This is a genomic window from Pseudomonas sp. JV449, from assembly GCF_032424295.1.
Lineage (GTDB): Bacteria > Pseudomonadota > Gammaproteobacteria > Pseudomonadales > Pseudomonadaceae > Aquipseudomonas > Aquipseudomonas marginalis.
This window is the reverse complement of record NZ_VYKD01000010.1, coordinates 112,948-170,618: the sequence shown is the minus strand read 5'-3', so window position 1 is coordinate 170,618 and position 57,671 is coordinate 112,948. Positions and strand designations below refer to the sequence as shown.

The 57,671-nt window shown below is 61.4% G+C and carries 51 protein-coding genes (2 of these 51 only partly in view); 25 read left to right on the top strand and 26 right to left on the bottom strand.

The window, feature by feature from the left end; genetic code table 11:
- Positions 1-978, top strand: partial view of a guanine deaminase gene (gene guaD / locus F6S08_RS11375; protein ID WP_315871595.1) — the 3' portion only. Its footprint begins 327 nt before the window's first position; 978 of the gene's 1,305 nt are visible here — the last part of the coding sequence; its start codon lies beyond the left edge, outside the window; its stop codon occupies positions 976-978.
- A gap of 127 nt (positions 979-1,105) precedes the next feature.
- Here guaD and F6S08_RS11370 read toward each other — a convergent pair whose 3' ends face one another.
- Positions 1,106-1,870 (bottom strand): GntR family transcriptional regulator, encoded by a 765-nt coding sequence (locus F6S08_RS11370; protein WP_065924765.1) that lies wholly within the window; start codon positions 1,868-1,870, stop codon positions 1,106-1,108.
- Positions 1,871-2,115: 245 nt separating this feature from the next.
- On the opposite strand from F6S08_RS11370, the gene F6S08_RS11365 reads away from it, so the two are divergent.
- Positions 2,116-3,306, top strand: coding sequence for a benzoate/H(+) symporter BenE family transporter (locus F6S08_RS11365; RefSeq protein ID WP_315871594.1), 1,191 nt, complete (start codon positions 2,116-2,118; stop codon positions 3,304-3,306).
- Between the two features lie 37 nt (positions 3,307-3,343).
- Here the strand turns inward: F6S08_RS11365 and F6S08_RS11360 are convergent, their stop codons facing one another.
- On the bottom strand, positions 3,344-3,688 hold the full coding sequence (locus tag F6S08_RS11360; RefSeq protein WP_010208515.1) for a YggL family protein: 345 nt from the start codon (positions 3,686-3,688) through the stop codon (positions 3,344-3,346).
- 237 nt (positions 3,689-3,925) lie between these two features.
- Here F6S08_RS11360 and dacB point away from each other — a divergent pair, with 237 nt between their 5' ends.
- Positions 3,926-5,386 (top strand): D-alanyl-D-alanine carboxypeptidase/D-alanyl-D-alanine-endopeptidase, encoded by a 1,461-nt coding sequence (gene dacB, locus F6S08_RS11355; RefSeq protein ID WP_065924767.1) that lies wholly within the window; start codon positions 3,926-3,928, stop codon positions 5,384-5,386.
- A 9-nt stretch (positions 5,387-5,395) separates the two neighbouring features.
- Here the strand turns inward: dacB and F6S08_RS11350 are convergent, their stop codons facing one another.
- Both F6S08_RS11350 and rlmKL read right to left on the bottom strand, forming a co-directional pair.
- A complete protein-coding gene (locus F6S08_RS11350; RefSeq protein ID WP_137212083.1) occupies positions 5,396-7,795 on the bottom strand; it encodes a GGDEF domain-containing protein in 2,400 nt (799 codons plus the stop codon).
- A 141-nt stretch (positions 7,796-7,936) separates the two neighbouring features.
- Positions 7,937-10,201 (bottom strand): bifunctional 23S rRNA (guanine(2069)-N(7))-methyltransferase RlmK/23S rRNA (guanine(2445)-N(2))-methyltransferase RlmL, encoded by a 2,265-nt coding sequence (gene rlmKL / locus F6S08_RS11345; RefSeq protein ID WP_065924769.1) that lies wholly within the window; start codon positions 10,199-10,201, stop codon positions 7,937-7,939.
- Positions 10,202-10,731: 530 nt separating this feature from the next.
- Here rlmKL and rmf point away from each other — a divergent pair.
- A complete protein-coding gene (gene rmf, locus F6S08_RS11340) occupies positions 10,732-10,947 on the top strand; it encodes a ribosome modulation factor (protein ID WP_002553055.1) in 216 nt (71 codons plus the stop codon).
- Positions 10,948-11,206: 259 nt separating this feature from the next.
- Here rmf and F6S08_RS11335 read toward each other — a convergent pair whose 3' ends face one another.
- The 5 genes from F6S08_RS11335 to sctC all read right to left on the bottom strand — a co-directional run bounded on the left by F6S08_RS11335 (position 11,207) and on the right by sctC (position 14,953).
- Positions 11,207-12,229 (bottom strand): quinone-dependent dihydroorotate dehydrogenase, encoded by a 1,023-nt coding sequence (locus F6S08_RS11335; RefSeq protein ID WP_065924770.1) that lies wholly within the window; start codon positions 12,227-12,229, stop codon positions 11,207-11,209.
- Positions 12,230-12,314: 85 nt separating this feature from the next.
- Positions 12,315-12,776 carry a transglycosylase SLT domain-containing protein gene (locus F6S08_RS11330; protein ID WP_027603696.1) on the bottom strand — a complete coding sequence of 154 codons (462 nt, stop codon included), beginning with the start codon at positions 12,774-12,776 and terminating at the stop codon, positions 12,315-12,317.
- Entirely contained in the window at positions 12,769-13,164 is a 396-nt protein-coding gene (locus tag F6S08_RS11325; protein WP_065924771.1) for a transcriptional regulator, read from the bottom strand. The genes F6S08_RS11330 and F6S08_RS11325 overlap by 8 nt, the downstream gene beginning before the upstream one ends.
- Before the next feature lie 166 nt (positions 13,165-13,330).
- The gene (locus tag F6S08_RS11320; protein ID WP_027603693.1) at positions 13,331-13,543 is read right to left on the bottom strand and encodes a FliM/FliN family flagellar motor switch protein; all 213 of its coding nucleotides are present in this window, start codon (positions 13,541-13,543) and stop codon (positions 13,331-13,333) included.
- A gap of 15 nt (positions 13,544-13,558) precedes the next feature.
- On the bottom strand, positions 13,559-14,953 hold the full coding sequence (sctC, locus tag F6S08_RS11315; RefSeq protein WP_083221142.1) for a type III secretion system outer membrane ring subunit SctC: 1,395 nt from the start codon (positions 14,951-14,953) through the stop codon (positions 13,559-13,561).
- Positions 14,954-15,259: 306 nt separating this feature from the next.
- Here sctC and F6S08_RS11310 point away from each other — a divergent pair, with 306 nt between their 5' ends.
- The 5 genes from F6S08_RS11310 (at position 15,260) to cobA (ending at position 21,245) form a co-directional block, all read left to right on the top strand.
- A complete protein-coding gene (locus tag F6S08_RS11310; RefSeq protein WP_137212080.1) occupies positions 15,260-16,486 on the top strand; it encodes a CmpA/NrtA family ABC transporter substrate-binding protein in 1,227 nt (408 codons plus the stop codon).
- 13 nt (positions 16,487-16,499) lie between these two features.
- Positions 16,500-17,075: an ANTAR domain-containing response regulator gene (locus tag F6S08_RS11305; RefSeq protein WP_027603690.1), complete on the top strand. Its 576-nt coding sequence runs from the start codon at positions 16,500-16,502 to the stop codon at positions 17,073-17,075.
- Positions 17,076-17,593: 518 nt separating this feature from the next.
- Complete coding sequence (locus F6S08_RS11300; protein WP_053132785.1) at positions 17,594-18,805, top strand: nitrate/nitrite transporter; 1,212 nt, start codon at positions 17,594-17,596, stop codon at positions 18,803-18,805.
- Entirely contained in the window at positions 18,805-20,475 is a 1,671-nt protein-coding gene (locus F6S08_RS11295) for a bifunctional protein-serine/threonine kinase/phosphatase (protein ID WP_315871593.1), read from the top strand. Before F6S08_RS11300 ends, F6S08_RS11295 begins: the two co-directional genes overlap by 1 nt.
- Positions 20,476-20,501: 26 nt before the next feature.
- Positions 20,502-21,245, top strand: coding sequence for a uroporphyrinogen-III C-methyltransferase (gene cobA / locus F6S08_RS11290; protein ID WP_065946893.1), 744 nt, complete (start codon positions 20,502-20,504; stop codon positions 21,243-21,245).
- Between the two features lie 58 nt (positions 21,246-21,303).
- Here the strand turns inward: cobA and F6S08_RS11285 are convergent, their stop codons facing one another.
- From F6S08_RS11285 to ppsA, 8 genes are all read right to left on the bottom strand, one after another.
- Entirely contained in the window at positions 21,304-22,284 is a 981-nt protein-coding gene (locus tag F6S08_RS11285) for an OmpA family protein (RefSeq protein WP_065873888.1), read from the bottom strand.
- A gap of 107 nt (positions 22,285-22,391) precedes the next feature.
- Positions 22,392-22,982, bottom strand: coding sequence for an RNA polymerase sigma factor SigX (gene sigX / locus F6S08_RS11280; protein ID WP_003175518.1), 591 nt, complete (start codon positions 22,980-22,982; stop codon positions 22,392-22,394).
- An 87-nt stretch (positions 22,983-23,069) separates the two neighbouring features.
- Positions 23,070-23,894 (bottom strand): mechanosensitive ion channel family protein, encoded by an 825-nt coding sequence (locus F6S08_RS11275; RefSeq protein WP_003175519.1) that lies wholly within the window; start codon positions 23,892-23,894, stop codon positions 23,070-23,072.
- Positions 23,895-23,896: 2 nt separating this feature from the next.
- On the bottom strand, positions 23,897-24,142 hold the full coding sequence (locus F6S08_RS11270) for a hypothetical protein (RefSeq protein WP_015885347.1): 246 nt from the start codon (positions 24,140-24,142) through the stop codon (positions 23,897-23,899).
- An 86-nt stretch (positions 24,143-24,228) separates the two neighbouring features.
- Positions 24,229-25,224 (bottom strand): zinc transporter ZntB, encoded by a 996-nt coding sequence (locus tag F6S08_RS11265; protein ID WP_027603685.1) that lies wholly within the window; start codon positions 25,222-25,224, stop codon positions 24,229-24,231.
- Positions 25,225-25,249: 25 nt separating this feature from the next.
- On the bottom strand, positions 25,250-25,741 hold the full coding sequence (rraA, locus tag F6S08_RS11260; protein ID WP_027603684.1) for a ribonuclease E activity regulator RraA: 492 nt from the start codon (positions 25,739-25,741) through the stop codon (positions 25,250-25,252).
- A gap of 188 nt (positions 25,742-25,929) precedes the next feature.
- Positions 25,930-26,919, bottom strand: a complete 990-nt coding sequence (locus F6S08_RS11255; RefSeq protein WP_315871592.1) for an alpha/beta fold hydrolase — start codon at positions 26,917-26,919, stop codon at positions 25,930-25,932.
- Positions 26,920-27,023: 104 nt separating this feature from the next.
- Positions 27,024-29,399 carry a phosphoenolpyruvate synthase gene (gene ppsA, locus F6S08_RS11250; RefSeq protein ID WP_065924780.1) on the bottom strand — a complete coding sequence of 792 codons (2,376 nt, stop codon included), beginning with the start codon at positions 29,397-29,399 and terminating at the stop codon, positions 27,024-27,026.
- A gap of 177 nt (positions 29,400-29,576) precedes the next feature.
- Between ppsA and F6S08_RS11245 the strand changes: the two genes are divergently transcribed.
- Positions 29,577-30,395, top strand: coding sequence for a pyruvate, water dikinase regulatory protein (locus F6S08_RS11245; protein ID WP_027603681.1), 819 nt, complete (start codon positions 29,577-29,579; stop codon positions 30,393-30,395).
- A 199-nt stretch (positions 30,396-30,594) separates the two neighbouring features.
- Here the strand turns inward: F6S08_RS11245 and F6S08_RS11240 are convergent, their stop codons facing one another.
- The gene (locus F6S08_RS11240; protein WP_027603680.1) at positions 30,595-32,019 is read right to left on the bottom strand and encodes a PLP-dependent aminotransferase family protein; all 1,425 of its coding nucleotides are present in this window, start codon (positions 32,017-32,019) and stop codon (positions 30,595-30,597) included.
- A 160-nt stretch (positions 32,020-32,179) separates the two neighbouring features.
- On the opposite strand from F6S08_RS11240, the gene F6S08_RS11235 reads away from it, so the two are divergent.
- Genes F6S08_RS11235 through F6S08_RS11215 form a run of 5 tightly spaced genes read left to right on the top strand, consistent with a single transcriptional unit; the run spans position 32,180 to position 37,650 of the window.
- Complete coding sequence (locus F6S08_RS11235) at positions 32,180-33,073, top strand: DMT family transporter (protein ID WP_161985727.1); 894 nt, start codon at positions 32,180-32,182, stop codon at positions 33,071-33,073.
- Positions 33,074-33,096: 23 nt separating this feature from the next.
- Complete coding sequence (gene moeB, locus F6S08_RS11230) at positions 33,097-34,959, top strand: molybdopterin-synthase adenylyltransferase MoeB (RefSeq protein ID WP_315871591.1); 1,863 nt, start codon at positions 33,097-33,099, stop codon at positions 34,957-34,959.
- A gap of 15 nt (positions 34,960-34,974) precedes the next feature.
- Positions 34,975-35,889, top strand: coding sequence for a PLP-dependent cysteine synthase family protein (locus F6S08_RS11225; RefSeq protein WP_315871590.1), 915 nt, complete (start codon positions 34,975-34,977; stop codon positions 35,887-35,889).
- 37 nt (positions 35,890-35,926) lie between these two features.
- Positions 35,927-36,919, top strand: a complete 993-nt coding sequence (locus F6S08_RS11220) for a serine O-acetyltransferase (protein ID WP_065924785.1) — start codon at positions 35,927-35,929, stop codon at positions 36,917-36,919.
- Between the two features lie 2 nt (positions 36,920-36,921).
- The gene (locus tag F6S08_RS11215; RefSeq protein ID WP_027603675.1) at positions 36,922-37,650 is read left to right on the top strand and encodes an alanyl-tRNA editing protein; all 729 of its coding nucleotides are present in this window, start codon (positions 36,922-36,924) and stop codon (positions 37,648-37,650) included.
- A 58-nt stretch (positions 37,651-37,708) separates the two neighbouring features.
- Here the strand turns inward: F6S08_RS11215 and prpD are convergent, their stop codons facing one another.
- The 6 genes from prpD to F6S08_RS11185 form a co-directional block, all read right to left on the bottom strand.
- The gene (gene prpD / locus F6S08_RS11210; RefSeq protein WP_065924786.1) at positions 37,709-39,193 is read right to left on the bottom strand and encodes a 2-methylcitrate dehydratase; all 1,485 of its coding nucleotides are present in this window, start codon (positions 39,191-39,193) and stop codon (positions 37,709-37,711) included.
- A gap of 268 nt (positions 39,194-39,461) precedes the next feature.
- On the bottom strand, positions 39,462-40,652 hold the full coding sequence (gene prpF, locus F6S08_RS11205; protein ID WP_315871589.1) for a 2-methylaconitate cis-trans isomerase PrpF: 1,191 nt from the start codon (positions 40,650-40,652) through the stop codon (positions 39,462-39,464).
- An 11-nt stretch (positions 40,653-40,663) separates the two neighbouring features.
- Complete coding sequence (acnD, locus tag F6S08_RS11200; RefSeq protein ID WP_315871588.1) at positions 40,664-43,258, bottom strand: Fe/S-dependent 2-methylisocitrate dehydratase AcnD; 2,595 nt, start codon at positions 43,256-43,258, stop codon at positions 40,664-40,666.
- A gap of 148 nt (positions 43,259-43,406) precedes the next feature.
- Complete coding sequence (prpC, locus tag F6S08_RS11195) at positions 43,407-44,534, bottom strand: 2-methylcitrate synthase (protein ID WP_074847464.1); 1,128 nt, start codon at positions 44,532-44,534, stop codon at positions 43,407-43,409.
- Between the two features lie 42 nt (positions 44,535-44,576).
- Positions 44,577-45,470, bottom strand: a complete 894-nt coding sequence (gene prpB / locus F6S08_RS11190; RefSeq protein WP_027603670.1) for a methylisocitrate lyase — start codon at positions 45,468-45,470, stop codon at positions 44,577-44,579.
- On the bottom strand, positions 45,467-46,177 hold the full coding sequence (locus F6S08_RS11185) for a GntR family transcriptional regulator (RefSeq protein ID WP_027603669.1): 711 nt from the start codon (positions 46,175-46,177) through the stop codon (positions 45,467-45,469). The genes prpB and F6S08_RS11185 overlap by 4 nt, the downstream gene beginning before the upstream one ends.
- Positions 46,178-46,450: 273 nt before the next feature.
- Here F6S08_RS11185 and F6S08_RS11180 point away from each other — a divergent pair, with 273 nt between their 5' ends.
- The 6 genes from F6S08_RS11180 (at position 46,451) to F6S08_RS11155 (ending at position 51,845) form a co-directional block, all read left to right on the top strand.
- A complete protein-coding gene (locus tag F6S08_RS11180) occupies positions 46,451-46,987 on the top strand; it encodes an ATP-dependent zinc protease (RefSeq protein WP_065924789.1) in 537 nt (178 codons plus the stop codon).
- A gap of 5 nt (positions 46,988-46,992) precedes the next feature.
- The gene (locus F6S08_RS11175; RefSeq protein ID WP_065924790.1) at positions 46,993-48,525 is read left to right on the top strand and encodes an inactive transglutaminase family protein; all 1,533 of its coding nucleotides are present in this window, start codon (positions 46,993-46,995) and stop codon (positions 48,523-48,525) included.
- Positions 48,525-49,511 (top strand): alpha-L-glutamate ligase-like protein, encoded by a 987-nt coding sequence (locus tag F6S08_RS11170; protein ID WP_027603666.1) that lies wholly within the window; start codon positions 48,525-48,527, stop codon positions 49,509-49,511. The genes F6S08_RS11175 and F6S08_RS11170 overlap by 1 nt, the downstream gene beginning before the upstream one ends.
- A gap of 102 nt (positions 49,512-49,613) precedes the next feature.
- A complete protein-coding gene (gene pabB / locus F6S08_RS11165) occupies positions 49,614-50,957 on the top strand; it encodes an aminodeoxychorismate synthase component I (protein WP_315871587.1) in 1,344 nt (447 codons plus the stop codon).
- Between the two features lie 229 nt (positions 50,958-51,186).
- Positions 51,187-51,489: a type II toxin-antitoxin system HigB family toxin gene (locus F6S08_RS11160; RefSeq protein WP_065924792.1), complete on the top strand. Its 303-nt coding sequence runs from the start codon at positions 51,187-51,189 to the stop codon at positions 51,487-51,489.
- Positions 51,489-51,845: a type II toxin-antitoxin system HigA family antitoxin gene (locus tag F6S08_RS11155; protein ID WP_065924793.1), complete on the top strand. Its 357-nt coding sequence runs from the start codon at positions 51,489-51,491 to the stop codon at positions 51,843-51,845. Before F6S08_RS11160 ends, F6S08_RS11155 begins: the two co-directional genes overlap by 1 nt.
- Before the next feature lie 77 nt (positions 51,846-51,922).
- Here F6S08_RS11155 and thrH read toward each other — a convergent pair whose 3' ends face one another.
- On the bottom strand, positions 51,923-52,540 hold the full coding sequence (thrH, locus tag F6S08_RS11150) for a bifunctional phosphoserine phosphatase/homoserine phosphotransferase ThrH (protein WP_065924794.1): 618 nt from the start codon (positions 52,538-52,540) through the stop codon (positions 51,923-51,925).
- A 151-nt stretch (positions 52,541-52,691) separates the two neighbouring features.
- Between thrH and F6S08_RS11145 the strand changes: the two genes are divergently transcribed.
- The 3 genes from F6S08_RS11145 (at position 52,692) to F6S08_RS11135 (ending at position 56,272) form a co-directional block, all read left to right on the top strand.
- Positions 52,692-53,426, top strand: coding sequence for a phosphoadenylyl-sulfate reductase (locus tag F6S08_RS11145; protein WP_027603661.1), 735 nt, complete (start codon positions 52,692-52,694; stop codon positions 53,424-53,426).
- Between the two features lie 574 nt (positions 53,427-54,000).
- Entirely contained in the window at positions 54,001-55,530 is a 1,530-nt protein-coding gene (locus F6S08_RS11140; RefSeq protein WP_065924795.1) for an NCS1 family nucleobase:cation symporter-1, read from the top strand.
- A gap of 13 nt (positions 55,531-55,543) precedes the next feature.
- A complete protein-coding gene (locus tag F6S08_RS11135) occupies positions 55,544-56,272 on the top strand; it encodes an aspartate/glutamate racemase family protein (RefSeq protein WP_027603659.1) in 729 nt (242 codons plus the stop codon).
- A 13-nt stretch (positions 56,273-56,285) separates the two neighbouring features.
- On the opposite strand, the gene F6S08_RS11130 is transcribed toward F6S08_RS11135, so the two are convergent.
- Positions 56,286-57,209 carry a LysR family transcriptional regulator gene (locus F6S08_RS11130; RefSeq protein WP_315871586.1) on the bottom strand — a complete coding sequence of 308 codons (924 nt, stop codon included), beginning with the start codon at positions 57,207-57,209 and terminating at the stop codon, positions 56,286-56,288.
- A 125-nt stretch (positions 57,210-57,334) separates the two neighbouring features.
- On the opposite strand from F6S08_RS11130, the gene F6S08_RS11125 reads away from it, so the two are divergent.
- On the top strand, positions 57,335-57,671 hold the start of the coding sequence (locus F6S08_RS11125) for a 3-oxoacyl-ACP reductase family protein (RefSeq protein WP_027603657.1). It continues 410 nt past the right edge of the window; only the first 337 of its 747 coding nucleotides appear in the window; the start codon lies at positions 57,335-57,337; its stop codon lies off the right edge, out of view.

Genomic DNA, 57,671 nt, shown 5'->3' with positions numbered 1-57,671 from the left:
GCCGACAAGGCCCACGCCGAAGAAGTCGCAGGCATTTTTATCAAGGAACTGCTGCGCAACGGCACCACCACCGCACTGGTGTTCGGCAGTGTGCATCCGCAGTCGGTGAACGCATTCTTTGAGGCGGCGGAAAAACTCGACCTGCGCATGATCGCCGGCAAGGTGATGATGGACCGCAACGCTCCGGACTACCTTACCGACACCGCCGAATCCGGCTACCAGCAAAGCAAGGCGCTGATCGAACGCTGGCACGGCAAGGGCCGCCTGCACTACGCGGTCACCCCGCGTTTTGCGCCGACCAGCACGCCGGAACAATTGGCGCTCGCCGGGCAACTGCTGGGCGAGTACCCGGACCTGTACATGCAGACGCACATCAGTGAGAACAAGCAGGAAGTCGAGTGGGTGAAGGCGCTGTTTCCGGAGCGCAGCGGCTATCTGGATGTGTACGACCACTACCAGCTGCTGGGCGAGCGCTCGGTGTTTGCCCACGGCGTGCACCTGTGTGATGACGAGTGCGCACGGTTGGCGGAGACGGGGTCGGCGGTGGCGTTCTGTCCGACCTCGAACCTCTTCCTCGGCAGCGGCCTGTTCAACCTGCCGATGGCCGAGAAACACAAGCTGAATGTCGGCCTGGGCACCGATGTGGGTGGCGGCACCAGTTTCTCGCTGCTGCAAACCTTGAACGAAGCCTACAAGGTCATGCAACTGCAGGGCGCGCGGTTGAGCCCCTTCAAGTCACTGTACCTGGCTACCCTGGGTGGTGCGCGGGCGCTGCGCCTGGAAGACAAGATCGGCACGCTGCAGCCGGGCACCGATGCCGACTTCCTGGTGCTGGACTACAACGCCACGCCGCTGCTGAGCTATCGCTTGAAGCAAGCCAATAACATTGCCGAGACGTTGTTCGTGTTGATGACCCTGGGGGATGATCGGACGGTGTTGCAGACGTATGCGGCCGGCCAACTCGTGCACCAACGCTGATCTGCGCCACGACACAAAACAAATGTGGGAGGGGGCTTGCTCCCGATAGCGGTGGATCAGGCACTTAATTCAGTGACTGACACTCTGCCATCGGGAGCAAGCCCCCTCCCACATTTTTTAATCGGGTTTACAGCTTGACCGAAGAACGCCCCGGCTTCTTGGTCTGCAACAGATGCGAGAACACCGCATGCAAATCATCCGACGCACTTTCCTCGTCGAGGTTGAGCTTGCTGTCGATGTGATCCATGTGATGCATCATCAAATTCACCGCCAGCGCCGCGTCCCTCGCTTCGATAGCGTCGATCAGTTGCGTGTGCTCATCGTAGGAGCAGTGCGAGCGGTTGCCGCTTTCGTACTGGGCGATGATCAACGAGGTCTGGGACACCAGGCTGCGCTGGAAGCTGATCAGCGGCGCGTTTTTCGCGGCCTCGGCCAGCTTGAGGTGGAACTCGCCGGAGAGGCGGATGCCCGCCCCGCGATCGCCGCGGGAGAAGCTGTCGCGCTCGTCGTTGACCATCTGGCGCAGTTCGGCCAGTTGCTCGGCGGTGGCGTGCTGCACCGCCAGCTCGGTGATCGCCCGCTCTACCAGGCGCCGGGCCAGGAACACCTGGCGTGCTTCTTCCACGCTTGGGCTCGCCACCACCGCGCCACGATTGGGCCGCAGCAACACCACGCCTTCATGGGCCAGGCGCGACAGCGCGCGGCGAATAATGGTGCGGCTGACGCCGAAGATTTCGCCCAGTGCCTCTTCGCTCAATTTGGTACCGGGTGCCAGGCGCTGCTCGAGGATCGCCTCGAAGATATGCGCGTAGACGATATCGTCCTGGGTTCCGCTGCGACCGACCTTGCCGGCTCGCGGTTGTTTCTTGAGAGGTTGCAACTGTTCGTTCATGGGCACTCGGGTAGGGAGAACGGCGGCGAATTAACGGTAATACGGCAACTTTAAGGTAATACGGCAACACGGGGTCGCTGGCAAGTATCACCTAAAAACAGCGCACATTGTACACAACCCACTGCGCCAACACACTGTACGGCTGTTTGCGGTGCCGTCTGTATTGCAATGAGTCGTTACGTTTGAGTTTAGGCTTGAATCTGCGCCGTCACCGGCAAACACCCAGGTAAAAGGAACACCTCTCCATGACCGACGCCACCCAAGCGCCCTTGCGCCCGCTGGCCGACACTTCTGCCTCCGCCGTCGTCGCCGGCTTTATCGCCATGATGACCGGCTATACCAGCTCCCTGGTGCTGATGTTCCAGGCCGGCCAGGCGGCCGGCTTGACCACGGCGCAGATTTCTTCGTGGATCTGGGCGATTTCCATCGGCATGGCGGTCTGCAGCATCGGCCTGTCCCTGCGCTATCGCACGCCGATCACCATTGCCTGGTCCACCCCCGGCGCGGCGCTGTTGATCACCAGCCTGGGCGGTGTGAGTTACGGCGAGGCCATCGGCGCCTACATCACCTGCGCGGTGCTGGTGACGCTCTGCGGGCTCACCGGCAGCTTTGAAAAACTGGTCAAGCGCATCCCGGCATCGTTGGCGGCCGCGTTGCTGGCGGGGATCCTGTTCAAGATCGGCAGCGAAATTTTCGTCGCCGCGCAGCATCGCACCGGCCTGGTACTGGGGATGTTTTTCACCTACCTGATCATCAAGCGTCTGTCGCCACGCTACGCGGTACTGGCCGCCCTGATAATCGGTACCCTGCTGTCGGGGCTGATGGGCTTGCTGGACTTCAGCGGTTTCCACCTGGAAGTGGCGACGCCGGTGTGGACGACACCGCACTTCTCGTTGGCGGCAACCATCAGCATCGGGATTCCGTTGTTCGTGGTGGCGATGACCTCGCAGAACATGCCCGGCGTCGCCGTACTGCGGGCCGATGGCTATAACGTGCCGGCCTCGCCGCTGATCACCGCCACCGGCCTGGCCTCGCTGGTGCTGGCGCCCTTTGGCTCCCACGGCATCAACCTGGCGGCGATCAGCGCAGCGATCTGCACCGGCCCCCACGCCCATGAAGACCGTAATAAACGCTACACCGCCGCCGTATGGTGCGGGGTGTTCTACGGGATAGCCGGGGTGTTCGGCGCAACACTGGCGGCACTGTTCGCAGCCTTGCCCAAGGAACTGGTGCTGTCGATTGCGGCCTTGGCCTTGTTTGGCTCGATCATCAATGGCTTGAGTATCGCCATGAATGAGCCGAAGGAACGGGAAGCGGCGCTGATCACCTTTATGGTCACCGCGTCAGGCTTGACGTTGTTTTCCATCGGCTCGGCGTTCTGGGGGATTGTGGCGGGGGTGTTGACGCTGCTGATTCTGAACTGGCGCAAGGCATAAAAAAACGGCGACCCTCAGGTCGCCGTTTTTTTCAGTATCACTTAGCCGCGTTGATCGGCTTTTCCGGATACCACACGTCCAGCAGCGGGCTGACTTCAGCCTTGGTCAGCTCGGAACGGGTTTTCAGCCAGGCTTCGACGGCAGCGCGCTGCTCTTCGGAGACCGAGCCACGCTTCTGCAGGCAAACCAGACCGTAGTCATCGCCGCCGACATAGCCCAGGCCGTTGGCTTCCATGGCTTCTTTGATGAATGCTTCGAGGAAAGCGTCGATAGCTTCTTCACTCAGGCCTTCTTTGAAGTCCAGGTTCAGTTCGAAACCCAGCTCTTGAAATTCATCAACGCACAGTTTTTTGCGCAGACGCTGGGAACGGTTAGTCGCCATTGGAACAATCCTCATAAGTAATAACGGGCGGCACTTTAGCAGTTTAAGACGACGATTGCCCGACTCTCTGGGACAGGCGGCCGTTTGCTGTTAAAAAAACGCCAATTACCAGCTATCGTTCAGCTACAAGTGCCTTCACCTTGGGGCATAATGCCGACACTTTCATGACCATTGAGGGAATTTTCCTATCTACCCCTCGCCTTTTTCACCCTCCTCAGCAGTAGGGTTTTACTTCTTATGATCAAATCTTTGCGTCCATTGCTACTCGCCAGTTTTCTCCTGCCACTGGCCTTTTCCACCTCCGCTGCCCCGATCAATAACACCCTGCCCCCGAACGTCCAGCAGGCACTCGCCAAAGCCAAGCTGCAAAACACTGCGCTGTCCCTGGTGATGATCCCGCTGAACGGCCCCGGCACCCCCACGGTATTCAACGCCGACGTCTCGGTAAACCCGGCCTCCACCATGAAACTGGTCACCACCTATGCGGCCCTGGAAATGCTCGGCCCCAACCACCAGTGGAAAACCGAGTTCTACACCGACGGCACCCTCAGCGGTGGCGTGTTGCACGGCAACCTGTACCTCAAGGGCGGCGGCGACCCCAAGCTGAACATGGAAAAACTCTGGCTGCTGATGCGCGACCTGCGGGCCAATGGCGTGCAGCAAGTCACCGGTGACCTGGTGCTGGACCGCAGTTTCTTCAACCAACCGCAGTTGCCGGAATTCAATGATGACGGCAACGACGAGAACAAACCGTTCCTGGTCAAGCCCGACGCCCTGCTGGTCAACCTCAAGGCCCTGCGCTTTGTGACCCGTAACGATTCGGGGCGCGTGCTCGTCTCGGTCGAGCCGCCGATTGCCAGCATCCGCATCGACAACCAGGTCAAGGCCTCCAACGCCAAGCAGTGCACCGGCGACGTACGCTACAACCCGGTCACAGGCGCCGATGGCAGTATGACGGTCACCGTCAGCGGCCAATTGGCCGATGGCTGCAGCTCGCAGACTTATCTGTCGTTGCTGGACCACGCCACCTACACCGCTGGCGCGGTACGGGCGATCTGGCAGGAACTGGGCGGCAGCATCCAGGGCCGCGATATCCAGGCACCGGTGCCCAAGGATGCCAAGGTACTGGCCCGCGCCTTTTCGCCGGACCTGGCGGAAATCATCCGCGACATCAATAAATACAGTAACAACACCATGGCCCAGCAATTGTTCCTGAGCCTGGGCGCGCAGTTCCGCAACGATGCCGACGGCGACGATGCCAAGGCCGCGCAACGTGTGGTGCGCCAGTGGCTGGCGAAGAAAGGCATCACCGCGCCACACCTGGTGATGGAGAACGGTTCGGGCCTGTCCCGTGCCGAACGGGTCAGCGCCCGCGAAATGGCCGCCATGCTGCAAGCCGCCTGGAAAAGCCCCTACGCTGCGGAATACATCAGCTCGATGCCGATCGCCGGCACCGACGGCACCATGCGCAAACGCCTGAAGACCACCGCCATGCGCGGCGAAGCCCACGTCAAGACCGGTACCTTGAATACCGTGCGCGCCATTGCCGGGTTCAGCCGCGACAACAACGGCAACACCTGGGCGGTGGTGGCGATCCTCAACGATCCGAAGCCGTGGGGCGCGTCGTCGGTGCTGGACCAGGTGCTGCTGGATCTGTACCGCCAGCCAAAACTGGCGGCGGCGGCTCCCGTCCTATAGGAGCGAGCATCAGGCCCGCGCCTTCTCGGCCTCTACCCGGTCCCTGCCCGCCTGCTTGGCCACGTACACCGCCGAGTCGGCACGCAACAACAGGCCATCAATGCCTTCATCCACCCGCCAGCTGGCCACACCAAAGCTGGCGGTGACGATGCCCACAGGCTCCATCGGCAGGTTACGCAGGGATTGCCACAACTCCATGGCCAGGCCATAAGCCTGCTCGCCATCGGTATTGGGGCACAGCACCATGAATTCCTCGCCCCCCAGGCGGCAGAACACGTCGGTGCGGCGCAGACGCTGACTGATGCGCCTGCATAACTCCTGCAACACCCCGTCGCCAACCGCATGCCCGTGCTGGTCGTTGATACGCTTGAAATGATCGATATCGAGCATGATCACCGACAGCGCCCCACTGGTCCGGTTGAGTCTCGCCATCTCGGTCCTGAGGCGGTCCTGGAAATAGCGACGGTTGTGAATCCCGGTCAGGGAATCTGTGATGGACAGCGCGCGCAGCTCCTCTTCAACCCGCTTCAAGTCCGAAATGTCCGACACATAGCCATGCCACAGCGTACCGCCCCCCGGTAACTCTTCCGGGGTGGCCTCGCCGCGAATCCAGCGCAACCCCCGTTGCGGCAACTGCACCCGGTACTCTTCGCGCCAGTGGCTCAACTGCAATGCCGACAGGCGAATCGAGGCCCGCACCCGTTCCGCGTCCAGCGGGTGGATTCGCTCGAAGACCTTCGTCGCATCCCGCTGCAACGCGCTGACCTCGATTTCATAGATATCGCGCATGCCGTCGCTGGCGTAGATAAAGCGCCAGTTATCCTGGGGTTCCAGGGTGAATTGGAAGATCCCCCCGGGTACGTGGGCACTGAGTTTCTTGAGCAGGCGGTCCCGCGCCGCCAGGGCCTCGTAAGCGCGTTTCTGCTCGGTGACGTCCAGGTAAATCGCGAGGTGACCGATCCACAGACCATGGTCATCCAGCAATACGGTGGCCAACATGTTCACAATCAACTGACTGCCATCCTGGCGGACCAAGGTCCACTCCCGGGCTTCGTGCAGGTTGTCGGGGCTTTCCACCAGCATCGCCTGGCTCGCCGGGATACGCTTGCCCAAGGTCACGCTCAGGCTCGCGGAACGTGCCTCCAGCTCCAACGCCAAGTGCAGGCTTTCCAGGGTCAGCTTGCCCACCACCTGGTCGGCCTCGTACCCCAGCATCTGCTCGGCACCGGCGTTGAAGGTGTTGATCACGCCCCGCAAGTCAGTGGCAATGATCGCCACTTGGGTAGCGGCGTTGAGTACGCTGCGCAACTGGCCATGGGCACCACGTAGTTCCTGCTCACGCAAGCGCAACTGCACAGTGCGTTGCTCCACCAGTTTCAACGCACGCTGGCGCTGGCTCACCAGCACATAGAGCAAGGCGCTGAGCAGCAGGCTGAGTAGGCTACCCATGGTCAGGATCGTGGACAGCGAGGAATAGTTGGCCTGCTCGAACACCTTGCTCGGGCGCAGGCTCAGGGCGTACACATGATCGCCCAGGGTCAGGCGACGCGCGCCAGCAAGGTCACTGTTGGCCACGGCATTGCCGGACTCGAAGAGCACGCGCTTTTGCAAGTCGGAGGTGTCGACGATCTGCATCACCAGGTTGTCCCGCTCCGCTTTTGGCAAGCCCTCGGCGACCAACTGGCGCATGCTGATCACCGCCATTACGTAACCGTATGGCTCATTTGGGGACGGCTCGGACGTGGGCAGGTGACTCACCGGCGCGACCAGTAATACACCCGTGGCATAAGCCGGCTCGACCCCCACCAACTGCATCGGTTGGGACACCGCCAGCTTGCCGCTCTTTTGCGCCCGCTCAAGGGTCGAGCGCCGCAGGGGCTGGGCCAACAGATCAAAACCCAGGGGCGACCCCAGCAGGCTTTGAGTCTGGCTATAGAGCACCGGAACGTATTCATCACGCTCGGGCGCCGGGGCCAGTTCGCCGACGCTATTAAGTTCACGGATAACAAAGGGTACCCCACGCAGGCGGGACACCTCTTGTTCAAATTGGCTGCGCTGTCCGCGAAACACACGGGGTGCCCAGGCGTAGGCCCGGGCGCGCAACAGTAACGGCTGGGCAAACCCGTCGAACTCCTCGCGGGACACAACATCGGAGTTGACGAAGAACCGCCGCAGGCTGTTCAGGCGTTGTTCCTGATCCTCGAAACGTTCCTGCAAGCGGCTGTAACGCTCGTTGACCAGCAACTGAAAGCGCTGGCGAACCTGTTGCTGATAGAGGTCGGAGGCCGCCCAGGCGACGATGGCCGTCAGCGCAAAACCTGCCAATAACACCACCAACGCCACCAGCCAAGCCGACGCCTGTTCACTGATAAAGCCTAGGATTTTCGGGCGAACGGCTTGCAACGGCATAGGCAACACTCACAACGCCAGCGTGCGGGGGGTGTCACTTTGGCTAGGCCTTAAGTTATAGCCATCGGCCCAGGGTTTGACCAGCGTAAAAAAGCCGCAAGCCCGGAATAGTCCAGGCTTGCGGCTTTTTCGTGGCGGCGATCAGCGAGCAGTGATTTTCCACGCCCGGTGGATCTTCGCATTACGCGCAAAATCCGGATCGATGGTCTTGTCGCTGATTTCCTCGACCGCATAGCGTTCGCTGAGATTGTCCTCCAACTGGAACTTGCGGAAGTTGTTCGAGAAGTACAGCACGCCACCCGGTGCCAGGCGCGCCATGGCCAGGTCAAGCAACTGCACGTGGTCGCGCTGCACGTCGAAGATGCCTTCCATGCGCTTGGAGTTGGAGAAGGTCGGCGGGTCGATGAAGATCATGTCGAACTCATCGCGGCTGGCCTCCAGCCAGGCCATCACATCGCCCTGCTCCAGGCGGTTCTTGTCGGAAAAACCGTTGAGCGAGAAGTTGCGACGTGCCCAGTCCAGGTAGGTCTTGGACAGGTCGACACTGGTGGTGCTGCGCGCGCCGCCCTTGGCTGCGTGCACACTGGCGGTGGCGGTGTAGCAATACAGGTTGAGGAAACGCTTGCCGGCCGCTTCCTTCTGGATACGCATGCGCATCGGACGGTGGTCGAGGAACAGACCGGTGTCCAGGTAGTCGGTGAGGTTGACCAGCAGCTTCACGCCGCCTTCGCTGACCTCGGTGAACTTGCCCTGGGCACTCTGGCGCTCGTATTGCTTGGTACCGCTCTGGCGCTCGCGACGCTTGACCACCACGCGGCTCTTGTCGATGTTCAGCGCCTGGGGAATGGCCGCCAGGGCGTCGAACATGCGGGCCGAGGCTTTTTCCGGATCGATGGATTTTGGCGCAGCGTATTCCTGCACGTGGACCCAATCGTGGTACAGGTCGATGGCCATGGAGTATTCAGGCATATCGGCGTCGTATACGCGGTAGCAATCCACCCCTTCACGCTTGGCCCACTTGCCCAGCAGCTTGAGGTTCTTTTGCAGGCGGTTGGCAAACATCTGCCCACCTTCGCTCAGGCGCGCCTGCTCGACCACGGGGGCCGGGGCGGGCTTGATCGGGTTGCCGTTCTTGTTGTACTGGCGCTCCTGCGGCTCGGCCGGGGCCTGGTCGTAAACCGCCTGCTCACGTTCGGCCTGGCGCTGTTCCGGGGTACGGCGCTCGCCGGTGACGAACTGATCCGGGTTGACCTTGATCAGCAGCAACTTGCACGGCAATGCGCCGTTCCAGAACGAATACTGCTTGTGGCTGCGGATCCCCATGCGCTTGCCCAGGTCCGGCGCGCCGGTGAACACCGCCGCTTCCCAGCCCATGCAGGCCTGGCGCAGGCGCTCGCCGAGGTTCTGGTAGAGGTACAACAGGCTGGCTTCGTCACCCAAACGCTCGCCGTAGGGCGGGTTGCAGATCACCAGGCCTTTCTGGTTCTGGTCCGGGCGCGGCTCGAAGGTGCCGACTTCGCCCTGGTACACCTTGATCCAGTGGCTCAGGCCGGCGCGCTCGATGTTGTTGCGGGCGGGCTGGATCAGGCGCGGGTCGGCTTCGTAGCCCCGCACCCACAACGGCGGCTTGTTCATGCCGATGGCCGCGCGTTCAGTGGCCTCGGCGTGGAGTTTTTTCCACAGCGCCGGGACGTGGCCGAGCCAGGTGGTGAAGCCCCACAATTCGCGATTCAGGTTAGGTGCCATGTCGGCGGCGATCATCGCGCCTTCCACCAGGAAGGTGCCCACGCCGCACATCGGGTCAGTCAGCGCGCCGCCTTCGGCAGCAATGCGCGGCCAGCCGGCACGAATCAGGATCGCCGCCGCGAGGTTTTCCTTCAACGGCGCGGCGCCCTGCTGCAGGCGGTAGCCGCGCTGGTGCAGGCTGTGGCCGGACAGGTCAAGGGACAGGATCGCTTCGCCACGGTCCAGGCGCAGGTGGATGCGCAGGTCCGGGTTGATCTTGTCGATGGACGGGCGTTCGCCGGTCGGAGTGCGCAGCTTGTCGACGATCGCATCCTTGACCTTCAGCGCGCCGAAGTGGGTGTTGTCGATGCCTGAGCCGTGACCGCTGAATTCCACCGCCAGGGTACCGTCAGAAACCATGTGATCGGCCCATTCAATATCCAGCACACCGTGGTAGAGGTCTTCGGCGTCCTTCATCGGGAAGCGCTTGAGCACCAGCAACACACGGTTGGCCAGGCGCGACCAGAGGCACAGGCGATAAGCGGTTTCCATGTCGGCCATGCCGCGCACGGCCGAGGTGTGCTCGCGGGCGTCCTCAAGGCCAAGCCCGACGGCTTCCTCGATCAGCAGGCCTTCGAGGCCCTTGGGGCAGGTGAGGAAGAGTTCAAAACGGTCCGACATGGGGCATTCCAGGCTTTTCAGCAATAAGTGAACGGGCGACGCATCGCCGGCTCGGTTTTCAATCAAGCACTTTTCTTGAAGAGTGCTCGCGTGGCACGAATGTGCCGTTCCACCCCGTCTGACGGGCCTTGGAGCCTTTATTGACGGGGCAGAGAGAATTTGACGCAACAAAAAGAAATATTCCGACCCTTCGTCGAATAATAACCGACAGCAACAGAAGGACATTCTCACTAAAGGATTAAACCCATCCTCTTTGCAGGGTGCATCATAGCTGGCTTTGCCCAACAAATGGGGCGAAAAGCCATCCCAGCTTATGGCTATAGCATCGTTATCGTTACGTGCTTATGACAAAACGATCATTGAATCCATGTGACCTATTGGTTAGAACTCAACACAGGTTGGCGCCGTAACGACGCCGACACCTAGGCTCGCCACGCCGGCAGCGAGCCCACCAACGGCAGAAAAACTCTGCCCGGCCTCAGACGAGGCCGAAGGATATCAAGACAGTCAACAAGTGAGGGAAACACCCTATGAGAAGACTTAAGCGTGATCCGTTGGAAAGAGCATTTTTACGCGGATATCAATATGGCGTTCATGGCAAATCCCGTGAGCTTTGCCCATTTACTCTACCGTCGGTACGCCAAGCCTGGATCAACGGCTGGCGAGAAGGACGCGGCGACAACTGGGACGGTATGACTGGCACTGCGGGAATCCACAGACTCAACGAACTTCACGCCGTCGGCTAATCAAGGGCATTTAATTCCGACACCACCTCGAATATGTAGCGACTTAACCACGCACGCCCTATCCAGGCGGCGGGCTTCGGCCCAGGGGCTCCTCTTAAGGAGCCCTTTTTATTGGCCTGAGAATAATGAGGACTACCGTAGGAGCGAGGGGGACGCCTAGTTCTTGCTCGCGAAGAACCCGAGGGCGCCGCGTTAAGCCAGATGCGCAGCGCTATCGTTGACGTTCTTCGCGAGCAAGAACTAGGCGTCCCCCTCGCTCCTACACGCGCAATGCCGCAATTGCATCCACTGACTGGCGGATCAGCGCCGGGCCTTTGTAAATAAAACCCGAGTACAACTGCACCAGGCTGGCACCCGCAGCGATCTTCTCGGCTGCATGCTTGCCTTCGGTGATGCCGCCCACCGCGATGATCGGCAAACGCCCGGCCAGCTCAGCGGCCAGCACCTTGACGATATGAGTGCTCTTGTCACGCACTGGCGCACCCGACAGGCCGCCCGCTTCATCGCCATGGGCCAACCCTTCGACGCCGACACGGCTGAGGGTGGTGTTGGTCGCGATGACCGCATCCATGCCCGCATCCACCAGGGCCTGGGCCACCAGCACGGTTTCTTCGTCACTCATGTCCGGGGCGATCTTGATTGCCAGCGGCACACGCTTGCCATGGCGCACGGCCAGGTCTTCCTGGCGTTGGCGCAGGGCTTCGAGCAGTTGCTTGAGCGAATCGCCGAACTGCAGGCTGCGCAGGCCCGGGGTGTTGGGCGAGCTGACGTTGACGGTGACATAGCTGGCGTGGGCGTAGACCTTGTCCAGGCAGATCAGGTAGTCATCCACTGCGCGCTCGACCGGCGTGTCGAAGTTCTTGCCGATATTGATGCCGAGGATGCCCTTGTACTTTGCGGCCTCGACGCGCGACAGCAGATGATCGACGCCCAGGTTGTTGAACCCCATGCGATTGATGATCGCCTCGGCTTCCGGCAGGCGGAAGATACGCGGCTTGGGGTTGCCCGGTTGCGGTCTCGGCGTCACGGTGCCGATCTCCACAAAACCGAAACCCAACTGCGCGAAGCCATCGATGGCCGCACCGTTCTTGTCCAGGCCGGCAGCCAGTCCGACCGGGTTGGGGAAGTCGAGCCCCATCACCGACACCGGCGTTTTCGCCGGCGCCTTGCATACCAGGCCATTGAGCCCCAGGCGGCCACCGGCACCGATCAGGTCCAGGGACAGATCGTGGGAGGTTTCCGGGGAGAGTTTGAACAACAGCTGGCGGGCCAGGGTATACATGGGCGGGCTAGACTCGGATGGCGGCGAAAGGTGGCGGCGATTATAGCGGGGTGGCGGGGTGCACGCGAGGCGCGCCGCCCAAACGTCAGTAGCGTTGCTGTACCAGGGCCTCATAACGTGCCCAGATTTTTTCCGCATAGCGCATGCGCAACGCGTCGCGCTCAGGGCCGGAGCCGGGCCCGACATTGTAGGACCCCACCGCCGTCCAGTTGTAGCCAAAGCGCTGGATAAACTCGGCCAGTATGGACGCCCCGACTTCCACCGACAGGCAAGGCTCACTCAACAACCTTTCCTCGGTGATACCCAGCTTGAGCAGGCGAGGCAAATGGATACTGTTGATCTGCATCAGGCCGATATCCCGTGTGCCGTTACCGTTGGCGTAGTTCATCGCATCCGGGCGAAAATCCGACTCCACGGCGGCGATAGCCTGGAGCAACTCCGGCTCGATATCGTAGCGATGGGCGGTTTCCTCCCAGCAATAGGCCAGTGCCTGATTGCCGCTCGTCACCAGGCCAAGCCACAGCAGCCGGCGCCAGAACTCAGCCATGACTGACTTGTCCACAGGCCGAACACACATGCGGCAGGGTATCCATAGGCCCGGGCCCTGCTCGCTCAGCCTTCACCGGGCATGTAAAGCGATACCCGCGACCATAAATGGTCTTGATAAAGCCTTTGTCAGCGCCAAGATGCTTGCGCAGCGAATAAATGCAACGGGTCAGCGACTCCTCGGCGACCTCCCCCTGGGGCCAGGCCAACTCGAGCAAACGATCCTTGGTCATCAGTACACCGCCAGAGACCAACAGCAGCCGCAAAACATGCAGCTCCTTGGGTGGCAACTGGACGTCGCTGCCGTCGCCGGTCAGGCGACCATCGCCATGCAGCGTCCACTGGGAAAAGAGCAGGGACGTCGTCAACTCATCATTCACGACGGCCATATCTACCTCGACATCCGACTACTGACATTGAAGTCCTTATTTTCCAGTACTGGCTCTTGTGCCCACATCACGACTATAAAAAACCACCTTGCAGCCCACGCTAGGAAAAACCCCATACAGCCGACGCTTTTTAGCAACACCCTGTAAGACACTTCACCCACATACGTCAGGCGCTCCCCCATTTATAGACCTCGTGCAACTCAACACCCAACCGATCCTCCAGTTGCACCAACTCGCCCAATGCGAGCAACCGGCCATTAACCCGAACTTCCACGCAGTGGATGATGCCCGGCGACAATGGCAGCACCTTTCCAGCAGCAAAGGCTGCCAGGCGCCTGCGGCTGATCAGTTGTTCCTGTAGAAGAATTTCCAAATGCATGGGTCAACACCTTATTCACGGAGAGCTATCGCGACCCGGGCGTACAAACGCACGTTGCACGCGCTCGTATTGCGCCGCACTCAACGGTGGTGCGCCCACGCCTGTGGCCAACGCCTTCAACTCGCTACCCGCGGCCCGGGCCTGAATGACAAACAGGCGAACCTTGGCCGGGCCGGCTGGAGCGGTGCTGCGTCCCGGCTCATGCGCCTCACGGCTGAACGCTCCCAGCCACAGGCGCTTGCCCTGCGCGACCCTCACCACACTGCTGGCACTCACCCGTCCGACCGCGGTCGGTTTGCCGCGCCGCCCCGCCTGGCTCAATTGTCGACCATCCTCGACATGGAGCAGCATCTCGATCTGGTTCGCTTCGGCAAAACGCGGCAGTACGCTGACCTGGGAGCCGTATTGCACGGGCTTCCAATCAGCATGGTCGGCTCCGGGAGCAGGCAGGTAGAAGGTGTGGTTATCCTGGAACATGGCCGGCACATTCTCCTGGGTGAGAATCACCGGCAACGTCATCACCCTTGCTCGCCGCCGGCGCTCCAGCGTGGCGATTTGCGCCATCACGCGGTTATCGTCCATCGGCTCCAGAATGCGCGTGGCCTGGGCCTTCCCATCCTTGTCCCAGTCAAAGCCCAGCTTTTTCAGTTCGTCACGGTCCACGTCCACCATCCATAGCGAGACTTCGATAGACCGCTTGGGCGCGTCCAACTCCGCCACCAGGCGCTCGATGAACCCCAACTGCGCAGGTTTACCCTTGATCAGCAGGCTATTGGTATCCGGGTATGCGATCACCACCAGGTTCTTGTCGGCCAGCGGTCCCTTCTGTTCAGAACCCAACAGGGTTTCGATCGTCGACGCGATTCCCGGCACCGTGACCTTTTCGTCACCCATGGCATAGCCGCGGTCTGCCACGTGGGTGTTGAGTACCTGAACGACAGCAAACGCCTGGTTACCTACTTGTAATTCAGCACGCTCGCGATCCATCAATTGGGCCAGGCGCAAAACGTGGTCGACATAATGAGGTGGCCCGGATACATCGAATGTGCGTGCCCCGCTCACGCGCAGGGGGTAGCGCGTCTCATCAAGACCCGAACGGCGCATGAGGCCACGAAACCGCTCGACAGATATATGCCGCAGCACCACTGCCGAACGTTTTGCCTCGCTGGCGTTGTAGAGGTAGAGCGCCTGGCCATCGCTGTACCAGATCAAGCCGTACTGCAACGCAAGCGTCTCCAGGGCGTGCAGCGGCATAGCGAGGTCAATGACCTCGCTGATGCGTATGCGCGCCACTTCACCGCTCACGACGATGGGCAGGCCCATGGGCACGGACAAGGCGGTAAAGACGGTATGCAGGCTCTCGTCCTGCGCCTGGTAGGTTTCGCCCCGGGCACCGGCACTTCCCAGCATCAGCGCGGCAAGCAGCAGCCAGAGACAGGGAGTTGTTACGGAAAAGTGAGCGTACACCTGGGATTTCCTGGGCGGCCTGGCAGTAAGAAGCGGCCATACTGAGAGGCAGCCGAGTTTCAATCTTGATGAAAAGTTGACGGCTGGCGGCGCCCATCGGCCCGTGGCATGTGCCTTGCTACGGACTCCGTATCAAGGCGCGCACCAACGGCGGAGCGGGCTTACGGACAAAGGCGTCGTTACCCGCAATGGCCTTGCATCGCCATCTGAGGGAACGACGCTTTTTTGTGAAAGAAAAGGTAGGTGTTGATGAACGATTCGGTTGGCAACAGCCCGACGAACGACCCGCTGGCCTGGGTCAACGGCAGTGATGCGCCGGAAAAGAGCAGCCTTGACCTGGGCTTCATGGCCTTGAGCGATTGCGCATCCCTGGTGGTGGCAGCGACCCAAGGTTTCGCCCAGCCTTATGGCTTGACCCTCAACCTCAAGCGCCAATCTTCATGGGCCAACCTGCGGGACAAACTGGTCAGCGGCGAACTGGACGCCGCCCACAGCCTGTACGGGCTGGTCTATGCCGTGCACCTGGGCATCGGCGGCGTCGCACCTACCGACATGGCAGTCTTGATGGGGCTGAACCAGAACGGCCAAAGCATCAACCTGTCCCGCAGCCTGCAACAGCAGGGCGTGGTCACTCCTGAGGCGCTGGACCGCCACGTGCACCAAAGCCGAACAAAACTGACTTTCGCCCAGACCTTTCCCACAGGCACTCACGCCATGTGGTTGTACTACTGGCTGGCGAGCCAAGGCATTCATCCGCTACAGGATGTGGACAGTGTCGTGGTACCGCCCCCGCAAATGCTCGCGCACCTGCAGGCCGGGCGTATCGATGGCTTTTGCGTCGGCGAGCCCTGGTGCGCCAGTGCAGTCAAGCAACACCAGGGCTTTACCCTGGCGACCACCCAGGCGATCTGGCCGAACCATCCGGAAAAGGTGCTCGGCTGCACCCAGGCGTTTGTCGACCAGTACCCCAACACCGCCCGCGTGCTGGTGATGGCGATCCTCGAGGCCAGCCGCTTTATCGAGCAAAACACCGAAAACCGCCGCTCCACCGCACAATTGCTCAGTGGCCGCGAGTACCTCGATGCCCCGCTCGACTGCATCGAGCCGCGTTTGCTGGGCGCCTATGACGACGGCCTGGGCGACCAATGGCAGGACCCCCACGCCCTGCGTTTTTTTGCCGATGGCGAGGTCAACCTGCCCTACCTCTCCGATGGCATGTGGTTCATGACCCAGTTTCGACGCTGGGGCCTGTTGCGCGAAGACCCTGATTACCTCGGCGTTGCTCGCCAAGTGCAACAGCTGGCGCTGTATCGTCAGGCCGCCGAGGCACTGGGCCTCGGCGACAACGGCCAGGACATGCGCAGCAGTCAACTGATCGACGGCAAGATCTGGGACGGCTCGGATCCCGCCGGCTACGCGCGCAGCTTCCGCCTGCATGCCATGGCGGACCCTACCAGCCGCCAAGCCTTGCGCTGACAGGAGGATGTCCATGCTGCGAATCCTGTTGATCAACGACACGCCACGCAAAGTCGGCCGCCTGAGGACAGCGCTGATCGAGGCTGGCTTTGAAGTGATCGATGAATCCGGCCTGACCATCGACCTGCCTGCGCGCGTCGAAACGGTGCGCCCGGACGTCATCCTGATCGATACCGAGTCACCGGGCCGCGATGTGATGGAGCAAGTGGTACTGGTCAGCCGCGACCAGCCCCGGCCCATCGTAATGTTTACCGACGAGCACGACCCCGACGTGATGCGCCAGGCCATCAAGTCCGGGGTCAGCGCCTACATCGTCGAAGGCATTCAGGCGCAGCGCCTGCAACCGATCCTCGACGTGGCCATGGCTCGCTTCGAGAGCGACCAGGCCTTGCGCGCCCAGCTCCAGGCCCGTGACCAACAGTTGGCCGAGCGCAAGCGCATCGAGTTGGCCAAGGGCATGCTGATGAAAATGAAGGCCTGCAATGAGGAAGAGGCCTACACCCTGATGCGCCGCCAGGCCATGAGCCGCCAGCAGAAACTGATCCAGGTGGCGGAGCAGATCATCGCCATGAGTGAACTGCTCGGTTAAACATCCGTAGCAGCTGTCGAGCTCCAGCGAGGCTGCGTCGGCCGCGACTCGAGCTTGAATCGGCAGTGCGGCCGACGCAGCCTCGCTTGCGCTCGGCAGCTGCTACGGGGGTAAGGCCGTGAGGTGGATTGGGCTACGGGGGGGGCCGTGAGGTGGATTGGTTTTCGTAGCAGCTGTCGAGCCTTGGCGAGGCTGCGTCGGCCGCGGCTCGAGCTTGAGTCGGCAGCTGCGGATTTGCGCGGTGTTGGATAAGACGGTATCTACGGGTTTGCGCGGAGCTGGAGAAGACGGGAGCTACGGCCGGCATGTTGGCGCAGGACTTGCTAAGTAATCACCACAGGTAACCAACGGCGGTTGCCCCTTCACGACAAAGACGTCGCACACCCGGTTTGCCCTTGCGAACCCGGTGGCGGCGTTTTTTTGTTTTGGCCCCGGTAGCACGGGGCCGGTGGGGCGGCCTCAGCCGGCGGCTCCATCACCAGGCCTTCTTACAAGACTCCCAACCGTTGAGGTGCGTGATGAAATCAAGCTTCTGGAAATCCGGGCACACCCCGACCCTGTTTGCCGCGTTCCTGTATTTCGACCTGAGCTTCATGGTCTGGTATTTGTTGGGCCCCCTGGCGGTGCAGATTGCCGCCGACCTGCACCTGACCACCCAACAACGCGGCCTGATGGTGGCGACGCCGATCCTGGCCGGCGCGGTGCTGCGCTTCCTGATGGGCATGCTGGCGGACAAGCTGTCGCCCAAGACCGCCGGGCTGATTGGCCAGGTGATTGTGATCGTCGCCTTGTTCGGCGCCTGGAAACTAGGGATTCACAGCTACGAACAAGCCTTGTTGCTGGGACTGTTCCTCGGCATGGCCGGCGCATCCTTTGCGGTGGCGCTGCCGCTGGCGTCCCAATGGTACCCGGCCGAACACCAGGGCAAGGCCATGGGCATCGCCGGTGCCGGTAACTCGGGCACGGTGTTCGCGGCGTTGCTGGCCCCGGTGCTGGCGGCGGCGTTTGGCTGGAGCAATGTGTTCGGCTTTGCGCTGATTCCACTGATCCTGACGCTGATCGTCTTCGCCTGGCTGGCACGCAATGCACCCGAGCGGCCGAAAGCCAAGTCCATGGCCGATTACTTCAAGGCCCTGGGCGACCGCGACAGCTGGTGGTTCATGTTCTTCTACAGCGTGACCTTCGGCGGTTTTATCGGTCTGGCCAGCGCCCTGCCCGGTTATTTCAACGACCAATACGGCCTGAGCCCCATGACTGCCGGCTACTACACCGCCGCCTGCGTGTTCGGTGGCAGCCTGATGCGCCCACTGGGCGGCGCGCTGGCCGACCGTTTCGGCGGAATCCGCACCTTGCTCGGCATGTACAGCGTCGCGGCGATCTGCATTGCGGCGGTGGGTTTCAACCTGCCCAGCTCCTATGCGGCACTGGCGCTCTTCGTCTGCACCATGCTCGGCCTGGGTGCGGGCAATGGCGCGGTGTTCCAGTTGGTGCCACAGCGTTTCCGGCGTGAGATTGGTGTGATGACCGGCTTGATCGGCATGGCCGGCGGCATCGGCGGTTTCGCCCTGGCCGCGGGCATGGGCGCGATCAAGCAGAGCACTGGCAGCTATCAACTGGCCTTGTGGCTGTTCGCCAGCCTGGGCGTACTGGCCTGGTTCGGCCTGCATGGCGTCAAACGTCGCTGGAGAACCACCTGGGGTTCGGCCGCAGTGACCGCTGCGCGCGTCTGATGAGCCTGCAACTGAGCGTCGCCCAGGCCAGCGCCATCGGCCCACGGGCGGAAAACCAGGATGCGCTGCGGGTCGTCACCCCCGCAGCGGAACTGGCGGCGAGCAAAGGTTACCTGTGCGCCATGGCCGACGGTGTGAGCCAGTGCGCCGACGGCGGACTGGCCGCACGCTCGACTTTGCAGGCCCTGGCCCTGGATTACTACGCCACGCCGCAAACCTGGGGTGTGGCACAGGCATTGGAGCGCTTGCTGCTGGCGCAAAACCGCTGGTTGCAGGCCAATGGCGGCGGCCAGCCGTTGCTGACCACCCTCAGTGCCCTGGTCTTTCGCGGCCAGCGTTTCACCCTGGCCCATGTCGGTGATTGCAGGGCGTATCGCTGGCTGGACGGTGAGTTGCAGCGCATCAGCGAAGACCATGTGTGGGAACAACCGGGCATGCAGCACGTGCTCAAGCGTGCCCTCGGCCTGGATCAGCACCTGGTGCTGGATTTTCTCGACGGTCAATTGCGCGAAGGTGAGTGCTTCCTGCTGCTCAGCGACGGCGTCTGGGCCACCCTGGGCGATCACAGCATCAGCGCGATCCTGCGCGAACAAACCGACCTGGACCTGGCGGTCACCACGCTGGTCAATGCCGCACACCTGGCGGGCAGCCAGGACAATGCCAGCGCCTTGCTGGTGCGCATCGACACGCTTGGCGCCGCCACCCTCGGCGACGCCCTGGTGCAATTGCAGCAATGGCCCTTGCCACCGCTACTGAAATCCGGGCAACGCTTTGAAGGCTGGCAGGTGGACAGCGTGCTGGCGCAAAGCAGGCAGTCGTTGCTGTACCGGGTGCGCGATGCCCAACAGCAACCCTGGCTGCTGAAAACCTTGCCACTGAGCCGCGACGACGACAGCGACGCCGGCCAGGCATTACTGTCGGAAGAGTGGTTTTTGCGACGGGTAGCCGGGCGTGCCTTTCCTGAGGTGCACGCCGCCAGCGGGCGCCAGCATTTGTACTACGTCATGCGGGAATATCCGGGGCAAACCCTGGCCGAGCTGTTCCAGTACCAGGGCCCATTGCCCCTGGCGCAATGGCAGTCCGTCGCCGAGCGTTTGCTGCGCGCAGTCGGCATGCTGCACCGACGGCAGATCCTTCACCGCGACATCAAGCCGGAAAACCTGCTGCTGGGGGATGACGGTGAATTGCGCGTGCTGGATTTCGGTCTGGCCTACTGCCCCGGTCTTTCCGAGGACCGGGCCCACGTACTGCCCGGCACCCCGAGCTTTATCGCGCCCGAAGCGTTCAATGGCGACCGTCCGACAGCCCAGCAGGATTTGTACAGCGTAGGCGTCACCTTGTATTACCTGTTGACCGGGCATTACCCCTACGGGGAAATCGAAGCCTTCCAACGGCCTCGATTTGCCCAGGCTGTCAGCGCCAGCCGCTATCGCCCGGATCTCCCCGATTGGCTCCCCCTGAGCCTGGAGCGCGCCGTGGCTGCACAACCGGCGCATCGCTATGAAACCGCCGAGGAATGGCTGCTGGTGCTGGAACAGGCCGACCGCCAGGAGCTGAGCATCCGCCCCAGGCCCCTGCTGGAGCGCGAACCATTGAAGGTCTGGCGCACCTTGGGCCTGGTCTCGATGCTGATCAACCTGATTCTTCTGTATTCACTCTTTCACAACTGACGTCAGCTCTAGACGAGGAAAAACCCATGAACGCAAAAGTCTGGCTGGTGGGCGCGGGCCCTGGCGATCCGGAGCTGTTGACCCTCAAGGCTGTACGGGCCCTGCACGAAGCCGATGTGGTACTGATCGATGACCTGGTCAACCCCGCAGTGCTGGAGCACTGCGCGGAGGCACGGGTGATCACGGTCGGCAAACGCGGCGGCTGCCGCTCGACCCCGCAGGACTTTATCCACCGCCTGATGCTGCGTTACGCCCGCCAAGGCAAGTGCGTAGTGCGGCTGAAAGGGGGTGACCCGTGCATTTTCGGCCGCGGTGGCGAAGAAGCCGTGTGGCTGCGCGAACGCGGCGTCGAGGTAGAGTTGGTCAACGGGATCACCGCCGGGCTGGCGGGGGCAACGAATTGCGCGATTCCACTGACGTTGCGTGGCGTCAGCCGCGGTGTGACCCTGGTCACGGCCCATACCCAGGACGACAGCAGCCTTAATTGGCGCGCATTGGCCGAGGGCGGGACGACATTGGTGGTGTATATGGGAGTGGCCAAGCTGGAGGAGATTCGCCAGCAATTGCTCGAAGGCGGGATGGCGACAGATATGCCGGTGGCAATGATCGAAAACGCCTCATTGCTCCAACAGCGCGAATGCCGCAGTGAGCTGTCGCGGATGCATGAAGACGCACAGGCATTTGCCTTGAAGAGCCCGGCGATTCTGGTGATCGGCCATGTTGCGGCCGCCGAGCAGACGGCTTATGTCGCTGCCGCAGTCAGCGCCTGAGGCAAATTCCAAGCAAAAAAAACCCGGCCGAGGCCGGGTTTCTTCTACATCTCAGTAATTACTGAGCGGTAGCTTCAACCGACGCTTCTACGCGACGGTTAACAGCACGACCAGCTTCAGTTGCGTTGTCAGCAACTGGGCGGGATTCGCCATAACCTACAGCAGTTACACGGCTAGGAGCCACGCCGTCTTTAACCAGGACTTGCTTAACAGCGTCAGCACGACGCTGGGACAGCTTCTGGTTGTAGGCGTCTGGACCTACGGAGTCAGTGTGACCAGCAACTTCTACGTTGGTAGCTGGGTACTGAGCCATGAAGTCGGCCAGGTTTTTCACGTCGCCGTAGCTGTTAGGCTTAACAACGGCCTTGTCGAAGTCGAACTTAACGTCCAGCTCAACACGAACAACCTGGGCAACTGGAGCTTCTGGCTCTGGAGTTGGCTCTGGAGCTGGTGCTGGGGTAGGAGCTGGAGCAGCTGCGCCAGCGTTACCGCCGAAGTTCACGCCCAGGCCAACCAGTGCGGAGTAGTCCCACTTGCCGTTGTCCAGACCGTAGTCAGCTTCAACACCGGCACGAGCGTACAGGTTGTTGGTGAAGTAGTACTTCACACCAGTACCAACGGTAGCGAAGGTAGTTTGGTCGCGACCGCTGTGGCCGTCAGCCTGGACGTTGGTACGGCTCTGGTGACCGAAGCCGCCTTCTACGTATGGACGCAGGCTGTCTACGCCAGCTTGACCGAAGTGATACTGGGCAACCAGGCTGCCGGTATCGCCTTTGATCTTCTGGTTACCAGTACCGTCGTTCGAACGGGTGTGGTTGGTCTTGTCGTAGGACAGGTTCAAGGACAGGTCGTCGGTCAGGAAGTAACCGATGCGAGCGCCAGGATTGAAGCCGTCTTCGATGTGCTTGACGCTATCGTTGTACTGCTTCTTGTAGAACAGCTCGCCTTCAACTGCGCCTTGGCCTTGTGCCAGAACGCCGAAAGAAGTAGCGGCAATAAGAGAACCAATGGCCAAGCCCAAGGTGTTTTTCAGTTTCATCCGTTAAATCCCCATCTGGTGATTGTAAAGCAGTCCCACAAACCGGGGGACAACTCGGCGACAAGTCTAACAGAACTTGCCTACACGTAAGAGATATTTGCCACGCACTAAGTTTCAGTCTCGCCCGCAAATTTCTCACGTAATTTATCTAGAGCACGCTTGTAACGCATTTTTGTAGCACTCAAACCCATGTGCATGATGTCAGCGATTTCCTGGAACTCCAGCTCTGCGACAAATCGTAGCACCAGAATTTCCCGGTCAATCGGGTTCACATACACCAGCCAGCGATCAAGTCCGCCCTTCTCCTCGGGTGCCGGCGCCTTTTCTTCAGACGCCTCCTCAAGGGGGTCCAGACTCAAGGCGTCCATCAAGCGACGCTTTCGCCGTTCCTTCCGATACTGCGTGATGCACTCGTTGTAGGTGATGCTGTACAGCCACGTCTTGAACTTCGATTTGCCCTCGAAGTTCTTCAGGCCGTACAGCACCTTGAGCATCACTTCCTGACAGACATCATCCGCATCTCTATCGTTCCCTAAATACCTTGAACAAACGTTGAACAGAGTGCGTTGATATCTGCGCATCAATTCTTCATACGCGCGAGTTACGTGAAACAGCTCCGTGTGTGCGCGCGCGACCAACTCCTCATCAGAGAGCTCACGGGGGTCATAGCGCGTGGACAGCGTTTGGGCTTTATTCAAAACAAGTCGTGCCGACAGTCAGGTCAATGTCCGCTACAGCCCGGTCAGCCGGGCTTGCGGCGGCGTACATTAGCAGGGTTTACCGGGTTAGCGGCTACTGACCTGCTGCTCGAGGAGAATCCGATTGGACAGCGACACCAGGTCGCCGTCATCGGTCAGCACCGTCGTCTTGACTGTGCCGATCTCCTCGATTTGCCCTTCGACCTCGCCCACACGCACCTGTTGCCCAACCTGATACAACTCACGCACATAGATTCCCGCGAGAATCTGGCCGGCAATTTCCCGGCTTCCCAAGCCCATGGCCAGCGCAACGGCCAGACCAACGGTAATCAAAACGATGACGATCACGTGGTTGAGCAGGTCAGTCTTGACCTCCAACTGGCTGATCGCGACCGAAATACTGATGATGATCACCAACCCCTGGGCGATACGCCCCAGGCCAGCGGCATAATCCAACCCCACACCTTCAGCGGCGCCGCGCACCAGCCCATTGGCCAGTTGAGCAAGCAAAACGCCTACGAGAAGCACCAGCGCGCCGCCGAAAACCTTCGGCAAATACAGCGCCAGCATGTCGAGCGTAGCTGAAACTCGCTCAAGTCCAAGGGATTGCGCCGCAGAAACCAGAAAAATCAGCAAAACAAACCAATAGACGATCTTGCCGATCAACGTGGAGATCGGCACCTGCAACCCGGCGCGGCCCAGCAGCTTGGTCAGGCCAGTGCCGGCCATCAGGCGGTCAAGACCCAGTTTCGCGAGCAATTTGGACAGCAGGGTGTCGAGCAGCTTGGCCACGACAAAGCCCAGCAACACCAGGACCAGGGCACCAAACAGGTTGGGGATGAAATTCGCCACCTTGGTCCACAATGCGGTCATCGCGGTGACCAGGCTCTGGGTCCAGAGATCAAGTTCCATATTCAATCAGCCTTATCAGCAGTGCGAGCAAGAGGTTTACGACGGGAAACCGGCGACACGTGGGCCGAACCGTTGTTCAGGGCCATCATCAACGCCGGCATCCAGCGGCCGAGCAGACCGAACAGGTCACCCGCGCCCACCTGGCGGTTAGCGGTTTTCAATACGCGGCCCAGGCAGGCATCGTCGTCACGGTTGGACGGCGAGGCATTGAGCATGTCACGCAAAGACTGTTCGAACGGATCGTGCATAAAGACCTCTCGCAAGTGTTTTAAAAGACGAGGGTAAAATTCCTGGGGTCACATAGGCCCCTTCCTACGTTCAGGTCATATTCAGCTCAAACCCAGCGCAATCGTCGAAACAGCCACCATTGTCCGAGTGCCACCGAGACCATCAACAGGCATGCAATCACGAATCCGTAGGGGCTGGCGGAGAACGGTATCCCCCCCACATTTATACCCAGCAAACCGGTCAGGAAACTCATCGGCAGGAAGATTCCCGTGATGATCCCGAAGCGGTACATGGTGCGGTTCATGCGCACGCTCAAGCGCCGGTCTTCGGCCTCAAGCACAAGCCCCACGCGCTCCCGGGTCAATTCGAGCTCTTCCAGGTAGCGGGTCAGGCTGTTGTTCAATTCGTTCCAGTAGTCGGCATCGTCGTCACAGAACCACGGCAATTTTATCCGCGTGAGCTGGGCAAAAATATCCCGCTGCGGCGACAGGAAACGCTTGAGCCCGGCCGCTCGGCGACGGATCTGCAAAACACTGCCATGTTCAGGTGTATACCGTTCGTCGGTATCGAGTTTTTCTTCCTCCGCATCGACGATTTCCGACAAATCCGTGACCAGATCCTGGACCTTGTTGGTCAGGTACTGCGCCATATAAAGGATGAGCTCCGAAGCGGTTTTCGGCCCCTTGCCATCCGCCAACTGCACCAGCAGTTCATCGGTGGCGCGCAACGGGCGCAGACGCAGGGAGATCACGCGGCTGGCGGCAGCGAAGATACGTACCGAGACCATGTCTTCCGGCTCGGCCCCCGGGTTGAGGTTGACCCCGCGCAGGAACAGCAGCAACTCGGCATCCGGCAGCGGCAACAGGCGTGGGCGGGTGTTCTCCTCCAGCAGCAGGTCACAGGCGAATTCGCTCAAGCCACTGGATTTGCGCAGCCAGGTCTGGGTCTGGGGATGGCTGCGATCCCAGTGCAGCCACAGGCTTTCCTGGGGCTGCAGTTGCAAGTCGTCGAGCTCAGTCCGGGCAATCGAACGCGCACCGCCTTTACCGTCCAGCACCAGGGCATGCACCAGCCCCCACTGCGCGTTTTCTTCCTCGAACATCCTCACCCCTGTCGGTTATTGCGGTTTATTCAGGCATCTGCAGCGGGCTTGGCGAGACGATCACGCCATTATTGTCGGCGTAGATGTACTCACCCGGGCGGAACGTCACACCCGCAAATGTCACCACGACGTTCAGGTCGCCGATGCCGCGCTTATCGGTTTTCATCGGATGACTGGCCAGCGCCTGTACCCCAAGGTCGGTCTGGGCGATCACATCGACGTCACGGATGCAGCCATAGATCACCAACCCTTCCCAACCGTTCTTCGCGGCTTTCTCGGCGATCATGTCGCCCAGCAGCGCGCGGCGCAGGGAACCACCACCGTCGACCACCAGCACCTTGCCGGCGCCCGGCTGGTCGGCCTGCTCCTTGACGAGGGAGTTATCTTCGAAACATTTGATGGTGACAATCTCGCCGCCGAAGGAATCTCGGCCGCCGAAGTTGCTGAACATCGGCTCGACTACCTGCACCAGGTCCGGGTAGGCGTCGCACAGGTCGGGGGTCACGTAATGGTTCATTGAAAAATTCCTTTCCGCCAAAGAAGTGTCTTTCGAAAGAAGCACCAGCCGGAGCCGGTGCGCAACATCCCATTCGCTTCATCGCAACGCAATAACCACTGCGCGACTGAATATGACCAGAAGCGTTTAACGCGTCATATATTAGCCGCAACCACACACGAGCGAAACGCCCTTGGCAGAGCCCTGGGTCAAACTACGACCAATGCCTCTGGCTTGGCAGCCAATAAAGGTGTCAGCGGGTCGTTCAACCATTGCTGAACCAGCGGCCAGACCTCGGCCTGGGCGGCCTTGCTGACGAGCATTTCCACATGTCCGAAATCACCGCTAAACCCTTGCTGGCGCCCCAGGCACAGGTACTGACGGTGCTCGGAGCCGATCTGCTCGAACAGCTTACGGCACGCCCAGTCCGGATCCTGCCGGTCGCCCGCCGCACTGACGGCCAGCAGCGGCACATCGACGTCCGCCAGGCCTTTCCACCAATCGCGCTTACCCTCGCCAAAGCGACCGAACAGGCCATTCCAGCGCATGGCTTCGATCAGCACGCCGGCCGGTTCGTCCTCCGGGCCCCGCTTGAGCCGCGAGCCGGACACTGCGCCGAAGCGCTTCAACAGCAGACGGCCGGTCCACTCCACTGGAGGAAGTTTCAATGGCCAGTGGCTGCGACTGACCTGACAGCCAAACAGTGCCACCGAGGCCACTGCAGGCGCGCCAAGGTACTGCCCACCCAGGGCCGCCGCCAGGGTTGTAGCGCCGAGAGAATGACCCATCCAATGGGGAATCTGCGCACTTTGCTCACGCACAAAGGCACCAATGGCCGGCAGATCGTAACGCGCGTAGTCGGCGACGCGGTTGCTGGCGTAGTCCTGGTTGCGCCGGGACAGCCCATGACCGCGCATTTCCGGGATCCACACATCGAACCCCTGGCGGGCCAGGTAGGCGCCCAGGCCGATCCCCTTGGGCGAATACCAGAAACGCCGGTTGGAAAAACTGCCGTGCAACAAAATAACCGGGATGCCCCGGTTTTCCGGGACATCGGCCAGGCCCAAACGGGTCACCGCCAGCTCGACGGTACCGTCGGGGCTGTTACCGGGCTTGAGGCGATACACGTCTTCACTCAGGTCGCCACGACGCTCAGCGCTGATCAGGGCGACAGGAAACAGGTTGCTGCTGCTTTGCATAATGCTCTTGCACAAAAAAGGGCGACGTCCGCAAGGATTCCGCCCTGTACAGATAAGAATGCCGGTCACCCTGACGGGGGACCGGCACTTTTGACATGACGACCTCAGGCGGACGCTTGGCCTTCCGCCAGGAAGAACCAGGTTTCCAGCACGGAGTCAGGGTTCAGCGAGACGCTTTCGATACCCTGCTCCATCAGCCATTTGGCCAGGTCCGGGTGATCGGAAGGGCCCTGGCCGCAGATACCGATGTACTTGCCGGCCTTGTTGCACGCCTGGATGGCATTGGCCAGCAGCTTCTTGACCGCAGGGTTACGCTCGTCGAACAGGTGGGCGATGATCCCGGAATCGCGGTCCAGGCCCAGGGTGAGCTGGGTCAGGTCGTTGGAACCGATGGAGAAACCGTCGAAGAACTCCAGGAACTCTTCGGCGAGGATGGCGTTGGACGGCAGTTCGCACATCATGATCACGCGCAGGCCGTTTTCGCCGCGGGACAGGCCATTTTCGGCCAGCAGGTCGACGACCTGGCTCGCTTCGCCCAGGGTGCGCACGAACGGCACCATGATCTCGACGTTGGTCAGGCCCATCTCGTTGCGCACACGCTTGAGGGCGCGGCATTCAAGCTCGAAGCAGTCACGGAACGCTTCGCTGATGTAGCGCGAGGCGCCACGGAAGCCCAGCATCGGGTTTTCTTCTTCGGGCTCGTAGAGCTTGCCGCCGATCAGGTTGGCGTATTCGTTGGACTTGAAGTCCGACAGGCGCACGATGACCTTTTTCGGGTAGAACGCCGCCGCCAGGGTGCTGATGCCTTCCACCAGCTTCTCGACGTAGAAGCCCACCGGGTCGTCGTAGCCGGCGATGCGCTTGTCCACGCTTTCCTTGATGTCCAGCGGCAGGCCGTCGTAGTTCAACAGGGCCTTGGGGTGCACGCCGATCATGCGGTTGATGATGAACTCCAGGCGGGCCAGGCCCACACCGGCATTCGGCAACTGCGCGAAGTCGAAGGCACGGTCCGGGTTGCCGACGTTCATCATGATCTTGAAGGGCAGGTCGGGCATGGCGTCGATGGAGTTTTGCTTGATGTCGAAGCCCAGCTCGCCTTCAAAGATGAAGCCGGTGTCGCCTTCGGCACAGGACACGGTCACGCCCTGGCCGTCCTTGAGCAGTTGGGTGGCGTTGCCGCAACCGACCACCGCAGGAATCCCCAGCTCACGGGCGATGATCGCCGCATGGCAGGTACGCCCGCCACGGTTGGTCACGATAGCGCTGGCACGCTTCATCACCGGTTCCCAGTCCGGGTCGGTCATGTCGGAAACCAGTACGTCGCCAGGCTGGACTTTGTCCATCTCGGACACATCCTTGATGATCCGCACCTTGCCGGCGCCGATGCGCTGGCCGATGGCACGGCCTTCCACCAGCACGGTGCCGGTTTCTTTCAGCAGGTAGCGTTCCATGACGTTGGCCGAGGTACGGCTCTTCACGGTTTCCGGGCGGGCCTGCACGATGTACAGCTTGCCGTCGTCACCGTCCTTGGCCCATTCGATGTCCATCGGGCACTTGTAGTGCTTTTCGATGATCATCGCTTGCTTGGCCAACTCGCTGACTTCCGCGTCGCTCAGGCAGAAGCGCGCGCGCTCGGCCTTGTCGACGTCCACGGTTTTCACCGAACGACCGGCCTTGGCCTCGTCGCCGTAGATCATCTTGATGGCCTTGCTGCCCAGGTTGCGGCGCAGGATGGCCGGACGGCCGGCTTCAAGGGTGTGCTTGTGCACGTAGAATTCGTCGGGGTTGACCGCGCCTTGTACAACGGTTTCGCCCAGGCCGTAGGCGCCGGTGATAAACACCACGTCACGGAAGCCCGACTCGGTGTCGAGGGTGAACATCACGCCGGCGGTGCCGGTTTCCGAACGCACCATGCGCTGCACACCGGCAGACAGGGCCACCAGCTTGTGGTCGAAACCCTGGTGCACACGGTAGGAAATGGCGCGGTCGTTGAACAGCGAGGCAAACACTTCCTTGGCGGCGCGGATCACGTTTTCCACGCCGCGGATGTTAAGGAAAGTCTCTTGCTGGCCGGCGAAGGAGGCGTCAGGCAGGTCTTCGGCGGTGGCCGAGGAGCGCACGGCGACGGCCATGTCCGGGTTGCCGGCCGACAGGGTGGCGAAGGCGGTGCGGATTTCTTCGTTGAGCTTCTCGGGGAACTCGGCTTCCATGATCCATTGGCGGATCTGGGCGCCGGTTTTGGCCAGGGCGTTGACGTCATCGACGTCCAGGGCATCCAGCGCGGCGTGGATCTGAGCGTTGAGGCCGCTCAGTTCGAGGAAATCGCGGTAGGCCTGGGCCGTGGTGGCGAAACCACCCGGCACCGACACACCTGCGCCTGCAAGATTACTGATCATCTCGCCGAGGGATGCGTTCTTGCCCCCTACGTGCTCTACATCATGGACGCCGAGCTTATCGAGGGAAACTACGTACTCTACCAAGGTGATCTCTCCACTAACTGTGTTGGAAAAGCTCAGGACGCCGGCTGCTCGTAGGAGCGATTACCTGCGTTTGTGGCCTGGACCTGGAAAATAAGTGAGAATGCGGCCCACTATGGGACGGCAAAATCGCGCCTATCATATCCAAGATTCGTCATCAGCTTAAGGCCCAGGGCTCAAATGAAACGATCTGCTTTCTTTATCTCCGACGGCACCGGCATTACCGCCGAAACCCTGGGTCAGAGCCTGCTCGCGCAGTTCGAAAACAATACCTTCGCCAAATTCACGCGGCCCTATATCGACAGCGTGGATAAAGCGCGGGCCATGGTACAACAAATCAATCTGGCGGCTGAAAAAGACGGCTTTCGGCCGATCATTTTCGACACCATCGTCAATCAAGACATCCGTGAGATTCTCGCAACGTCGAATGGTTTCATGATCGACATTTTCTCGACGTTCCTGGCGCCGCTGGAGCAGGAATTGAGCGAACACTCCTCCTATTCGGTCGGAAAGTCCCATTCCATTGGGCATAACTCCAATTATATGGAGCGTATCGAGGCGGTGAACTTCGCCCTCGACAACGACGACGGCGCCCGCACCCACTACTACGACAAGGCCGACCTGATCCTGGTCGGCGTGTCGCGCTGCGGCAAAACGCCCACCTGCCTGTACATGGCCATGCAGTTCGGCATCCGTGCGGCCAACTACCCGCTGACCGAAGACGACATGGAGCACCTGACGCTGCCCGCCGCGCTGCGCGCCCATTCGCACAAGCTGTTCGGCCTGACCATCGACCCGGACCGTCTCACCGCCATCCGCAACGAGCGCAAGCCCAACAGCCGCTACTCCAGTTATGCCCAGTGCGAGTTCGAAGTGCGCGAAGTAGAAAATCTGTTCCGTCGCGAGAATATTGCGCACATCAATTCCACGCATTTTTCGGTGGAAGAGATTTCGGCGAAGATTCTGGTGGAGAAAGGTGTGGAGCGGCGCTTCAAATAATGCCTTGAGACACTGTTTTACTGTGGCGAGCGGGCTTGCCCCGCGCTGGGCTGCGCAGCAGCCCTAAACCAGTCACCGAGAACTGGCTGACACACCGCATTTATCTTGATTGGGGCTGCTTCGCAGCCCAGCGCGGGCGGTGCGACGATTCGACAAGCCCGCTCACAACGAGCCTGCTCACAGCATCGACGTCCACTCGCTATAGGTGAAACCGCCCTCCCCCTTGCCCCAACGCCGTCGCCAATGCATCAAACCCCGCCCGCAACAACTGATCATCGCCCGAGGTATTGCAGATACTCGCCCGAATGAACTGCGGCACCGCCGTCTGCCCTACGGCAAACGCCTCGGCGGTGGCGATCAGGTAATTATTCTGCTTGAGCTCCGCCTCGATTTCCGACGCGCGCCAGGGCTCCGGCACTTCGATCCAGAAGTGCGGGCTGTTCAGGTGGGTGCGGTACGCCAGGCCGGCCAACAAGTCCTGCACCAGGGTCTTGCGGCGGCTGATCTCGTTGATCTGTTGGCGCAGCAGGTATTCCGCCGTGCCGTTTTCGATCCACTGCGTCGCCAGTTCCAGGGTCACCGGCGTGGCCATCCAGCAGGTGGAGCGCAAGGCCGCCGAGATACGGCTGACCAGCGCCGGGGGCGCATGCACATAGCCCACACGCAGCCCGGCAGACACGGCCTTGCTCAGGCTGCTGATCAAAATCGTACGTTCGGGGGCGAAATGGCTGAGGGGCGGTGGACGGTCTTCAACCAATACGCCGTGGGCTTCGTCCTCAAGAATCAGCAGATTATGTTCCCGGCACACCTTCACCAAGGCTTCGCGGCGCGCCACGGATAACACCGCCGTGGTCGGGTTCTGGATGGTCGGCGTGCAATACAGCGCTGAAACCCGGTGATTACGACAGACTTCATCCAGCGCGCTCGGCAGCACGCCTTCTTCGTCCATCTCCAGGCCGATCAGGCGGATACCCAGCATGCGTGCGGCGGTGATCAGCCCCGGATAAGTCAATTGTTCGGTGACCACCGTATCGCCGGCGCGCAGCAGGGCCATCATCGCGCACAGCAGTCCATGCTGGCCGCCGTTGACGCAGATCACCTGCTCGGGGATCGGATGAAAATCACGCTGCACCAGCCACTGCGCGCCCGCGTCGCGATAACGCGGCAGGCCGGCATCCGGGGTGTAGGCGCTGATGTCCTGGAGGAACTTGGCGTTGGTCGACAGGGTTTGGAAGCTCTGTGCCAGGAAGGTGGTTTCCTGACCCGGGATATGCATGTTGCGGCTCATGTCGAAGTACTGGCGCGGCTCCTCGCTGAAGTTACGAAAGCCTTCATCACGCTGGCGCTCCATCCCACGCTTGCGGACGAAAGTGCCGTCACCCACTCGCGCTACCACCAAACCCAGACGCTCCAGCTCACCGTAGGCCCGGCTGATGGTGCCGATGGTCACCCCCAGATTGTCGGAAAGCACCCGATGAGGCGGCAGTTTTCGTCCCGGCTCAATCAAGCCTTCGAGGATGCCCCGTTCCATGACATCGGACAGGCGCTTGTACTTCACGCCCTGCCCGTTGGACAACCCCTCACGCATAATTGACACCATGTCAATATTTGTTTTGACAGCCATCTTTCGCCCTAATAGTGTGCTTTTACGGGTTCAATCGCCGAATTTCATAACTCATTACAAGTTCAATATAGAGTTCAATTCAGGCTCAGGGAAGCAATAAACGATGCCAATGTCCGCCGTTCTCGAAAACAACGCCAAAACCAAAACGCAAAAGCAGTGGCTGGCCGGGCTGGTGACCAGCGTGATGTTCCTGATCGTGTGCCTGAGCTGGGGCACCACGTGGCTGGGGATCAAGATCGCCGTGGAGAGTGTGCCACCGCTGACGTCCGCCGGTCTGCGCTTCCTGATCGCCTTCCCGCTGTTCCTGTGTTTTGCCAAGGTGCGCCGCGAGCCCATCCTGTTTCCCCGCGAGAGTCGCTGGTTTTTCGTATTCGTGACCCTGTCCTACTTCAGCGTGCCCTACTACCTGCTCAACTACGGCGAGATGCATGTGTCATCCGGTCTTACCGCCCTGCTGTTCAGTTGCATGCCGGTATTCATCCTGATTTTCTCCGCGTTGTTCCTGCGCGAGCGCATCTACTTTTCCCAGGTAGTCGGCATCGGTATCGGCTTCGGCAGCCTCTACATGATCATCAGGAGCCAGGGCCTGCACCTGGACCACGCCGAGTTCCTGGGGGTACTGGCGATCCTGGCGGCCGCGATCATGCACGCCTTGTGCTACGTCATCACCAAGCAAAAAGGCAGCGCCATCAGCGTGATCACCTACAACACCCTGCCCATCGGCATTGCCGGGCTGATGCTGTTCGTGGCCGGGTTGTGGTTTGAGACGCCGACCTTCGAAGCCATCACCCTGCGCTCCTGGAGCGCGCTGTTCTACCTGGGGCTGGTGGCCTCGGTGGGTGGGTTCATTGTGTATTTCATGCTGCTCAAGCGCTTGAGCCCGATCATCCTGTCGTTCGTGTTCATCATCTTCCCGGTGTTCGCGGTGATCATCGGCGCCTGGTACGAAGGCGTGGCGATTTCCCGCGACCTGATGCTGTATTCGGCCATCCTGCTGGCCGGCTTTGCGATCACCAAGTTGCCCATTGAAAAACTCCTGGCCAAGAAAAATTGACCCGCCATCAACGCGAGAGAAACATGGACGTCCTCCGCCCAAAAGCCCTGGAACAGATCTACGCCCACGCCAGCCGCAGCTACCCCGAGGAATGCTGCGGCTTCGTCTTCGCCGACGGCAGCGTGTACCTGGGCAGCAACATCCAGAACGAACTGCACCGCAAAAACCCCGAGATGTACCCGCGCAGCGCGGCCAATGGCTACACCTTCTCGGTGGCCGACACCCTGCTGATGAACAAGGCGTTTCGCAGCGACAACCCGGTGGTGGTGATCTACCACTCCCACCCGGATGTCGGCGCCTATTTCAGCGATGAAGACCAGGACAAGGCCCTGTTCATGGGCGAGCCGATCTACCCCGTCAGTTACCTGGTGGTCGACGTTCGCCAGGGCCAGGCCCTGGGTTCAAAACTGTTTGCCTGGGATGGCGAGCATTTCACCCTTAACCCCTTCAACGACCTGCACACGGAGTTGTCCATGAACGCTGTCTCTTTCCCCGACATTCTGGTTCGCGTGGCCAAGCTGCCGGAATCGACCCTCGAGGGCGCCGGATCGACATTGCGCGAAGTCATTGAAAACCTCTGCAGCAGCCACCCGCAGTTGCGCGCCCATCTGTTTCACGAAAAGAACAACCAGCTCAAGGAACACTTCCTGTTCACCGCCGAGGAAGAGCTGATTGGCGCCGATGACCGGCTGCCGGAAAAAGCCCGCATCGAAGTGCTGCTCGCCACCTCCGGCGGTATGAACGTCGACAGCCTCAGCAACGAGGAAGTGCAACGTTATGTGCGCCATATCACCCTGCCCGGCGTCGGCCGCGAAGGCCAGTTGAACCTCAAGAAAGCCAAGGTCCTGATTATCGGCACCGGCGGCCTGGGCTCGCCCATCAGCCTGTACCTGGCAGCGGCCGGCGTCGGTACCCTGGGGCTGGTGGATTTCGACGTGGTGGAAAGCAGCAACCTGCAACGCCAGATCGTCCACGGCAACAGCACCCTGGGCATGCCCAAGGTCGACTCGGCCAAGCAGCGCTTGCAGGACCTCAACCGCCATATCCAGATCAACGCCCACGACACCGCCCTGAACGCCGACAACGCCCTGGAACTGGTGGGCGCCTATGACCTGGTCATCGACGGCACCGACAATTTCGACACCCGCTACCTGGTCAACGACGCCTGCGTGCAACTGGGCAAACCCCTGGTGTACGGCGCCATCTACCGCTTCGACGGGCAGATCAGCGTGCTCAACTACCAAGGCGGGCCGTGCTACCGCTGCCTGTTCCCCAGCGCACCGCCCGCGGAACTGGCACCCAATTGCAGCGCCGGAGGGGTGATCGGCGTGCTTCCCGGGGTAGTCGGGATGATCCAGGCCACCGAGGCGATCAAACTGTTGATCGGCATTGGCGAGCCCCTGTCCGGCCGCCTGATGCGCTTCGATGCACTGGCGATGAAGTTCAGCGAAATCCGTTTCAAGCGCCGTGCCGACTGCCCGTGCTGCTCCGACCTGCGCCCCAGCGAAACCCTGGCGCCAGCCGTCTGTGCGGACGCCGTGCCCAGCCAACCGTCCCTGGCCGAAGAGCGCTACATCAAGCCGCGCGTACTCAAGCAGGTACTCGAACACCCCAGCAGCGCCGACGTCCTGCTGGATGTGCGCGACGCCAGCGAACTGGAGGTGTGCAAATTACCGGGGGTGGTGCATATCCCCCTGGCCGAGCTGGATGGCCAGCTCGGGCGTCTCAGCCGCGACAACACCCATTACCTGATCTGCTACGCCGGCACCCGCGCCGAGCAAGCGGCCAGCACCCTGTTGGCGGCGGGTTTCGCCAACACCAAAGTCCTGCAAGGCGGCATGAAACACTGGGTTCGCGACGTCGAACCCGACATGCCGTTGTACTGACCCGGGGGCTGACCGATGTTGCATAACTCTATCCTCGACGCCATCGGCCATACGCCGATCGTCCGCCTGGCGCAGTTTTCCGAAGACCTCGGCATCGAGGTCTACGCCAAGCTCGAATCCCTCAACCCGGGGGGCAGCCACAAGGCGCGCATCGCCCTGGGCATGATCCTCGACGCCGAGCGGCGCGGCGTGCTGATCCGTGACTCCGGGCAAACCATCATCGAACCCAGCGGTGGCAATACCGGTATCGGCCTGGTGATGGCCGGCAACGTGCTGGGCTACAAGGTGGTGCTGGTGATCCCGGACAACTACAGCCCCGAAAAACAGAAGCTGCTGCGCCTGTACGGCGCCAAGGTGGTGCTCTCCGACAGCCGCCTCGGCAACAATTCCCACGGTGAAAAATGCATGGAGTTGCAGCTGGAAAACCCCAGCTACGTGATGCTCAACCAGCAACGCAACGGCGCCAACCCGCAAACCCACCGTGACACCACAGCGCCGGAAATCCTCCGCGCCTTCGGTGATCGCCGCGTGGATTATTTTGTCAGCGGCATCGGCACCGGCGGCCATATCACCGGTATCGGCGAAACCCTCAAGGCCGCCTGGCCAGCCCTGCGCGTGATGGGCGTGGAGCCCGAAGAATGCGACCTGCTGAAGAACCAGCACGCGCCGCATCATATCCAGGGCCTGTCGATCGGCCTGATCCCGAGCATCCTCAACCTGGATGTGATCGACGGCATGCTCAAGGTCTCGCGCCAGGACTGCATCGACATGATCAAACGCATCATGCGCACCGATGCCATCAGCCTGGGCCTGTCCTCCGCCGCCAACATGGTGGCCATCGCCAGGCTCGCCCCCGAATTGCCGCCCGAAACGGTGGTGTTGACCCTGGTCTACGACAATGCCGACAGCTACCTGCCCAGTTTCGAATAACCGGTTTTCCAACCATCCAGAATGCGGGGATGCCTCCATGGGCGGCTTTATCGACATGCAACAGTTGCACGATGAGTTGCTCACCCAGCTCATCAAGACCCTCACCCCCATGCAGATGAAACAGCTGGAGCCGCACCTCGCGCCGCTGATCCAGAATGCCGCCCAGGCGGTGGCCGAAGACCTGATCGCCTATGCCTATCGCGACCCGGCATCCCGTGGGCGCGGCGAACTGATCCTGGAGTCCTACGCGTCGTTCAAGGCGGTGCTCTATTACCGGCTTGCGCACCTGGTGTGGAATTTCCCCGACCAGACCAACGGCGTGTTTTCACGCATCGCCCTCAAGCTGAGCAACCAGGGCAAGGTCCTGTCCGGGGCCGAAATCCACCCGGCGGCGCGTATCGGCCGGCGCTTTGTGCTCGACCACGGCTACGGCACGGTAATCGGCGAGACCTGCGAGATCGGCAACGACTGCTACATCCTCTGCGGCGTAACCCTGGGTGCCCGCGGCATCGCCAACAATCCCGATGGCAAGCGCCATCCGCGCCTGGGCAACAACGTCGAGGTCGGCTCCGGGGCCCGGGTGCTGGGCTATGTGCTGATCGGCGACAACGTGTTTATCAGCCCCTCCTGTGTGATCACCCAGGACGTACCCGCCGGCACCAAGGTGAAGGTGGTGAACCAGATCCAACTGCAAAAAAACGATGAATCGGACCACAGCAACTACCTCGGGGCCTTCGCCCTGGATGAGCGCCTGCACGTGGTCGGCGAGGTCAATGCCAGCCACAAGGTCACGGTGCTGGACGCCGACTTTCATCCGTTGCCAGGCCTGATGCTGGAGCCAACGGTGAAGGAACGTCACCACCTGCAATTCAGGCTGCACCGCCTCGAATCCGGCAACCACCTGCCGCGCCTGCCGCTGAACCTGAAAGTCTGCGGGCCGGAATTCGAAATCACCCTGCTCTCCCCCCCTGGCTTGAGCGCGATGGTGCGCCACCTGCTGCAAGCCAGCCCACTGATCGTCGGAGGTTGAACATGTCCGTGCACACCATGGAAACCCTGGCGCTGTTTGACAGCGCGCCCTACCAGAACGCATTCAGCGCCCGGGTGATTGCCGTCAGCGAACACGGCATCGCCCTGGAGCACACCCTGTTCTACCCCACCGGCGGCGGCCAACCCGGCGATACCGGCCACCTGACCCTGGCGGACGGTACCCGGGTCGACGTGACCGGCACGGTGCGCGACCCGGTGCTGCGTTCGATCATCTGGCACCAGGTGGAACACTGCCCGGAGCAGTTGATCGCCGGCGTGCTGGTGGACGCCGGTCTGGATTGGGAGCGGCGCTACCAGCACATGAAAATGCACACCTGCCTGCACCTGCTGTGCTCGCTCATCGACGCACCGGTGACCGGTTGCAGCATCAGTGCCGACAAAGGCCGCCTGGATTTCGACCTGCCGGAAATGACCCTCGACAAGGACAGCATCACCCGTGACCTCAATGCGCTGATCGAACAGGCCCACGAGGTGAAGACCCTGTCGATGCCGGCTTCGGAGTACGCCACCCTGCTGCAGATCACCCGCACCCAGGCGGTTGCGCCGCCGGTGATCCAGGGCTCGGTACGGGTGATTGAAATCGGCGGGATCGATATCCAGCCGTGCGGCGGTACCCATGTGCTCAACACCGAGGAAATCGGCCGGGTGTTCTGCGAGAAGATCGAGAAGAAGAGCAAGCACAACCGCCGGGTGATCCTGCGGTTTGAGTGAACGCAACAACTGTGGGAGGGGGCTTGCCTCTCCCACATTTTTGCTTTTGCGGCGCCTGCTAGATGACGAACAGGTCCACGAAGCGGTTGACCGGCGTGGCCTCGAGCTTAGCCTGGTCCGTGCACAACGCAAAGATCTCGGCACTGCGCTGGGCGGTAAAGCGCGTGGCCAGGTTGGCCTTGAACTTGTCTTCCAGCAACGCAATGCCCTCCACTCGACGACGGCGATGGCCGATCGGGTATTCCACCGCCACTTGCTCGGTGCTGGAGCCATCCTTGAAGAACACCTGCACGGCATTGGCGATGGAACGCTTGTCGGCTTCCAGGTATTCACGGCTGTAGCGTGGGTCTTCGACGATAACCATCTTGTCGCGCAACTGATCAATGATCGGGTGAGCGGCGTGGAATGCATCCTCGTAGTGCTCGGCCACCAGATTGCCGAATGCCAGGGGCACGGCGGTCATGTATTGCAGGCAATGGTCGCGGTCGGCGGCGTTGGCCAGTGGCCCGACCTTGGAGATGATGCGAATCGCCGACTCATGGGTGGTGATCACGATGCGCTCGACGTCGTGCAGGCGATCCTTGACCAACGGATGCAAGGTCACCGCGGCTTCACAGGCGGTCTGCGCGTGGAACTCGGCGGGGAAGCTGATCTTGAACAGCACGTTTTCCATCACGTAGGTGCCATACGGCTGGGACAGGCTGAACGCACGCTTGTCCTCGGGCTTGAGCGCCAGGTCTTTGTTGGTGTGGCTGAACAGCACGTCGTAGAAGCCCCATTGCGGCGCGCTCAGCACACCGGGGATGCCCATTTCGCCGCGCAGGGCGATGTCCGCCAGGCGTACGCCGCGACTCGACGCATCCCCCGCCGCCCAGGATTTGCGCGAGCCGGCATTCGGCGCATGCCGGTAAGTGCGCAAGGCCTGGCCATCGACGAAGGCGTGAGACAGTGCCGACAGCAGCTGTTCGCGGTTGGCGCCCATCAGCTGGGCGGTGACCGCCGTGGAGGCGACTTTCACCAACAGCACATGGTCGAGGCCGACACGGTTGAACGAGTTTTCCAGGGCAATCACACCCTGGATTTCGTGGGCCATGATCATCGCATCCAGCACCGCGCGCACGGTCAGCGGTGCGTCGCCATTGGCCACGCGCTGTTGCGACAGGTGATCCGCCACGGCAAGGATGCCGCCGAGGTTATCCGAGGGATGCCCCCACTCGGCGGCGAGCCAAGTGTCGTTGTAGTCGAGCCAGCGCACGATGCAGCCAATGTCCCAGGCCGCCTTGACCGGGTCCAGGCGAAACGAGGTGCCCGGCACCCGCGCGCCAAACGGTACCACCGTGCCTTCAACCATCGGCCCCAGGTGCTTGGTGCACTCGGGAAAACGCAGGGCCAGCAGGCCGCAACCGAGGGTGTCCATCAGGCAGTTGCGGGCGGTGTCCAAGGCGGCCTGGGACTCGATCCGGTAGTTGAGGACATAGTCGGCGATGTCCTGCAAAACCTGGTCGTAGTCGGGGCGGTTGTTCTGGTCGACGTTGGTGCTCATGGCAGATCTCCAAAAATGGGTGGGGTCAATCCTCGGGCTAACGGTTACTGGAAGCAGATCTTGGATGCCTGCCTTTAGGAATAGAAATCCTCTGTGGGAGGGGCTTACCCTAATGCCAGTTCACATCGCCTCCTGTAGGAGCGAGCTTGCTCACGAAAAACGTCAACGATAACGCGTGCTTCCTGAATGAACGCGGCGCCTGTGAGTTTTTCGCGAGCAAGCTCGCTCCTACAAAAAGCCTCCTCCCACATTGGATCTGTGCAGGGTTTTAGAAGGCGTCGCCGGGTACGCGGACGAAACCTTCCATCAACACCCGTGCACTGCGGCTCATGATGGCTTTCTTCACCACCCATTCACCGTTCAACTGGGTGGCTTCAGCCCCCACGCGCAAGGTGCCGGAGGGATGCCCGAAGCGCACGGCATTACGTTCAATACCGCCCGCTGCGAGGTTGACCAAGGTCCCCGAAATCGCCGCCGCCGTGCCGATCGCCACCGCCGCCGTGCCCATCATCGCGTGGTGCAGCTTGCCCATGGAGAGGGCGCGCACCAGCAAATCCACATCGCCGGCCTTGATCGCCTTGCCACTGGACGCTACGTAGTCGGCAGGCTTGGCCACAAACGCCACCTTCGGCGTGTGCTGGCGCTGGGCCGCTTCGTCGAGGTGCTTGATCAGCCCCATGCGCAACGCGCCATAGGCCCGTACGGTCTCGAACATCGCCAGGGCCTTGGGGTCGCTGTTGATCGCGCCTTGCAGCTCGGTGCCGGTGTAGCCGAGGTCTTCGGCGTTGATGAAAATCGTCGGGATGCCGGCATTGATCAGCGTGGCCTTGAAGGTGCCGACGCCGGGCACTTCCAGGTCGTCGACCAGGTTGCCGGTGGGGAACATCGAGCCGCCGCCGCCCTCTTCTTCCGCCGCCGGGTCCATGAATTCCAGCTGCACTTCGGCCGCCGGGAAGGTCACGCCGTCCAGCTCGAAGTCGCCGGTTTCCTGCACCGCCCCGTCGGTGATCGGCACGTGGGCGATGATGGTCTTGCCGATATTGGCCTGCCACACCCGCACCACGGCCACGCCGCTATGGGGCACGCGGGCCGCATCGACCAGCCCGGCGCTGATGGCGAACGAACCCACCGCCGCCGACAGGTTGCCGCAGTTGCCACTCCAGTCGACAAAGGGCTTGTCGATGGAGACCTGGCCAAACAGATAGTCGACGTCATGATCGGCGCGGGTGCTTTTGGCGAGGATCACGGTTTTGCTGGTGCTCGATGTGGCGCCGCCCATGCCGTCGATTTGCTTGTCGTAGGGATCGGGGCTGCCGATCACCCGTAGCAGCAAGGCATCCCGCGCCGCTCCCGGCACCTGCGCCGACTCGGGCAGGTCCTGGAGGCGGAAAAATACGCCCTTGCTGGTGCCGCCACGCATATAGGTGGCGGGGATCTTGATTTGCGCTGCGTGTGCCATGGTCATCCTCTTCAGGCGGTGATCGCCGATTCCAGGAAATCCTGGGCAAAACGTTGCAACACGCCGCCCGCCTCGTAGATCGACACTTCTTCGGCGGTGTCCAGGCGGCACGTCACCGGCACCTCGACACGTTCGCCATCCTTGCGATTGATCACCAGCGTCAACTGCGCACGCGGGGTGCGTTGGCCGATCACGTCGTAGGTTTCGCTGCCATCAATCTGCAAGGTGTGACGGTCGGTGCCGGGCAGGAACTCCAGGGGCAGCACGCCCATGCCCACCAGGTTGGTGCGGTGGATGCGCTCGAAACCCTCGGCCGCAATCGCTTCCACACCCGCCAGGCGCACGCCCTTGGCGGCCCAGTCGCGGGACGAGCCCTGGCCGTAGTCGGCGCCGGCAATGATGATCAGCGGCTGCTTGCGCTCCATGTAGGTTTCGATGGCTTCCCACATCCGCGTGACCTGGCCTTCCGGCTCGATCCGCGCCAGGGAGCCCTGCTTGACCTTGCCGTTCTCCCGCACCATTTCGTTGAACAGTTTCGGGTTGGCGAACGTCGCGCGCTGGGCGGTCAGGTGGTCGCCACGGTGGGTGGCGTAGGAGTTGAAGTCGACTTCCGGCAGGCCCATTTTCGCCAGGTATTCGCCGGCGGCGCTGTCGAGCATGATCGCGTTGGACGGCGACAGGTGATCGGTGGTGATGTTGTCCGGCAGCACCGCCAGCGGGCGCATGCCCTTGAGCGGCCGCGCACCGGCCAGCGCGCCTTCCCAGTACGGTGGGCGGCGGATATAGGTGCTCTGCGGGCGCCAGTCGTACAGCGGCGCAACTTTCGGGCCGGTGTCTTCGTGGATCGCGAACATCGGGATATACACCGCGCGAAACTGCTCCGGCTTGACCGAGGCCTTGACCACCGCGTCGATCTCTTCGTCGCTCGGCCAGATGTCCTGCAGGCGGATTTCCTTGCCGTCGGCGTCCAGGCCGAGCACGTCCTTCTCGATGTCGAAACGGATGGTGCCGGCAATCGCATAGGCCACCACCAGCGGCGGCGAAGCCAGGAACGCCTGCTTGGCGTACGGGTGGATACGCCCGTCGAAGTTGCGGTTACCCGAGAGCACGGCGGTGGCGTACAGGTCGCGGTCGATGATCTCTTGCTGGATCACCGGGTCGAGCGCGCCGGACATACCGTTGCAGGTGGTGCAGGCAAACGCCACCACGCCAAAGCCGAGCTTTTCCAACTCATGACCCAGGCCGGCTTCTTCCAGGTACATGGCCACGGTTTTCGAACCCGGTGCCAGGGACGACTTGACCCACGGCTTGCGCGTCAACCCAAGCCTGTTGGCGTTGCGCGCCAGCAGCCCGGCGGCGATCACGTTGCGCGGGTTACTGGTGTTGGTGCAACTGGTGATGGCGGCGATGATCACCGCGCCGTCGGGCATTTGCCCCGGCACTTCATCCCACTGGCCGGAGATGCCCTTGGCGGCCAGGTCGCGGGTGGCGACGCGGGCGTGCGGGTTGCTCGGGCCAGCCATGTTGCGCACCACACTGGACAGGTCGAAGGTGAGGCCACGCTCATATTGCGCACCTTTAAGGTCATCCGCCCACAGGCCGGTATGGCGGGCGTACTGCTCGACCAGGGCGACTTGCTCGTCTTCGCGGCCGGTGAGTTTCAGGTAGGCGATGGTCTGCTGGTCGATATAAAACATGGCCGCCGTGGCGCCGTATTCCGGGGCCATGTTGGAGATAGTCGCGCGGTCGCCGAGGGTCAGTTTGGACGCGCCTTCACCGAAGAATTCGAGCCAGGCGCCGACCACTTTCTGTTGGCGCAGAAACTCGGTCAGGGCCAGCACCATATCGGTGGCGGTGATGCCCGGCAGCAGCTGGCCGGTCAATTCGACACCGACGCTTTCCGGCAGGCGCATCCACGAGGCGCGGCCAAGCATGACGCTTTCGGCTTCAAGGCCGCCGACACCAATGGCGATCACGCCCAACGCATCGACGTGGGGGGTATGGCTGTCGGTGCCGACGCAGGTATCCGGGAAGGCCACACCGTCACGCACCTGGACCACCGGGGACATTTTCTCCAGGTTGATCTGGTGCATGATGCCGTTGCCCGGCGGGATCACGTCGACGTTCTTGAAGGCCTTTTTGGTCCACTCGATAAAGTGGAAGCGGTCTTCGTTGCGACGGTCTTCGATGGCGCGGTTTTTCTCGAACGCGTCCGGGTCGAAACCACCGGCTTCGACAGCCAGGGAGTGATCGACGATCAACTGGGTGGGGACCACCGGGTTGACCTGGGCCGGGTCGCCGCCTTGCAGGGCGATGGCATCACGCAGGCCGGCGAGGTCGACCAGGGCGGTCTGGCCGAGAATGTCGTGGCACACCACGCGGGCCGGAAACCAGGGGAAGTCGAGGTCGCGTTTGCGCTCGATCAGCTGGCTCAGGGATGCATTGAGGGTGGCCGGGTCGCAGCGGCGCACCAGGTTCTCGGCGAGCACACGAGAGGTGTAGGGCAACGTGGCGTAGGCGCCGGGGCTGATTGCATCGACGGCCGCGCGGGCGTCGAAGTAATCCAGGCGGCTGCCGGGGAGCGGTTTGCGAAATTCAGTGTTCATCGTCAGGACTCGGTCACGGTGATTGCAAAAGGAAGACCTGGGCCGATCCGGAATTGAAATGCGATCCAAATGTGGGAGGGGCGGTGCGACGATTCGACTTGCCCCCTCCCACACTTTGACCTCATTCCAGTCCAGGGATCGTCGGTCTTCAGCGACGTTCGATTGGCACGAACTTGCGCTGTTCAACGCCGATGTACTCGGCGCTTGGACGGATGATGCGATTGTTGGCGCGCTGTTCGAACACATGCGCGGCCCAGCCGGTAAGCCGCGAGCAGACGAAGATCGGCGTGAACAGCTTGGTCGGGATGCCCATGAAGTGGTACGCCGAGGCATGGTAGAAATCGGCGTTGGGGAACAGTTTCTTCTGCTCCCACATGGTCTTGTCGATGGCTTCGGAGACCGGGAACAGCACGGTGTCGCCCACTTCGTCGGCGAGCTTTTTCGACCAGCCCTTGATCACTTCATTACGCGGGTCGTTGTCTTTGTAGATCGCGTGGCCGAAGCCCATGATCTTGTCCTTGCGAGCCAGCATGCCGAGGGTGCCTTCGACGGCTTCCTCTGCCGAACCGAAACGCTCGATCATTTCCATCGCCGCTTCGTTGGCGCCGCCGTGCAGCGGGCCGCGCAGGGAGCCGATGGCGGCGGTGACGCAGGAATACAGGTCGGACAGGGTCGAGGCACACACCCGCGCGGTGAAGGTCGAGGCGTTGAACTCGTGCTCGGCGTAGAGGATCAACGACACGTTCATGACTTTTTCATGCAGTTCGCTCGGCTTCTTGCCGTGCAGCAGGTGCAGGAAATGGCCGCCGATGCTTGGCTCGTCGGTCACGCAGTCGATGCGCTTGCCGTCATGGCTGAAGCGGTACCAGTAGCACATGATCGCCGGGAACGCGGCGAGCAGGCGGTCGGTCACGTCGCGTTGCACGCTGAAGTCTTTTTCCGGCTCGATATTGCCGAGGAAGGAGCAACCGGTGCGCATCACGTCCATCGGGTGGGCGTCGGCGGGGATGCGTTCGAGCACTTCTTTCAGCGCTTGCGGCAGGTCACGCAGCGTGCTCAGCCTGGCGCTGTAGGCGGCCAGTTCGGCCTGGGTCGGCAGTTCGCCGTACAGCAGCAGATAAGCGACCTCTTCAAACTGTGCATCGGCAGCCAGTTCGCGCACGTCGTAGCCACGGTATGTCAAGCCGGCACCAGCCTGGCCCACGGTGGACAGTGCGGTCTGCCCGGCGACCTGGCCACGCAGGCCGGCACCACTCAGTACTTTTGCTTCAGCCATGGTTTTTCTCCAATTTTGTCGTTATTCAGGGAGGCGTGTTCGTCACTTTTTCGCGGCGAACAGCGCGTCAAGCTTCTGCTCGAAGGTGTGGTAGTCGATGCGATCGTAAAGCTCCATGCGGGTTTGCATGGTGTCGATCACGTTCTGTTGAGTGCCGTCGCGACGGATCGCGGTGTAGACGTTCTCGGCTGCCTTGTTCATGGCGCGGAAGGCCGACAGCGGGTACAGCACGATGGAAACATCGGCAGATTTCAACTGTTCGGTGGTGTACAGCGGCGTCGCGCCGAACTCGGTGATGTTGGCCAGGATCGGCGCCTTCACACGGGCGGCGAACAGTTTGTACATTTCCAGTTCAGTGATGGCTTCCGGGAACACCATGTCGGCGCCGGCCTCGATGCAGGCGGCGGCACGCTCCAGGGCAGACTCCAGGCCTTCCACGGCCAACGCGTCGGTGCGCGCCATGATCACGAAGCTATCATCGGTGCGCGCGTCCACGGCGGCCTTGATGCGGTCGACCATTTCCTGCTGGGACACGATCTCTTTGTTAGGACGATGGCCGCAGCGCTTGGCGCCGACCTGGTCTTCGATATGGATGGCGGCGGCGCCGAACTTGATCATTGATTTGACCGTGCGCGCGACGTTGAACGCCGAGGAGCCGAAGCCGGTGTCCACGTCCACCAGCAGCGGCAGGTCACAGACGTCGGTGATACGGCGCACGTCGGTGAGTACGTCATCCAGGCCGGTGATGCCCAGGTCCGGCACGCCGAGGGAACCGGCCGCCACGCCGCCACCCGACAGGTAGATCGCCTTGAAGCCGGCGCGCTTGGCCAGCAGCGCATGGTTGGCGTTGATCGCACCGACCACCTGCAAGGGGTGCTCGCTGGCGACCGCGTCACGGAAACGCTGGCCGGGTGTGCTTTTGTTGTTAGAACTCATGACTCACCTCTATCAGGGGCGCCGCCTGGGAAATGACGGGCAATATTGCGTTTGGAAGCACCGATATGCCGGCGCATCAACAACTCGGCCAGTTCACCGTCGCGATCGGCAATCGCATCAAGAATGCGGTGATGCTCGGCAAAGGCCTGGCGTGGACGATTGGGGGTGGCGGAGAACTGGATGCGGTACATGCGCACCAGCTGGTACAGCTCGCCGCAGAGCATCTGGGTGAGCGTGCGGTTGCCCGCACCTTGAATGATCCGGTAATGAAAATCGAAGTCGCCTTCCTGCTGGTAGTAGCCGACACCCGCCTGGAACGCGGCGTCGCGCTCGTGGGTGTGCAACACCTGGCGCAATTCTTCGATTTCCGCGTCGGTCATGCGCTCGGCGGCCAGGCGACAGGCCATGCCTTCCAGGGACTCGCGGATTTCATACAGTTCAACCAGCTCGGCGTGGCTCAAGGACACGACCCGGGCGCCCACATGGGGCACGCGCACCAGCAGGCGCTGGCCTTCGAGGCGGTGGATCGCCTCGCGCAGCGGGCCACGGCTGATGCCGTAGGTGCGGGCCAGTTCCGGCTCGGAAATCTTGCTGCCGGGAGCGATCTCACCCTTGACGATGGCGGCCTGGATGCGTCGGAAGACGTTCTCGGACATCGTTTGGGATTCGTCCGACGCCATTATCGGAGCTTCTGATTGACCCAGCATATTGTCGACACCTTGGAAAGCAATGTGGCAAAAACTAGCCAATAAACCGCTACCAGTCAAAGAATAAATCGATATTGTCGACAATCGTCTAATAATCCGGGCTGCACTCGCTCAGGGCATGGCCGGCTGCCAGCGCTGGCGCCAGAAAAGCATCATGTTAGAATGCCCGCCGCATTTGCCTGACATCACTTGATGAAACGGCGCACGAAGGGAGCTTGCGCAGCAATGCCAGTCGCCTTGAATTGAACATCGCACTGCACCGCCTCAGGATCTATGAGACTCAAGCCCTTCCCCCTGTTGTTTTGCCTATTGTCCATGCCGAGCCTTGGCGCTGCCGCCGAGAAGACCGTGTATGGCCTCAATGAATACGCGCAATTGGCCGGCATCGACCTGGAAGTAGCCGCCAAGCTCGACACCGGCGCCAAGACCGCCTCCCTCAGCGCCCGTGACATCAAGCGTTTCAAGCGCAACGGCGAATCCTGGGTGCGCTTCTACCTGGCCATCGACACCGCCCATTCCCATCCCATCGAACGCCCCCTGGCCCGCGTCAGCAAGATCAAGCGGCGCGCCGGCGACTACGACCCCGATGAGGACAAGAACTACACCGCCCGTCCTGTGATTGCCCTGGATATCTGCATGGGCACCGCTTTACGCAGCATCGAAGTGAACTTGACTGACCGCAGCGCTTTCCAATACCCGCTGCTGATCGGCTCCGAAGCGCTCAAACGCTTTGATGCGCTGGTCGACCCCAGTCTTAAATACGCAGCAGGCAAACCCGCCTGCGCCGCCGACGCTCATACCGCCGAGTAAACCGAATGCGCGCTCTAACCCTGCACCTGAGAATCCTGATCGCCATCCTGGTGGTGTTGGGTATTTCGGTCACCGCCTACCAGATCTTCGTGCTGGGCATTCCCGTCACCGAGGACGCCACCGACGACCTGTGGAACATCGACGCCAAGGTCGAGTTCGTCGCCAACCCCAAGGACCCGGTGAAGATCCAGATGTTCGTGCCGCCCTTGAGCCGCGACTTCGTCAGCCTTAATGAGAGCTTTATCTCGAATAACTACGGGGTGAGCGTCAACCGCATCGACGGCAACCGTAAGGTCACCTGGTCGGCACGCCGCGCCAAGGGCAACCAGACCCTGTATTACCGCCTGGTGCTGACCAAGCGCTACAGCGGCGAAAAAACCAAGATCAAGGGCCCGACCTTCCGCGACAGCATTGCCGTGGAAGGCCCGGAAAAAATCGCCGCCGAAGCCCTGCTGGCGCCGATCCGCCAGCATTCGGCCGACGTCGAGACCTTCATCACCGAAGCCATCAAGCGCACCAACAACCTCAACGACGACAACGTGAAGCTGTTGCTGGCCGGCGACCCGTCGACGCCGCACAAGGCCAAGATCGTCGAGCTGCTGCTGTCCATTGCCCACGTGCCGGTGGAAAAGGTCCACACCATCCGCCTGGTGGCCGACCAGCCGCAAACCCCGGAGCTGTGGCTGCGTAGCTTCAATGGCAACGACTGGCTGTACTTCAACCCGGAAACCGGCGAACCGGGCCTGCCCGCCGACCGCCTGCTGTGGTGGACCGGCGATGAAAACCTGATCACCGTCGATGGCGGCAAGAAAGCCATGGTCACCTTCAGCCTGAACAACAGCGAAATGAACGCGATTCGCCTGGCCAAGCTGACCGACGAGAACACCGACGCCAACTTCCTCGAATACTCGCTGTACGGCCTGCCGCTGCAAACCCAGCAGACCTTCATGATCATGGTGATGATCCCGATTGGGGTGCTGGTGATCCTGATCCTGCGCAACCTGATCGGCCTGCAGACCCTGGGCACCTTTACCCCGGTGCTGATTGCCCTGGCGTTCCGAGAGACGCAGCTGGGCTTCGGGATTGTGCTGTTCACGATTATCACGGCGCTGGGCCTGTCCCTCAGGTCGTACCTGGAACACCTGAAGCTGCAGATGCTGCCGAGGTTGTCGGTGGTGCTGACCTTCGTGGTGGTGCTGATCGCCGCCATCAGCCTGTTCAGCCACAAGCTGGGGCTGGAGCGCGGGCTGTCGGTGGCGCTGTTCCCGATGGTGATTTTGACCATGACCATCGAACGCCTGTCGATCACCTGGGAAGAGCGCGGCGCCAGCCATGCCATGAAAGTCGCGATTGGTACGCTGTTCGCCGCGTCCCTGGCGCACATCATCATGAGCGTGCCGGAGCTGATCTATTTCGTATTCACCTTCCCGGCGATCCTGCTGATCCTGGTGGGCTTCATGCTGGCAATGGGTCGCTATCGCGGCTACCGCCTGACCGAGCTGGTGCGATTCAAGGCCTTCCTCAAGGCTGACTCGTAATGTTCGGCTTCTGGAAGACCTGGAAGGCCCTGGAAGCGCGGGGGATCATGGGCATCAACCGGCGCAATGCCGACTACGTGCTCAAGTACAACAAGCGCAGCCTGTATCCGATCGTGGATGACAAGATCATCACCAAGGAACGGGCCATCGCCGCCGGCATCCATGTGCCGGAAATGTACGGGGTGATCTCCACCGAGAAGGAAATCGACAAGCTCGACGAGATCATCGGTGGGCGCAGCGACTTCGTGATCAAGCCGGCCCAGGGCGCCGGCGGCGACGGCATCCTGGTGGTGGCGGACCGTTTTGAGGGGCGCTATCGCACGGTGTCCGGCAAGATCATCAGCCATGAAGAGATCGAGCACCAGATTTCCAGCATCCTCACCGGCCTGTACTCCCTGGGTGGCCACCGCGACCGTGCGCTGATCGAATACCGCGTGGTGCCCGATCAGATCTTCAAGAGCATCAGCTACGAAGGCGTGCCGGATATTCGCATCATCGTGCTGATGGGCTACCCGGTGATGGCGATGCTGCGCTTGCCCACCCGCCAGTCGGGCGGCAAGGCCAACCTGCACCAGGGCGCGATTGGCGTGGGCGTCGACCTCGCCACCGGCCTGACCCTGCGCGGCACCTGGCTGAACAACATCATCACCAAACACCCCGACACCACCAACGCGGTGGATGGCGTGCAACTGCCCAACTGGGACGGGTTCATGAAGCTCGCGGCCGGCTGCTACGAGCTGTGCGGGCTGGGGTATATCGGCGTGGACATGGTGCTCGACCAGGAAAAGGGCCCGCTGATCCTGGAGCTGAATGCGCGGCCGGGGCTCAATATCCAGATCGCCAACGACTGCGGCCTGACCTTGCGCACCCATGCGGTGGAGGCTCGACTGGAAGAACTGAAAGCCGCCGGCGTGACGGAAACCCCGGAAGAGCGGGTGAAGTTCGTGCAGGAGATGTTCGGGCATATTCCGCCCGTGGAAGGCTGATCCGGTCTTCGAACTGTCTATCCCCGACATCCCCTCTAGGAGCAAATCCTACAGGGGACTACAATCCCCCTCCTCCCGCGCCATTAGCTGATCCAACCCCGCATGTTGACCTGCTCCGTACACCCATTGCCCTACCGGGCCAACCCCGCCGAGTATTTTGCGGCGATTCGCCACGCTCCCGGCGCGGTCCTGCTCGACAGCGGCCGCCCGGCGGCCGAGCGTGGGCGTTACGATTTGCTCAGCGCCTGGCCCGAAGCAACCTTGACGGTAGCGCCTGACGAAAGCGGCGCTGCTTTCCTGCATCGCTTACGGGAAAACCTGACGCGATTGGGTGAAGCCGCAATTCCAGCCGGTTTGCAGTTGCCGTTCGCCGGCGGCTTGATCGGCTACCTGAGCTACGACTTCGGCCGGCACCTGGAACACATGCCGCACCTGGCGGTGGATGACCTGCACCTGCCGGACGCGCGCTTCGGGCTGTATGCCTGGGCGCTGATCAGTGACCACCAGGCGCAGGCCAGCCAGCTGGTGTTTCATCCCTCGCTGGCAGACAGCGAACGGCAACGGCTGATCGCGTTGTTCAGCCAGGGGGCGGTCGACACCTCTGCGACGTTCAAACTCCAGGGCCCGATGGCCCCCGACCTCAGCGCCGAGGCCTACCGCCAAGCCATCGTGCGGATCCAGGATTACATCCAGGCGGGCGACTGCTACCAGGTCAACTTCGCCCAGCGTTTCCGCGCGCCGTGCCTGGGCGATCCCTGGGCCGCCTACTGCGCGTTGCGCGAAGCCTGCCCGACGCCATTTTCCGGGTTCCAGAGCCTGCCGGACGACGGCGCGGTGCTGAGCCTGTCGCCGGAGCGTTTCGTGCGCATCAGCGAGCGCCACGTCGAGACCCGCCCGATCAAAGGCACCCGCCCCCGCGGCCTTACGCCGGAAGAAGACGCGGCGAATGCCGCCGAACTGCTGGCCAGCCCCAAGGACCGCGCCGAGAACCTGATGATCGTCGACCTGCTGCGCAACGACCTCGGCCGCACCTGCCGCACTGGCTCGGTAAACGTGCCGGAACTGTTCAGCCTGGAAAGCTACCCCAACGTGCATCACCTGGTCAGTAGCGTGACCGGCACATTGGCCGACGACAAAGACGCCCTCGACCTGATCGCCGGCAGCTTCCCCGGCGGTTCGATCACCGGCGCGCCGAAGATCCGCGCGATGCAGATCATCGACGAACTGGAGCCCACACGCCGTGGGTTGTACTGCGGTTCGCTGGTGTACCTGGATGTGCGCGGCGAGATGGACAGCTCCATCGCCATCCGCAGTTTGCTGGTCAAGGATGGCCAGGTGTGTTGCTGGGGCGGCGGTGGGATCGTGGCGGATTCGCAGTGGGAGGCGGAGTACCAGGAGTCGCTGACGAAGGTACAGGTGTTGTTACAAACGCTGGAAAACCTGTAGCGCGCAGTGCCTTCCTGGCTCTCAGACGCAGAGCCAAGCAGTAGAAAAAACCTGAATCAGACCCACAGTAGACGCAGTTGAACGTCGGAGGATAGCGTCCGGCTTCAACCGTCCGCCCGCCGTCTGTGAAGGATCACATGAAGCGACTGCCTACCCGTCAGGAAATACTTCCGAGATTGCATCTCCTCTCAAGCGCATCTACTATCTCCCAAATTGGGAGGTTGCAGCGATGCGGATAATCGCTCTATCGACCTTACGAATATTCTGGGAAAACCAACCCGCCTATATCGATGCAAAAGCGCCGCTTATTGAATTGTATCGGCATATGGAAAAGGCCATTTACCCGACGCCACAAGCACTCAAGGCAGCGCTCAGGACCGCGAGCATTCTCAAAGGTGGCAGGGTTGTATTCAACGTGGGCGGCAACAAATATCGAGTGATCATGGCGATCGATTACCAGCGACAGCTTGGGTTCATACGGTTCGTAGGGACTCATGCGCAGTACGACCAGATCAACGCGGAGACCGTGTAATGAACATCAAACCCATACACTCCGAGGAAGACCTCACTGCTGCACTCGCGCGGGTACAGCAGCTCTGGGGAGCGGACATCGGCTCGACTGAAGGCGATGAGCTGGAAATTCTTGCAGTACTCATTGAGAAGTACGAAGCCGAACATTACCCAATACCACCTTCTGATCCGGTGGAAGCCATTAAATTTCGCATGGAGCAACTGGGCATGACTGCCCGCGACCTGGAGCCATTTATCGGCACCAGCGGACGTGTATCCGAAGTGCTGAACCACAAGCGCAAGCTGAGCCTATCGATGATCAAGCGGCTGCATGAAGGCTTGAGTATTCCTTATGAGCGGTTGCTTGCAGGGAGCTGACAGAAACATGGGTAGTGGCGCTACTTTCCCCATCGGGAGCAAGCCCCCGATAGGGCCATCAGCCGAACCGAAAGAAATTACAGGCTCAACGGCCGATTCGACGCCCTGATGAACTCTTTCTTCAAATCTTCAAACGTATGCACCGCCGGGAATTGTGGGAATTCGCGGATCACATTGTCCGGCGCATGGAACAGAATCCCGCGGTCGGCCTCGCCCAACATGGTGGTGTCGTTGTAGGAGTCGCCCGCAGCGATCACGCGGTAGTAGAGGGTCTTGAACGCCAATACCGACTGGCGCTTGGGGTCTTTCTGGCGCAGTTGGTAGCTGACCACGCGGTCGTTTTCGTCGGTGATGAGACGGTGGCACAACAAGGTCGGGAAACCCAGCTGGCGCATCAGCGGCTGGGAGAATTCGTAGAAGGTGTCGGACAGGATCACCACCTGGAAGCGCTCGCGCAGCCAGTTGACGAACTCGATGGCACCGTCCAGCGGCTTGAGGGTGGCGATCACTTCCTGGATGTCGGCGAGCTTGAGCCCGTGTTCGTCGAGGATGCGCAGGCGCTGCTTCATCAGCACGTCGTAGTCGGGAATGTCACGGGTGGTGGCCCGCAGGGATTCAATACCGGTTTTTTCGGCGAAGGCGATCCAGATTTCCGGCACCAGCACCCCTTCCAGGTCGAGACAGGCAATTTCCACAAGACACTCCCATTAGATGTTGTTAGTTGAGCGAGCAAAAGGACTGCCGAACTCTAGCGATTCAAGCCCGCCGCCGCAACGCAGGGCGGATTTTGATACCATCGCTCCCCTATAGAGCGCTCAGCGCCATTGACCTGTAGGAACCGTCCTGATGAACCAAGCCTTCGACGTCGTTGAACTCGCCACGACTTATGCCAACAAGTCTGCCCAGGACATTCTCAAGCTGGCGTTCAGCCAGTTCGGTGATGACCTGTGGATTTCCTTCAGCGGCGCCGAGGATGTGGTGCTGGTGGACATGGCCTGGAAGCTGAACAAGAACGTCAAGGTGTTCAGCCTCGACACCGGTCGCCTGCACCCGGAGACCTACCGGTTTATCGAGCAGGTGCGCGACTTCTACAAGATCGACATCGAACTGATCTCTCCGGACCAGAGCAAGCTGGAACCCTTCGTCAAGGAGAAAGGCCTGTTCAGCTTCTACAAGGACGGCCATGGCGAATGCTGCGGCGTGCGCAAGATCGAGCCGCTGCGCCGCAAGCTTTCCGGCGTCAGCGCCTGGGCCACCGGCCAACGCCGCGACCAGAGCCCCGGCACCCGCAGCCAGGTGGCGGCGCTGGAAATCGACACCGCCTTCTCCACCCCGGAACGTACCCTGTACAAGTTCAACCCGCTGGCGCAGATGACCAGCGAGGAGATCTGGGGTTACATCCGCATGCTGGAGCTGCCGTACAACAGCCTGCATGAGCGCGGCTTTATCAGCATCGGCTGTGAGCCGTGCACCCGTCCTGTGCTGCCGAACCAGCACGAGCGCGAAGGACGCTGGTGGTGGGAAGAAGCCACGCAGAAGGAATGCGGGCTGCATGCCGGGAATATCATCAGCAAGGCTTGAAGTTGATGCTGTAAAAAATGTGGGAGGGAGCTTGCCCTGATGCTAGTCAGTTGAGGCTTTTTGTAGGAGCGAGCTTGCTCGCGAAAAACTCACAGGCGCCGCGTTCATTCAGGAAGCACGCGTTATCGTTGACGTTTTTCGCGAGCAAGCTCGCTCCTACAGGAGGCGATGTACGCTTAACTGACTGGTATTAGGGCAAGCCCCCTCCCTCATTTTGTTTTGGGTTGAGTGTTAGAGATGTACACATAGATGTAACCATCGGTGCCATTTATGTGTGCAATTTTTCTTCAGCCGCACCATAACGTAACACCTCCCCCCTCCCCTCGGTTGGCCTGGTGAATCACAGGCTGACAACGCAAAAATAAATAGCTGTTCAATCGGTCAATTTATATCTCTTCAAATTCAGCCAGTTATTTAACTAACCTATAAAAACGAAATTACCCAGGACTTTCATAGATCCAAAGCTGGCACGCATGTGGCTTAAGGTGAAATACGCCTTGTATACAATAAATACAAAACCTACATACACTTTGCCATCTGCAGCGCCTCGGCAGATGTGCCGGAGCCTGCCGGAATGCGTACAAGCCTCTCGAATAACATCGCACTGGATCTGCCCTCCTCCACCCTGAACCCGGACGCCGCAAGCCCCGGCCCCCTGGTGCTCAGCCCGCGCCTGCACAACAAGGACCTGGCGCCCACCAAGGTCGAAGGCCGACGCTGGGGGCGCTACAGCATCTTCGCGCTCTGGACCAATGACGTGCACAACATCGCCAACTATTCGTTCGCCATCGGCCTCTACGCGCTGGGCCTGGGCGGCTGGCAGATCCTGTTGTCCCTGGGCATCGGCGCGGCGCTGGTGTACTTCTTCATGAACTTGTCGGGGTATATGGGCCAGAAGACCGGCGTGCCGTTTCCGGTGATCAGCCGCATCAGTTTCGGCATTCACGGCGCGCAGATCCCGGCGTTGATCCGCGCCGTGATAGCGATTGCCTGGTTTGGTATCCAGACGTACCTGGCGTCGGTGGTTTTCCGCGTACTGCTGACGGCGATTCATCCGGGCTTTGCCGACTATGACCACAACTCGATCCTGGGACTATCGACCCTGGGTTGGGCCTGTTTCGTGGCGATCTGGTTCGTGCAACTGGTGATCCTCGCTTATGGCATGGAGATGGTGCGCCGCTATGAAGGCTTCGCCGGGCCGGTGATTTTGCTGACGGTGGCGGCGCTGGCCGGTTGGATGTACTTCCAGGCCGGCGGCCACATTGCCTGGTCGATCCGCGAACCGCTGAGCGGCGGCGAGATGTGGCGCAATATCTTTGCCGGTGGCGCGTTGTGGCTGGCGATCTATGGCACGCTGATCCTCAACTTCTGCGACTTCGCGCGCTCTTCGCCGTGCCGCAAGACCATCCTCGTCGGCAACTTCTGGGGCCTGCCGGTGAATATCCTGGTGTTTGCCGCCATCACCGTGCTGCTGTGCGGCGGGCAATTCCAACTCAATGGCCGAGTGATCGAAAGCCCGACTGAAATCATTGCAGCCATCCCCAATACCTTCTTTCTCGTGCTGGGCTGCCTGGCGTTCCTGATCGTGACCGTGGCGGTGAACATCATGGCCAACTTCGTCGCGCCGGCCTTTGTGCTGAGCAACCTGGCACCCAAATACCTGAACTTCCGCCGTGCCGGCTTGATCAGCGCCACCGTGGCCGTGCTGATCCTGCCGTGGAACCTCTACAACAGCCCACTGGTGATCGTGTATTTCCTCTCCGGCCTGGGCGCGCTGCTGGGGCCGCTGTACGGGGTGATCATGGTCGATTACTGGCTGATTCGTAAAAGCCAGGTGGACGTACCGCAGCTGTATAGCGAAAACCCGAATGGCGTTTATTACTACAGCCGTGGGGTGAATATGCGTGCAGTGGCGGCGTTTATTCCTGCAGCCGTGATCGCCATCCTGCTGGCGCTGTTGCCGGGATTTGCCAGCGTCTCGCCGTTTTCCTGGTTGTTTGGCGCCGGTATTGCAGGGTTGCTGTACCTGCTGATCGCCAAGCGCCAGCCGTTCTACGCCGATGTCAGCGGCGAAAGCATTGCCGTCGATAACGTCAGTCACTGAGTAAGGACCTTCCATGCGTATCCTCGTGGTCAACGTCAACACCACCGAATCCATCACTGAAACCATCGCTCAACAGGCGCGGTCCGTGGCCTCGCCGGGCACCGAGATTGTCGGGCTCACGCCCTACTTCGGCGCGGAATCGGTGGAGGGCAACTTTGAAAGCTACCTGGCCGCCATCGCCGTGATGGACCGGGTGATGGCCTACGACCAACCGTTCGATGCGGTGATCCAGGCCGGCTACGGCGAGCACGGCCGGGAAGGCTTGCAGGAGTTGCTGAATGTGCCGGTGGTGGACATCACCGAAGCGGCGGCCAGCACCGCAATGTTCCTGGGCCACGCCTACTCCGTGGTCACCACCCTGGACCGCACCGTGCCGCTGATCGAAGACCGCCTGAAACTCGCCGGCCTGTACCAGCGCTGCGCCTCGGTGCGCGCCAGCGGCATGGCGGTGCTGGAACTGGAGGAAGACCCGCTGGCCGCCATGGAAGCCATCGTGCGCCAGGCGGAACTGGCCATCCGCGAGGACAAGGCCGAAGTGATCTGCCTGGGTTGCGGCGGCATGGCCGGGCTGGATGAGCAGATTCGCCAGCGCACCGGCGTGCCGGTGGTGGATGGGGTGACGGCGGCGGTGACCATTGCCGAATCCCTGGTGCGACTAGGGTTGTCGACGTCGAAGATCCGCACTTACGCGACGCCACGGCCGAAGCAGGTGATTGGCTGGCCGACTCGGTTCGGCCGCTGACCGGCACCTGGTTTCAGATTGCGCTGAACCTCTGGCCCAGCTTCTTCTCGGCAAACTGCTCGATGATGAAATCCACAAACGCCCGGGTCTTGCCGGGCAGCAGTTTGTGCTCCGCGTAGTAGATGGAAATATTGCCGTCGTCGACACACCAGCCGGGCAACACGCGCACCACCGCGCCACTGTCAAGGAACGGCACGGCCATGGGCATGCTCACCAGCGCAATCCCCAGGCCCTGGGCGCTGGCACAGCAGGCGGCTTCGGAGTCGCTCATGGTCATGCCGGGCTTGAGCACCAGCGGGCGGTGTTCGCGCGCGACACTGGTCAATTGCCAGGACCGGATACGCCCGGTTTGCGGCGAGCGGATCAGAATGCCCTTGCAGCGCGACAAGTCTTCGGGCTCGCGCACCGGCGGGCGCTGCGCCAGGTAATCCGGCGAGGCCACCAACACCCGATGCGCCGGCGCCAGCTTGCGCGCCACCACCCCTTGGGGCAGCTCAAAACCGCCACCGATGGCGGCATCGAAGCCCTGGCCGATCAGGTCCACCTGGCGGTTGTCGAAATGCCAGTCCGGGCTGATATCCGGAAAGCGCGCCATGAACGCCCCCAGCAACGGCACCACGTAGCGATTGCCAAACACGGTGCCCATGCTGACCTTGAGCGTGCCCACCGGCCGGCCTTCGGCGCTGGCCAGGTTAGCCACGGCATTCTGGATGGTGGTGAGGCTGCCGCTGACTTCGACCAGGAACAACTTGCCGGCTTCGGTCAGGGCCAGACGCCGGGTGCTGCGCTGGAACAGCCGCACGCCGAGGCGCACCTCCAGCTTGGCGACGCTTTTGCCGACCGCCGCCGGGGTCAGGCTCAGGTGCCGGGCCGCCTCGGCAAAGCTGCCGCCTTCGGCGCTGCGCACAAAGCATTCGATACTGCCAAAGCTTTCCATAACGCCCACTCTAAACTTTTAGTTTACACAGACTATAGCAATCACGGTCTACCGGCAGCGGCGAGCGAGGTCGATACTCGGCTCCAACAACAGGGCATTGCGCCTTGAATGACCAGGAGATCGACATGACCACACACAACCTCAGCGGCAAAGTCGCCTTGATCCAAGGCGGTTCCCGCGGCATCGGCGCCGCCATCGTCAAGCGCCTGGCAGCACAGGGTGCAGCCGTTGCCTTTACCTACGTCAGCTCGGCCGCCAAGGCTGAAGCCCTGCAGCACAGCGTGATCAGCGAAGGCGGCAAAGCCCTGGCGATCCACGCCGACAGCGCCGATGCCACTGCGATCCGCAACGCGGTCAACGCCACCGTGGAAGCCTTCGGCCGCCTGGACATCCTGGTGAATAACGCCGGCGTGCTGGCCATTGCACCGCTGGAAGACTTCAAGCTGGAAGACTTCGACCAGA

Coding starts and splice junctions, on each gene's coding strand:
- rraA (WP_027603684.1), bottom strand. CDS start 25,741: ATGAACCATTACGTGACCCCCGACCTGTGCGACGCCTACCCGGACCTG.
- F6S08_RS11330 (WP_027603696.1), bottom strand. CDS start 12,776: ATGGCTGAGTTCTGGCGCCGGCTGCTGTGGCTTGGCCTGGTGACGAGC.
- F6S08_RS11295 (WP_315871593.1), top strand. CDS start 18,805: ATGAGCCTGCAACTGAGCGTCGCCCAGGCCAGCGCCATCGGCCCACGG.
- dacB (WP_065924767.1), top strand. CDS start 3,926: ATGATCAAATCTTTGCGTCCATTGCTACTCGCCAGTTTTCTCCTGCCA.
- F6S08_RS11335 (WP_065924770.1), bottom strand. CDS start 12,229: ATGTATACCCTGGCCCGCCAGCTGTTGTTCAAACTCTCCCCGGAAACC.
- F6S08_RS11275 (WP_003175519.1), bottom strand. CDS start 23,894: ATGGAACTTGATCTCTGGACCCAGAGCCTGGTCACCGCGATGACCGCA.
- pabB (WP_315871587.1), top strand. CDS start 49,614: ATGTTGACCTGCTCCGTACACCCATTGCCCTACCGGGCCAACCCCGCC.
- F6S08_RS11350 (WP_137212083.1), bottom strand. CDS start 7,795: ATGCCGTTGCAAGCCGTTCGCCCGAAAATCCTAGGCTTTATCAGTGAA.
- F6S08_RS11265 (WP_027603685.1), bottom strand. CDS start 25,224: ATGTTCGAGGAAGAAAACGCGCAGTGGGGGCTGGTGCATGCCCTGGTG.
- F6S08_RS11305 (WP_027603690.1), top strand. CDS start 16,500: ATGCTGCGAATCCTGTTGATCAACGACACGCCACGCAAAGTCGGCCGC.
- F6S08_RS11325 (WP_065924771.1), bottom strand. CDS start 13,164: ATGGCCGTCGTGAATGATGAGTTGACGACGTCCCTGCTCTTTTCCCAG.
- moeB (WP_315871591.1), top strand. CDS start 33,097: ATGGACGTCCTCCGCCCAAAAGCCCTGGAACAGATCTACGCCCACGCC.
- prpC (WP_074847464.1), bottom strand. CDS start 44,534: ATGGCTGAAGCAAAAGTACTGAGTGGTGCCGGCCTGCGTGGCCAGGTC.
- cobA (WP_065946893.1), top strand. CDS start 20,502: ATGAACGCAAAAGTCTGGCTGGTGGGCGCGGGCCCTGGCGATCCGGAG.
- F6S08_RS11220 (WP_065924785.1), top strand. CDS start 35,927: ATGGGCGGCTTTATCGACATGCAACAGTTGCACGATGAGTTGCTCACC.
- F6S08_RS11245 (WP_027603681.1), top strand. CDS start 29,577: ATGAAACGATCTGCTTTCTTTATCTCCGACGGCACCGGCATTACCGCC.
- F6S08_RS11270 (WP_015885347.1), bottom strand. CDS start 24,142: ATGCACGATCCGTTCGAACAGTCTTTGCGTGACATGCTCAATGCCTCG.
- F6S08_RS11370 (WP_065924765.1), bottom strand. CDS start 1,870: ATGAACGAACAGTTGCAACCTCTCAAGAAACAACCGCGAGCCGGCAAG.
- F6S08_RS11175 (WP_065924790.1), top strand. CDS start 46,993: ATGCGCGCTCTAACCCTGCACCTGAGAATCCTGATCGCCATCCTGGTG.
- F6S08_RS11170 (WP_027603666.1), top strand. CDS start 48,525: ATGTTCGGCTTCTGGAAGACCTGGAAGGCCCTGGAAGCGCGGGGGATC.
- rlmKL (WP_065924769.1), bottom strand. CDS start 10,201: ATGTCGGACCGTTTTGAACTCTTCCTCACCTGCCCCAAGGGCCTCGAA.
- rmf (WP_002553055.1), top strand. CDS start 10,732: ATGAGAAGACTTAAGCGTGATCCGTTGGAAAGAGCATTTTTACGCGGA.
- sctC (WP_083221142.1), bottom strand. CDS start 14,953: ATGCTGGGAAGTGCCGGTGCCCGGGGCGAAACCTACCAGGCGCAGGAC.
- prpF (WP_315871589.1), bottom strand. CDS start 40,652: ATGGCACACGCAGCGCAAATCAAGATCCCCGCCACCTATATGCGTGGC.
- F6S08_RS11185 (WP_027603669.1), bottom strand. CDS start 46,177: ATGCTGGGTCAATCAGAAGCTCCGATAATGGCGTCGGACGAATCCCAA.
- F6S08_RS11255 (WP_315871592.1), bottom strand. CDS start 26,919: ATGCAAAGCAGCAGCAACCTGTTTCCTGTCGCCCTGATCAGCGCTGAG.
- F6S08_RS11155 (WP_065924793.1), top strand. CDS start 51,489: ATGAACATCAAACCCATACACTCCGAGGAAGACCTCACTGCTGCACTC.
- F6S08_RS11130 (WP_315871586.1), bottom strand. CDS start 57,209: ATGGAAAGCTTTGGCAGTATCGAATGCTTTGTGCGCAGCGCCGAAGGC.
- prpD (WP_065924786.1), bottom strand. CDS start 39,193: ATGAGCACCAACGTCGACCAGAACAACCGCCCCGACTACGACCAGGTT.
- F6S08_RS11215 (WP_027603675.1), top strand. CDS start 36,922: ATGTCCGTGCACACCATGGAAACCCTGGCGCTGTTTGACAGCGCGCCC.
- F6S08_RS11135 (WP_027603659.1), top strand. CDS start 55,544: ATGCGTATCCTCGTGGTCAACGTCAACACCACCGAATCCATCACTGAA.
- F6S08_RS11145 (WP_027603661.1), top strand. CDS start 52,692: ATGAACCAAGCCTTCGACGTCGTTGAACTCGCCACGACTTATGCCAAC.
- acnD (WP_315871588.1), bottom strand. CDS start 43,258: ATGAACACTGAATTTCGCAAACCGCTCCCCGGCAGCCGCCTGGATTAC.
- F6S08_RS11320 (WP_027603693.1), bottom strand. CDS start 13,543: ATGCATTTGGAAATTCTTCTACAGGAACAACTGATCAGCCGCAGGCGC.
- F6S08_RS11240 (WP_027603680.1), bottom strand. CDS start 32,019: ATGGCTGTCAAAACAAATATTGACATGGTGTCAATTATGCGTGAGGGG.
- F6S08_RS11285 (WP_065873888.1), bottom strand. CDS start 22,284: ATGAAACTGAAAAACACCTTGGGCTTGGCCATTGGTTCTCTTATTGCC.
- prpB (WP_027603670.1), bottom strand. CDS start 45,470: ATGAGTTCTAACAACAAAAGCACACCCGGCCAGCGTTTCCGTGACGCG.
- F6S08_RS11225 (WP_315871590.1), top strand. CDS start 34,975: ATGTTGCATAACTCTATCCTCGACGCCATCGGCCATACGCCGATCGTC.
- F6S08_RS11140 (WP_065924795.1), top strand. CDS start 54,001: ATGCGTACAAGCCTCTCGAATAACATCGCACTGGATCTGCCCTCCTCC.
- F6S08_RS11360 (WP_010208515.1), bottom strand. CDS start 3,688: ATGGCGACTAACCGTTCCCAGCGTCTGCGCAAAAAACTGTGCGTTGAT.
- F6S08_RS11160 (WP_065924792.1), top strand. CDS start 51,187: ATGCGGATAATCGCTCTATCGACCTTACGAATATTCTGGGAAAACCAA.
- F6S08_RS11310 (WP_137212080.1), top strand. CDS start 15,260: ATGAACGATTCGGTTGGCAACAGCCCGACGAACGACCCGCTGGCCTGG.
- F6S08_RS11180 (WP_065924789.1), top strand. CDS start 46,451: ATGAGACTCAAGCCCTTCCCCCTGTTGTTTTGCCTATTGTCCATGCCG.
- F6S08_RS11365 (WP_315871594.1), top strand. CDS start 2,116: ATGACCGACGCCACCCAAGCGCCCTTGCGCCCGCTGGCCGACACTTCT.
- F6S08_RS11300 (WP_053132785.1), top strand. CDS start 17,594: ATGAAATCAAGCTTCTGGAAATCCGGGCACACCCCGACCCTGTTTGCC.